The organism is Aeromonas sp. QDB31 (genome assembly GCF_027707605.1).
GTDB classification, from domain to species: Bacteria; Pseudomonadota; Gammaproteobacteria; order Enterobacterales; family Aeromonadaceae; genus Aeromonas; species Aeromonas media.
In genome coordinates this window covers 1-42,408 of record NZ_JAPCIX010000027.1, presented here as the reverse complement: position 1 = coordinate 42,408, position 42,408 = coordinate 1, and the positions used below count along the sequence as shown (strand labels likewise).

Here is a 42,408-nt window from a genome sequence, read left to right as displayed (position 1 = left end):
CGGTAGTTCAGTCGGTTAGAATACCGGCCTGTCACGCCGGGGGTCGCGGGTTCGAGTCCCGTCCGCTCCGCCACTAACAAGAAGCCCAGTCTCACGACTGGGCTTTTTTTCTTTTTAAGCATGCCGACGCCGCACTCATTTCCCCCTCGCATCAACACCGTCATCATCTGATGATCGCCGCTGGCCGTCGTTGCCGCTATAATGGCCGCCCTCAAGCAAGGTGGTGGTATGAAAGCAGAATATCTACAGCGATTCGGGGGCATTGCCCGTCTTTATGGTCAACGCGCGCTCGGTTCCTTCAGCCAGGCGAAAGTCTGCGTGGTGGGGATAGGCGGGGTCGGCTCCTGGGCGGCGGAGGCGCTGGCCCGTGCCGGCATCAACCAGATCACCCTGATCGACATGGATGACATCTGCATCACCAACACCAATCGTCAGATCCACGCCATGCAGGGCACGGTCGGCCGCCTCAAGACAGAAGTCATGGCCGAGCGCATTCGTGCCATCAACCCCGACTGCGAGGTGATCGAGGTGGATGACTTCGTCACCATCGACAACTTGGCCGAGCATATCAGACGGGAGTTTGACTATGTGGTGGATGCCATCGATTCGGTCAAGGCCAAGGTGGCGCTGATTGCCTTCTGCAAGCGCAACAAGATCCCGGTGATCGTGGCCGGCGGTGCCGGTGGGCAGATGGATCCGACCCGGATCACTGTGGCCGATCTGGCCAAAACCATTCAGGATCCGCTGGCCGCCAAGGTGCGCTCCGATCTGCGCCGGTTGCACAACTTCAGCAAGAATCCGGCGCGCAAATTCGGGGTTGAGTGTGTCTTCTCAACCGAGCAGCTGAGTTATCCGGATGGTAATGGTGGCACCTGCCAGGCCAAGACAGCCAGCGACGGCAATATGAAGATGGATTGTGCCTCCGGTTTTGGCGCTGTGACGCCGGTGACGGCAACCTTTGGATTGGTGGCCGCTTCCCGGGTATTGAAGAAGATTGCCGAACGGGGAGCCCGTGCCGAGAAAGAGGCCGGAAATGAAGAAGTAGGGTCGATTAGCGAAGCGTAATCGACCCCTGAACAAGGCGGGTTAGATTGCCTGCTCCCGGATTGCCAACACGATTGCCCTGAGCCCGTTGCCCCGCGACGGGCTCAAGTGTTTCTCAAGCCCCAGTTCGGTGAAATAGCCCTCCATATCGAAGGATTGGATCGCCGCTGCAGGTTGGTGGTTGAGCGCCGCCAGCACGATGACGATCAGGCCGCGCACGATGCGGGCATCGGAGTCGCAGGCAAAGTGCCAGCAACCATCCTCGCTTTTCTCTCCCTTCAGCCAGGCCTGGCTCTCGCAGCCTTTCAAGCGGTGCTCTTCGGTCTGCCACTCGGGGGGCAGTACGGGTAGCTGTTTGCCGAGCTGGATGATGAGTCGGTACTGGTTCTCCCAGCCGTGGGCCGCAGCAAACTGCTGGCGGATTGTGTCGGCGTCGGGCTCAAGGCCTATCCGGGTATAGGTTGCGAGGTCACTCATTCGGTTGTCTGCCTTAGAAGAAGTCACTGAGTTTGTGCAGGGCTGCCAGCAGGGCTTCCACATCGTCCCGGTTGTTGTAACAGGCCAGGGAGACCCGCAGGGTGCCGCCTATACCTAGGCTGTCCATCAGCGGCATGGCGCAGTGATGGCCGACTCGCAGCGCTATGCCCTGCATGTCGAGCAGGGTGGCGGCATCCTGGGGGTGGATGTCGTCCAGCAGGAAGGAGACGGCGCCAGCGCGCTGGCCGGGTTCGCCGACCAGACGCAGCCCCGGCACCTGTTGCAGTCCGGCAACCAGATAGTCGGTCAGTGCCGCTTCATGGCTGGCCAATGAGTCCCTGTCCTGCTCCATCACAAAGTCGATGGCAGCGGCGAGGCCGATGGCGCCGGCAATATGGGGGGTGCCGGCCTCGAATTTGAAGGGCAGGGTGTTGAAGGTGGTGCCGCTGAAGCTGACCCTGTCGATCATCTCGCCCCCCGCTTGCCAGGGCGGCATCCGCTCCAGCAATTCGGTTCTGCCCCACAACACGCCTATGCCGGTCGGACCGTAGAGCTTGTGACCGGAGAAGGCGTAGAAGTCGCAGCCGATGGTCTGTACATCGACCTCGAGGTGGGCCACCGCCTGGGCGCCGTCGATCAGGGTCAGAGCACCGACTGCCTTGGCGGCGGCCACAATCTGCTTCACTGGATTGACGGTACCGAGGGCATTGGAGACGTGGGCCACGCCCACCAGCCGGGTGCGTGGCCCCAGCATCGCCAGGTAAGCCTCCATATCCAGATCCCCGCGCTTATCCAGCGGAATGACCCGAATTACGGCGCCGGTGCGTTCGGCAATCAACTGCCAGGGGACAATATTGGCGTGGTGCTCCAGGGTGCTGAGGACGATCTCGTCCCCTACCTTGAGTTCGCTCATGCCCCAGCTCTGGGCCACCAGATTGATCGCCTCGGTGGTGCCGCGGGTCCAGATCACCTCGTGGCTGCGGGGCGCATTGATAAAGCGGGCGACCGTCTCGCGGGCTGCCTCGAAGGCGCGGGTGGCGCGGCCGCTCAGGGCATGGGCGGCGCGGTGCACATTGGCGTTGTCGGCCCGATAGTAGTGAGCGATGGCGTCCAGCACCGCCTGGGGCTTCTGGGTGGTGGCGGCGTTGTCCAGATAGATCAGAGGGTGGCCGTTCACCTCCTGCGCCAGGGCCGGAAACTGGCTACGCAATTGGGCGTGCTGTTGCTGATTCATGCTCCCCTCATCTCCTCTGGAAAAGTCGGCCATGATCCGGAAAATGACGGGCAAACACAAGGCGAAGTGGCGGGATCCTGTGTCCGGTTTCGGCTGCCCGCGTGATCTCTGTTACAATGCCGCCCCTCATCATAAGCCAAGAGATCCGGCCCATGAAGCTCAACCCCAATCAGAACGAAGCGGTCAAGTTTGTCTCCGGCCCTTGCCTGGTGCTGGCGGGTGCAGGATCGGGCAAGACCCGCGTCATCACCAACAAGATTGCCTATCTGGTGCAGCAGTGCGGTTACAACGCACGCAACATCGCCGCTGTGACCTTTACCAACAAGGCGGCGCGGGAGATGAAGGAGCGGGTCGGCCAGACCCTGGGTCGCAAGGAGGCGCGGGGGCTCATGGTCTCCACCTTCCATACTCTGGGGCTCGACATCATACGTCGCGAGCACAAGAGTCTGAATCTCAAGGCGAACTTCTCCCTGTTCGACGACACCGACCAGCTGGCGCTGCTGAAAGAGCTGACCGAGGCGGAGCTGGACAACGACAAGGACAAGCTGTCGGCCCTCATCACCCAGATCTCCAACTGGAAGAACGACCTCATCCTGCCTGCTCGGGCCATGCGCATCGCCCGGGGGCCGGAAGAGGTGCTGATGGCCCAGCTCTACGAGCGCTATCACCGTCAGATGGTGGCCTACAACGCGCTGGATTTTGATGACCTCATCGTGATGCCGACCCTGCTGCTGAAGAACAACGAGGAGGTGCGGACCCGCTGGCAGAACAAGATCCGCTACCTGCTGGTCGATGAGTATCAGGACACCAACACCAGCCAGTACGAGCTGGTGAAGCAGATTGTCGGCGAGCGGGCCCGTTTTACCGTGGTGGGGGACGATGACCAGTCCATCTACTCCTGGCGCGGTGCCAAGCCGCAGAATCTGGTGCTGCTGAACGAGGATTTTCCCAGCCTCAAGCTCATCAAGCTGGAGCAGAACTACCGTTCCAAGAAGCGCATCCTCAAGTGCGCCAACATTCTGATCGCCAACAACCCCCACGTCTATGACAAGGCGCTCTTCTCCGAGCTCGACTACGGGGTGCCGGTCAAGGTGCTGTTCGCCAAGAATGAGGAGCACGAGGCGGAGCGGATCGCTGCCGAGATGATGGGGCACAAGTTCATGAACCGCACCCGGTTCAAGGATTACGCCATCCTCTATCGGGGCAATCATCAGTCGCGCATCTTCGAGAAGGCACTGATGACCAATCGCATCCCCTATCGCATCTCGGGCGGCACCTCGTTTTTCTCCCGCACCGAGATCAAGGACATCATGGCCTACCTCAAGCTGCTGGTGAATCCGGACGAAGACACCGCCTTCCTGCGGGTGGTCAATCTGCCGCGCCGGGAAATCGGCCCCACCACGCTTGAGAAGCTGGGGCAGTACGCCAACCAGCGCGGCAAGAGCCTGTTTGCTGCCAGCTTCGAGCTGGGGCTGGAGCAGCACCTGTCTGGTCGCGGCCTGGTGGCCCTGCAGGCCTTCACTAACTGGCTGGTGCGGCTCGGCGATCAGGCGCAGCGGGGCAACCCGGTGGAGGCGGTGCGAGATATGATCAAGGAGATCCACTACGAGGAGTGGCTCTATGAGACCTCCCCCAGCCCGAAGGCGGCGGAGATGCGGATGCAGAACGTCTCCACCCTCTATCGCTGGATCACCGAAATGCTGGAGGGGGACGAGCTGGAGGAGGCCATGACGCTTGCCCAAGTGGTCACTCGCCTCACCCTGCGCGACATGATGGAGCGCAACGAGGGGGAGGACGATGCGGATCAGGTGCAGCTGATGACGTTGCACGCATCCAAGGGGCTGGAGTTTCCCTACGTCTACATGGTGGGCATGGAGGAGGGCTTGCTACCTCACCAGACCAGCATCGACGAGGACAACGTGGAGGAGGAGCGGCGCCTCGCCTATGTGGGTATAACCCGGGCCCAGACCGAACTGACTTTTACCCTCTGCAAGGAGCGGCGCCAGTACGGCGAATCGGTGCGGCCGGAGCCGAGCCGCTTCCTGCTGGAGCTGCCGCAGGACGATCTGGAGTGGGAGAACCAGAAGAAGGTGACGGCCGAGGAGCGCCAGCAGAAGGGGCAAGTCGGGGTCGCCAATCTGCGAGCCCTGTTCAAGAAGGATTGAGGGAGGACTCGGCCGGCGGGCTTGCCTGAGTGAGCAGCGGTATGATGTCGGATCCTGGCAGGGGTGGGGAGATGTGGCGCCCCTGTCCCTGGGCGCAGCCCAGTTCGATCAGCTTCTGCAACTGCTGCTGGTTCTCGATGCCTTCGACCACCAGAGTGAAGTCGAGATCCTGGCAGATGTCCCGCATGGCGCGGATCAGCGCCAGATCCTTGGGGGAGTTCAGCATGCGATGGGTGAAGCTGTCATCCACCTTGATGTAGTCCACCGGAAAGTGGAACAGGGCATTGAGGGAGGAGAAGCCGGTCCCGAAGTCGTCGAGGCTTATCTGGATCCCCTTGGCCCTGAGTTCATGGAGCGAGGTGAGGGAGTCGGCACTCTGCCTGGAGAGCTCCCGCTCGTTGAATTCGAAGATGAAGTAGCCGGGTATCACCCCTTCTTCCTCCATGATGTGAACAAGCGCCATGATCTGCTCGCGGTTGGCCAGGTGCTTGCCGGACAGGTTGAGCGATATCTTGAAGCGGCCGCCGCCCGAGAGCTGCAGCCAGCTCTTCAACTGCTGGCAGGTGCGTCTGAGGATCTGGCGATCCAGATCCTGAATGAGGCCGCACTGCTCGGCCAGTGGAATGAAATCGAAGGCATCTTTCAGTTCCCCCTCCTCCGTGATCCAGCGCGCCATCACCTCCAGACCGACCAAGCGGCTGTCACACAGCCTGATCACCGGCTGGAAATAGGGGACAATCCGCCCTTCCCGCAAGGCCCTGAACAGCCGCTCCTCCGGCGAGCCTGAGTGCTCCATGCAGGCGTCGGAATACATGACGATGCGACTGCGGCCATTGCGCTTGGCCTGGTACATGGCGAGATCGGCCTGGTGCAGCAGCTCGCTGATGTCCGTGGTCTGCTCCGAGACGCTGGCCACCCCCAGGCTGACGGTAACGGTCAGCTCATTGCCCTGAAGCCGGAACGGGTGGGCGATGCGGCCTACAATGCGGTTGAGCACCGGGCTGACGTCCTCCTCCTGCTGACTGTTGTCCAGATAGATGACGAACTCGTCGCCCCCGAGCCTGGCCACCATGTCATTTTGCCGGATACAGCTCTGCAGGCGTTTGCCCAGCTCCAGCAGCAACTGGTCGCCGGCACTGTGGCCCAAGGCATCATTGACCTGTTTGAAATGGTCCACGTCGGCGAAGATCAGGGTAAAGCCGGCCGTCTGATAACGGCGATAGCGGGTCATGGCATGATGGAGGTGATTCATCAGCAGGGCCCGGTTCGGCAACTGGGTCAGCGGATCGTGCAGTGCATTGAACTGGAGTCGCCGCTCCAGCTCCTGATGATGCCTGAGTCGTTTCTGCAACCGCAGGTTGGTCTGGCGCAGTTGCTGGAGCCGCTGGTTGATGGACTCTTCCGAGTTGAGCTCATCCAGCTGTTGCCTGACTCTCTTGAGCTCCAGCAGCAGGGTCAACTGGTGGCGCAGGAAGTCGAGGAACAGCCTGTCATCGGTTTCCAGCGGTTGGGTCGTGTTGATGAGGAGGTGGGCAAAATACTGCTGTTGTTGACGCAGAGGCAGGCTGTACCAATACAAGCCGGTCTCGCTGCGCTCTATGCTGTTGGTGCTGTGGCACAGGGCCCTGATGACGTCATCATCGTAGGTGAGCCGTGTCGGATAGAGTCTCTCCAGTCGCTGGTTGTCGAGGCGGATCAGCAGCATGTCATTGACGGCCAGCATCTGGCGTAGCACCGCCTCCAGCTGGGAAAACAGGGCATGCTGCGGCAGATTGTGGGCCAATCGCATGATGCGGCCGATCTTTTCTATCTTCTGCTGCCAGTGAGGATCCCGCTGCATGAGGGGGGAGGCTTGCCCTGCCAGCTGGGTGCCGGTCTGGGTTTCGTGCAGGCGCTTGGCCAGACACTCCAGCAACAGTCTCAGGGTCGGGGTCTGCTCGGGGGCGCCGCGGGCCAGCAACCATTGCACCTCATAGTGCTCCACCGCCTGCACACACCATCCCTGCTGTTCATCCAGCCGGGTGAGCTGTTCGGTAAGACGGGGCTCTTCACGTCCCAGTTGCTGCTTGAATGTCTCGGGCAGCTGATGCTCATACAACCAGTGCAGGCCCCCATCGGCCAGCCCCAGCATGGCAAAGTGCTGCAAGGGACAGAGTCTGCCCAGCTGCTGTACCAGCCTGGCGTAGTCCTCAGGGGAGGCGATGCCGGGCGCGGGAAAATCCATGATGGAAGAAACGACCGCCAGCAAGGGGGGGGGATCTGGCGGTGTGAGGGGCTGGACTGACATGCAACACTCCCGAATTAGCTCACCTACAAGCGTAGTCGGAAGTGATTGGATTTAAAGGGCTGCAATAGGAGCCCTTTCAACCACTTAGAGCTTGTCGATCATGTAGTGAATGGCGTTTTCGATCTCTTCGTCACTACAGGCTGCGCAGGTTCCCCGTGCCGGCATCATGCCAGCTTTGCCGGTGAAGCCTTCGATGGCATGCTTGCGCAGGGTCTCGAACCCCTGGGCAATGCGTGGTTCCCAGGCGGCCTTGTCCCCGCGCTTGGGCGCACCGGCCGCGCCGGTATCATGGCAGGCAAAGCAGGCGCCCTTGAACACAGTCTCGCCATCACGGGGACCGGACGAGGCAGCAGCCGGGGCGGCCGCGGCCGTCGCAATGCCTTCCAGATCCTTGGCGGTGTAGACCTGACCGACCGGTGCTATGCGCTCGGCGATGGCTTCCGTCGACATCTCATCGGCGGCAAAGACGGCGCCGGACAGGGTGGCGGCAGCCATCCCGGCAGCCAGCAAATAGCTCAGTTTTTTCAACACGCTCATGTACTCCCAGCAGGCTCTTATTATCCCTAGAAAACGACGGGATTATAACCGAATAGTTACAGGCATTTAAACGCTTGTGTGTGAAGTGTTAAGCAATCTGCGAACAAAGTTTCTGCGGCGGCAGTGGCCGCAGGCAAGGCAAGAGCAAAAAGAAACCCGGCTTTCGCCGGGTTTTTGCAATCAGCCGTGAAAAAGGCTGACTTGTTTCCACTCAGGATCCTGGTGCCGGACCGGGCCTTCGCACCTGACATCCACAAGCCGTTGTCCAGGCTTCTCAATCCCAGTTCAGGATCACCTTGCCGGACTTGCCTGACCCCATGACTTCGAAGCCCTGCTGGAAGTCATCGATGTGGAAGTGATGGGTGATGATGGGGCTGAGATCCAGGCCTGACTGGATGAGGCTGGCCATCTTGTACCAGGTCTCGAACATCTCGCGACCATAGATCCCTTTGATAAACAGGCCCTTGAAGATCACCTTGTTCCAGTCGATGGCCATGGTGGAGGGGGGAATGCCGAGCATGGCAATCTTGCCGCCGTGGTTCATCTTGTCGATCATGTCCTGGAAGGCGCTGGGCACGCCGGACATCTCCAGCCCCACATCGAAGCCTTCGGTCATGCCGAGCTCGTCCATCACATCGGAGAGTTTCTCCTTGGCCACGTTGACGGCGCGGGTGGCGCCCATCTTGCGGGCCAATTCGAGGCGGTATTCGTTGACGTCGGTGATCACCACGTGACGGGCACCCACATGGCGGCAGACGGCGGCAGCCATGATGCCGATGGGGCCGGCGCCGGTGATGAGCACGTCTTCACCCACCAGATCGAAGGAGAGGGCGGTGTGCACGGCGTTGCCGAACGGATCGAAGATGGCGGCCAGTTCATCGGGGATGTTGTCCGGCAGCTTGAAGGCGTTGAAGGCCGGGATCACCAGGTATTCGGCGAAGGAGCCCGGGCGGTTGACGCCGACCCCTATGGTGTTGCGGCACAGGTGGGTGCGACCGGCGCGGCAGTTGCGGCAGTGGCCGCAGGTGATGTGGCCTTCGCCTGAGACGCGATCGCCGATGGCGAAGCCGCGCACTTCCTGGCCGACGGCGACCACCTCTCCCACGTACTCATGACCGACCACCATGGGCACGGGTATGGTCTTCTGGGCCCACTCATCCCAGTTGTAGATGTGCATGTCGGTGCCGCAGATGGCGGTCTTGCGGATCTTGATCAGCAGATCGTTGTGGCCGAGCTCGGGGGCCGGGACGTCCGTCATCCAGATGCCGGCTTCGGATTTGAGTTTGGAGAGTGCTTTCATGACAGATTCCTCACGGCGCTGTGCCGGGTACAGAGGGTAATAAAATGGGGCCCAACCTTGGCCCCCGTTTTAATCAGCTAGCCATGTGATCAAATCACACCGAGCTCGCGGCCGATGCGGATGAAGGCATCGATGGCCTTGTCCAGCTGCTCGCGGGTATGGGCGGCAGACATCTGGGTACGGATGCGGGCCTGGCCCTTGGGCACCACGGGGAAGGAGAAGCCCACCACGTAGATGCCGGCCGCCAGCATGCGGCTCGCCATCTCGGCGGCCAGCTTGGCATCCCCCAGCATGACAGGGATGATTGCGTGATCGGCACCGGCCAGGGTGAAACCGGCGGCGCTCATCCGGGTGCGGAAATACTCGCTGTTCGCTTTCAGGCTGGCCCGCAGCGCGTGACCCTCGGCTAGCATGTCGATCACCTTGATGGTGGCCGAGACGATGGAGGGGGCCAGGGAGTTGGAGAAGAGGTAGGGACGGGAGCGCTGACGCAGCCAGTCGATCACCTCTTTCTTGCCAGAGGTGTAGCCGCCGGAGGCGCCGCCGAGCGCCTTGCCCAGGGTGCCTGTGATGATGTCGACCCTGTCCAGCACGCCGCAGTATTCGTGGGTGCCACGGCCGTTCTCGCCGATGAAGCCCACCGCGTGGGAGTCATCCACCATCACCAGGGCGTCGTATTTGTCGGCCAGATCGCAGATGGATTTGAGGTCGGCGATGACACCGTCCATGGAGAAGACACCGTCGGTGGCGATCAGCTTGAAGCGGGCGCCGTCGGCATTGGCCTGCTTGAGCTGGGCTTCCAACTCGGCCATGTCGTTGTTGGCGTAGCGATAGCGCCTGGCCTTGCACAGCCGTACGCCGTCGATGATGGAGGCGTGGTTGAGCGCATCGGAGATGATGGCGTCTTCGGCGCCGAACAAGGTCTCGAACAGACCGCCGTTGGCATCGAAGCAGGAGGAGTAGAGGATGCTGTCCTCGGTGCCGAGGAAGGCGGACAGTTTCTGCTCCAGCGCCTTGTGCTGGTCCTGGGTACCGCAGATGAAGCGTACCGAAGCCATGCCGAAGCCGTGGCTGTCGAGCCCCTGATGGGCGGCGGCGATAAGATCCGGGTGGTTGGCCAGCCCCAGGTAGTTGTTGGCACAGAAGTTCAGAACCTGCTCGCCGCCCACCGCAATCTGGGCCTGCTGAGCCGAGGTGATGATGCGTTCCTGCTTGTATAGCCCTTCCGCCTTGACCTGTTCGAGCTGTTCGGCCAGGTGACGATAGAATCCGTTAGACATCCTCGGTCCTCATTGACTGTGTCGACTGTGTTATCAGGATCTTGGGCCGTGCGAGGTGCACGGACTGACGTCGTCGCGGTCGTGACGAAACGTCGACAGACCCTGGAATGGGCAACATTTTACTGCAATCGTTGCGCACCAATTCAAATTATTATGCTGATATTCAACAATTGTGAAACAGATCTCACCCTGCTGGTTGGGCCAGTTGGTGGTAGTGCTGCTCCAGTTGGCGGATCTGGGCGATCACCTGGGGTTGCACATAGGGGCGTAGCAGGAAGAGCACCCGCAAGACCCCCTGATAAAGCAAGGGCTTGGTGATGCGGGTATGGGGTGCCTGGGCAATCTGGAAGGGGATCCAGCAGGTGACCACCATCTTGATGGTCTGGCCCAGATCCGGCAGGTCTTCGTCGCTGACGTCTATGATGCCGCCCTCGCGCAGGCTTCTCAGCAGCGCTTCCACGGCGGCGCGCAGCTGCTCCTGGGCCTTGAGGTACTTGTGCTGCAAGGGTTCGTCGCGACTCAGGATGTCCGGCAGGTTGGCGTAGAAGAAGCGGAACTGCCACATCAGATAGAAGATGGCATCCAGATAACCCATCAGATCTTCCAGCTTGATCTCGTGGCTGCGGGCCGGCGTGAAGCTCTCGCTCAGGTGGCGGGCGTATTGATCGAAGATGGAGTGGATGATGTCTTCTTTATTGCGGAAGTGGTAATAGAGGTTGCCCGGGCTGATGCCGAGATGGGCGGCAATGTGGTTGGTGGTGATGTTGCGTTCACCCTGATCGTTGAACAGCTCGGTGGCGCTGTGGATGATCCTGTCTCTGGTCTTCATCACTGATCCCTCTGCCGGGCCCTGTGCGCCGAGGTCGAATCCCCTGGCGGCCCGTGATAAACTTTTCGGCAATTTCAAATTGGCCCACTATACACAGCTTTAACAGGCAGTCACACGGGGCCATCAACGTACGCGAGGCAAACTCCATGATCGTAGTAACTGGCGGTGCTGGCTTTATCGGCAGCAATCTGGTCAAGCAGCTGAACGCTCAAGGACGGACCGATATCGTGGTCATCGACGACCTGACCGACGGCACCAAGTTCGTCAACCTGGTCGATCTCACCATCGCCGATTACATGGACAAGGACGAGTTCCAGGCGCGGATCGTCTCCGGTGACGAGTTTGAAGAGTGGGATGGCGGCATCGAGGTGATCTTCCACGAAGGTGCCTGCTCCGCGACTACAGAGTGGAACGGCAAGTTCATCATGGAGGTCAACTACGAGTACTCCAAGGATCTGTTCCACTACTGCATCGAGCGGGAAATTCCCTTCATCTATGCCTCCTCCGCCGCGACCTATGGCGGCCGCAACGACAACTTCATCGAAGATCCCAAGTTCGAGCAGCCCCTCAACGTCTATGGCTACTCCAAGCAGCTGTTCGATCAATACGTGCGCCGCTGGCTGCCGGAGATCGACTCCCAGGTCGTGGGCCTGAAATACTTCAACGTCTACGGCCCGCGCGAGCAGCACAAGGGCTCCATGGCTTCCGTCGCCTTCCACCTCAACAACCAGGTGAAGCAGGGTGACAATCCCAAGCTGTTCGAGGGCTGTGACGGCTTCCCGGATGGCGGCCAGATGCGCGACTTCATCTATGTGGACGACGTCTGCAAGGTGAACCTCTGGTTCTGGCAGAACCCGCAGCACTCCGGCATCTTCAACTGCGGTACCGGCCGTGCTGAGCCGTTCCAGAACGTGGCCGAGGCCGTGATCAAGCATCATCAGCAAGGCGCCATCGAGTACATCCCCTTCCCGGATCACCTCAAGGGTCGCTATCAGAGCTTCACCCAGGCCGATCTGACCCGCTTGCGTGGCGTCGGTTATGACGGCGAGTTCAAGACTGTCGCCGAAGGCGTGGCCGATTACATGGCCTGGTTGAACCGGGCTTGATCCCCCTCTGACGGGCGGCCCTGGCCGCCCGTCGATCGGATGCGCTTGCATGAACATATTGATGGCACTCTCCCAGCTCGAAGTCACGGGAGCTGAGGTCTATGCCACCACGGTCGGCAACGAGCTGACCCGGCGTGGTCACAACGTCTTTTACGTGTCAGATACCCTGACCAAGCCCACGCAAGGGCCCGTCTTCAAGCTGAGGTTCAACAAGCGCAGCATACTGCGCCGCTTCTGGCATGTGTTTTACCTCATCTATCTCATCAGAAAGCACCACATCCAGCTGGTTCATGCCCACTCCCGCGCCTCCGGTTGGAGCAGTTATGTGGCCTGCAAGCTGACCGGCACCCCCATGATCACCACAGTTCATGGCCGTCAGCCGGTGCATGCCTCCCGCAAGGCGTTTCATGCCCTCGGCTATCGGGCGGTGGCGGTGTGCGAAGATATAGCCTGCCAGATCATCGACAACCTGGGGGTGGACCCTGCCATGGTGCAAGTGCTGCGCAACGGCATAGAGACCGACAGGTTCCAGCCTGTGCCGGCACCGGACAACGTCAGGCCGGTGATCGCCATCATAGGCCGACTGAGCGGCCCCAAGGGGGAGCTCTGCTATCGCCTGCTGGACGAGGTACTGGATCTGGACGCCTGCCAAGTCCGTGTCGTCAGCGGTACCCGGGTGCCGGAGCGCTTTGCGCGCTTCCAGGACAAGGTCGATTTCGTCGGCTATGTGGACGATGTGCCCGCCCTGCTGGCGCAGTGCGATCTGGTGATCGGTGCCGGCCGGGTGGCGATGGAGGCCCTGCTGTGCGGCCGCCCCGCCTTCGCCATCGGCGAGGCCAAGGCCATAGGGCTGGTGACCGAACAGAATCTGGACGAGGCGCTGGCCAGCAACTTCGGTGACATAGGGCCCCAGGATCTGGCGATCGATTTTGCCGCGCTGAAGGGACAGATAGCCCCGGCGCTGGCCAGCAAGCAGGTGCCGGACAGCCTGCGTCAGCGGATCCGGCAGGAGTATGACTTGCAGCTGGTGGTGAGCGGACTCGAGTCCATCTATCAGGATGCCGTGGTCGAGACCCTGCGCCGGGAGATGCCGGTCATCATGTATCACCGCTTCATCGAGCATGAGAGCGAGAAGGGAGTGCACGGCACCTGGCTGCCCGTCGCCATGTTCGAGAAACACCTCAAGCTGATGAAGTGGCTCGGCTACGAGACGTTGACCTTCGCGGATCTGGTGGACAAGGGCTTCATCCATCGGCTGCAATACGGCAAGAAGTACCTGATGATCACCGTCGACGACGGTTATCGTGACAACCTCACCCGCATGCTGCCTCTGCTGGAAAAATATGGTTACAAGGCGGTGGTGTACATAGTGACAGGCGAGGATCACAATCGCTGGGACGTGGAGCACCCGACCCACCCCGATACGCCGGTGGCCCTGATGAATGGCGATGAGATAAGGGCGCTGGGGGCCTCTGGTCACGTGGAGATAGGGGGACATACCCTGACCCATCCGCGCCTCAGCACGCTGGCTCCCGAGCAGCAGGCGCGCGAGATCCGGGCCAACAAGGAGAGGCTGGAACGGCTGCTTGGCCATCCGCTCCTGTCGTTTGCCTACCCTTACGGGGATCTGAACGAGAGCGCGAAAGCCGAGGCCTGCGCCGCCGGCTACCGCTATGCTGTGGCCACCAACAGCGGCCCCAGGGCCATGCATCGGGATCCGCTCCAGATCCGCCGGATCGCCATCTTCCCCCGCACCGACATGTTCGGGTTGTGGCGCAAGATCAGGGGTAATTATGTCTTCAGGAAATAAAGAAGTGGTAGAGAAAAGTATACCGTTAAACACCAACCCGTCGGATAAGATAAGCCCTTGCTGGTGGCGTCAGGGTCAAGTATTGCCGCTGATGGTTCAACTGTCAGCCTTTCTATTTGGCGCACTGGCACTGGTGATACCCAGTGGTTACTCCTACGGCCCCGCACTGTTGCTTCTGGCAAGTCTCTACTTTATTGTCACGAAACGTTCGACGTTGAGATTGAGCAAAGAGTTCAAGCTTATCGGGCTCGGCTTTCTGCTCTATTTTACAGTCATGGCGATATCCATCTGGCTGGATGGCGGTAGAATAAGCGAGGTTGACCGGGCCAGCCGGGCAGTGATGGCGGCAGCTATGCTTCCCTTATTAGCCTTTGTGCCGGTGCGTCTTCCTCTATTTTTATCAGGCTGTGGTGTAGGGGCACTGCTGGCATTTGGTTCCGCTATTTATGACAAGTTTATCTTGGGCTATGGGCGGGCATTTGATGATGTGATGCCAATTCAAAGCGGTAATATTGCCATGTCGTTGGGGCTTTTTTGCCTCTGTGGTATGTTTTGGGCACAAAAGAAAGGGAAATTGGCCTTCTCGCTCCTTATGCTATTGGGGGCTTTCGCCGGGATGGGCGCGAGTTTCCTTTCAGGTACCCGCGGAGGCTGGGTATTGCTACCTGTTATTTTGCTAACTATTGGAATGTTGTTCAAAGAGAGCCTCTATCGCAAGAGAGCAATCGCTATGATTGCCGGTATCTTGCTATGTGGGGGAGGGCTCATAGCTCAGCCGCAGAGTGGTGTGGAGGCTCGAATCGAGCAGACTCAACACGATATCAGCCAATATCTTGACAAAACCAACCTCAACACATCTCTGGGGATCAGGTTCCAGCTTTGGCAGAGCGCCTGGCAGAGCTTTACCGAGAAACCGCTGTTTGGCTGGGGAAACCATGGAGTCAGGGCGTCACAGAAGGCACAGCTGGCACGGGGGGAAATAAGCCAGTTTATCTATAACTTCAATTCCCATGCTCATAACCAATTCCTTGATGAAATGGCCAAGCGCGGTGTTATCGGTCTTGGCGCCCTACTGATTATGCTACTTACCCCTCTATTCCTGGTAAAGCGACGATTGCGTCAACCCCATGATGCTGATATGCATTGTGGAGCTGCATTGCTTATTGTCACCATTTTTTCATCGATTGATTACTGCCTCAGTCAGGCATTTTTCGGTCACAACTCTGGTATTACTTTCTTTGTCTCATCCTTGGTTATAGCTGCATCCATTGTTTTTAAGAAAAATGAAAACGAATAAGTTAATAGCACCAAATAGGGAGTTATACAGCTTCTTGGTGTGGTTAATCTAATGAATAATGCGATCATTAAAATTAGAGAGGTATAGAGTGGGGGTTTCTATTTCAATTGTGATTTTAAATTACAATTCGTCTAAATACACAATGGATTGCATAGATAGTATATTGAGTAGCTCATATCAGAACTATGAAATAATAGTGGTTGATAACAACTCAAACGCGGATGAACGTGGTGTAATTATTGATTATTTGAAAATTAACAATAATGATAAAATACACTTTATAGAAAATTATAATAATTTCGGGTTTGCTCTTGGAAATATATTTGGAATATCAGCAGCAAAAGGAGAGTACATATTTGTTCTTAACAATGATACGCTAGTGGATGAGGGTGCGCTTGATATACTTCATTCATTTATGGAGGATAATCCAGACGTATCGCTGTGTATACCATCTCAGTATAATAAAGATGGTATATATCATCCATCCTTTGCCTATTTACCATCAGTAGCTAATCAGTGGTTTGGCAACGGATTATGTCGAATGTTAAAACCATCAGAATATATGGATAGGAAGATGGAATATAAAACTCCATTTAGTGTCCAAATGGGTAGTGGAGCATCAATGTTTTTTCGCGCATCCGATTATTTTAAAATTGGAGGTCTAGATCCTAATTTCTTCCTTTACTGTGAGGAAGAGGATATCTGCATTAGAATGAAGAAAGAAAAAATGAATATATTTTTTGTTCCTGATGCAAAGATAATTCATTATGGTGGTGGGAGTACGAATAGAAATCTAGACATAGAAATAGAGTTTTACAGGTCTTTATTTTATTTTTTCGATAAAAATTATAATTTTTTATCTGCAAAAGCTCTTAAGTTTAGATTTCTTATCAAGGAACTCATCAAATCATGTAAAAAACCAGCCAGATTTAAGCTATTCTTGGCTATTATCATGAGGTCATCACTGTCTCATTCCTTAAGACATAAGTAACGAGGCTTGAAAATTAATATCATTTAACAATGGATGAGCTACTAGGGGGTGATCTTAAATAGACTATTTTCTTAAAACATGGCCTGTGTTTAAATAAACTATAGAAAGTGACATTAAAATCAGCTGAGATATAATGTAATTATTCCAACAGATTACGAAAGAATAATCACATATAGTCCACTATATTTAACCAAGTTTCTAGCGTCAATCTATCGTTCCGAGTACGAGAGTCATTCAATCATATCGGTGGTGGTGAAACTAGTTTTCGGGTGGCATGGCCATAACCAGCAACGAATTAAAGGTCTAGACCATAAATTGCGTTACTGGCGGGGCATACTTCTGTAGCCGATTATTTATTCATTGTCATGAGCTATTCCTAGCTCAGCACAGAATGTGGCCAGTCTCTCCTGCACATTCAAGATTTCCCGCTCCGGATCCTGGTGGTCGGTGTTGATGAACTGATAGCGAGGATGAGAGACGGGATTGGCAATGGCGGAGTGCCCCAGGGGAGAGACTATGGTCAGCAGCGGTATGTCCAGCGCCTGCGCCATATGCCGAGGGCCTGTGTCGTTGCCGACGAACAGCTGGCAATGGGCGAAGATGCCCGCGAGCTCCCGCACCGAGCGGGTCTGTATGTGGTCAAACACGCTGGCCTGCAGCGCGGCGGGCAGCAAGGGCTTCAGGCTGCGGTTGTACTCTTCCTCCCCCGGCCCGCAGTAGATCAGGATCTGGGCGTGGTGCTGCTCTATCAGCCAGCGTGCGACTTCGGCGAAACAGTCGATGGGCCAGCGCTTGTAGTGCCCAAGGGAGTTGACCCCCATGGCGATCAGCGGCCTGCCCGGATCTATGCCGGTGGCCTGCAGTGTCTCCCGTCCCCGCTGCTTCTCCTCTTCACTCAGCCAGAGATAGTAGTTGCGATCCTCTTTGGCGAGCCCCAGAGGCTTTAGCAGCGAGAATCTGTCATCCACCAGGGTGCTGTTGCCCTGATGTTCGGTGTCATGGCGAAAGCGCACTATGCGGTTGTGGCCGAGTCGCCAGGGGAAGGAGTCGAAGCCGATCCGCAGTTTTGCCCCCGAGATGAGGCAGGTGAGCAGGCCTATCATCTGGCCCTGGCTGTTGATCACCACGTCGTAGCGCTCGCGGCGAATGCCCAGCAGCAACTCCTTCATGTAGCGCCACTCGTTGCGGCGCGCCTTCTCGATGACGATCAAGCGATCTATGTTGGGATTCCCCTCCGCCATCCCCGCGCAGTAATCCATGACCAGATAGTGAACCTCCCCGGCGGGGTCGTGCTGTTTGAGGTTGTTGCACAGTGCGGTGGAGATCAGCACATCTCCTATCTGTTTGGTTTGTACTACCAGGTATTTCATGGAAGAGGCCTCGGGTGAGGTCGGGGTGGAACGTCAGCGCACCAGCATATCGCACTCCCCCGTCAGATGCTGCCGCTGTGGGCTGAAAATCCGATCCAACGCACTGTGTTTGAACATATTTTCGGCGTCGATGGGGTGGGGTTGCTGCAAAGAACAGGCGCGGCCCATAGACCGCGCCTGCTGACTGCCTGGACGAAGTGGCATCAGCGCACTATCAGGCCCAGCAGTATGCCCACCACGCCGAAGTCGGCATCGCTGAAGGTGGTGTTGGCAAAGCCGAGATCCCCCAGCACCGGCAGCAGGAACACCGGCAGGAAGGTGATCAGCAGGCCGTTGGCGAAGGCCCCCAGCAGGGCACCGCGACGGCCGCCGGTGGCGTTGCCGAACACCCCGGCTGCCGCGCCGACGAAGAAGTGCGGCACCACCCCCGGAATGATGACGGTGAGCCCCAGCAGGTAGAGTAGCACCATGCCCACCAGACCGGCGGCAAAGCTCGACAGGAAGCCGATCAGCACCGCATTGGGGGCGTAGGGGAAGACGATGGGGCAGTCCAGAGCCGGCTTGGCGTTGGGCACCAGCTTGTCGGAGATCCCCTTGAAGGCCGGCACGATTTCGGCGATGACCATCCGCACCCCCTGCAGGATCACGTAGACCCCGGCGGCGAAGGTGATGGACTGCATCAGGGAGAACATGAACCAGTGCTTGCCCTTGGCGACTTCCGATACGTAATCCGCACCGGCAAACAGAGAGGTGATGAGGAAGATGATGCCCATGGTGAAGGAGATGGCCACCGGGGTATCGCGCAGGAACAGCAGGCTCTTGGGTACCTGCACCTCTTCGCTGCTGTGGGCCTTGTTGCCGAACTTGGCGCCGATCCAGCCGGCCAGCACGTAGGAGCAGGTGGAGAAGTGGCCGAGCGCCACGTCATCGGAGCCGGTGACCTGTTTCATGTAGGGGTGAGCAAGGGCCGGGAACAGCACCATGGTCACGCCGACCACCAGGCTGCCCACCGCGATGAGCGGGATGCCGCTCATGCCGCCGGCGGAGAGGATGGCCGCCACCATCATCGACATGAACAGAGTGTGGTGACCGGTCAGGAAGATGAACTTCCACGGGGTGAGCCGGGCGATCAGGATGTTCACCAGCATGGCGAAGAACATGATCATCGCCATCTCCTTGCCGAATGACTGCTGGGCGATGGAGACGATCGCCTCGTTGTTGGGGACGACCCCCTTGATGCCGAAGGCGTGCTGGAAGATGGTGGCGAAGTCGCCCAGCGAGTTCACCACCAGGGTGGCGCCGGCCCCCAGGATGACGAAGCCCATGATGGTCTTGACCGTGCCTTTGATGCACTCGGTCACCGGTTTCTTCTGGGCGATCAGGCCGATGAGGGCGATGAGGCCAACCAGCACGGCCGGCTCCGACAGCACGTCAAACATCAGAAAATTGAAAAATTCCATGGTCAGCTCCAAGCAGATGGAAGCGGCGGCTCACCGGCCGCCCAGACAGTCGCAAAGGGGGTTAGAGTGCGCCCAGCTCGCGCAGGGCGATGGCGAGTTTTTCTTTCATGGCGGCCTTGTCGACCATGTTGTCCAGGGATACCAGCCGGCCGTCGACCCCCATGCTGACCAGCTGTTCGGCGATGTCGCGGGTGGCGACAAAGATCTCGGCGCTCTCGCTGCCAGCGGAGGCGAGATCCCGGTGATCCACCTCGGCCGTCACGGCCAGCTCCTTGAGAATGCTCTTGATGCTCATCTCCATCATCAGGCTGGTGCCCAGGCCGTGTCCGCATACAACCAGAATTTTCATGCTCTCTTCCTCTGTCGGGCGCAGGGCGCCACTCAATAACGCGCCAGGATGCGCAGGATGTCGTCTTTGCTGGTGGCCGCCATGATGGCTGCCACGTCTTCTTCATTCATGAACAGCTCGGCCAGCTGGGCGATGGTCTCCACATGGGAGTTGCTGTCGCTGGCGGCAAGGGTGACCAGCAGCCGGACCGGGTCGTTGCCCTCGGAGCCGAAGTTGACCCCCTCCTTCAGCACGGTCAGCGCCAGTCCCAGCCGGTTGACGCCGTCTTCCGGGCGGGCGTGGGGCATGGCCAGGCCCGGTCCCAGCACGTAGTAGGGGCCGAGCTCCTCGTGGGAGCGATAGAGCGCCGCCACATAGGAGGGCTCTATGGCGCCGTTGGCCAGCAGGGGGGCGGTGGCCAGCTCGATGGCGTGGCGCCAGTCGCGGGCGCCCGCTTCGATGGAAATGACCTCCTCGGTCAGCAATTGGGTCAGCATGGCAGTGTCCTGGCTGGATAGAATGACGCCAATCTAGCGATCTTGCCTCTTGATAACTGTGAGCTTGATCGCGAAAGTTAGCGCTACCAGATAGCGCTAACATCGAACTGTGATAGCGCTATCATTTCTCTCACAGAAGGGATTCATCCTGCCCCTTATCGGCCTCAAAGAAGGTAAAATCCGGTTTGAGCAAATAGTCAGTGCCCCGCTTTTGCCTTAAAGTGAATGCCCGCATGCCGAGGAAGGGAAAGGATGTCAGAAGCGAAAAAACGCCGCAGCACGGGTCGGGTGACCCTCAACGACGTGGCCCAGTTGGCTGGCGTAGGAGCCATGACGGTGTCGCGCGCCCTGCGCACCCCCGAGCTGGTGTCAGACAAGATGCGAGAGCGCATCGAGGCGGCGGTGGATGAACTCGGCTATATCCCCAATCGGGCGGCGGGGGCGCTGGCATCCGCTACCTCCCAGACCATAGTGGTCATCGTCCCCAGACTGGCGGAGCGCGCCTGCGGTGACATGATTGCCGGGCTGCAGCAGACCCTGCTCGCCGAGGGCTACCAGATCATGCTGGGGGATGCCCAGCACCTGAAGCAGCAGGAAGAGAGCCTGCTGACCAGCTTTCTGCAGCATAATCCGGCGGCCGTGGTGCTGTTTGGCAGCGATCCCGGCGAGACTATCCGCATGCGGCTGAAGGCGGCCCGCCTGCCGGTGGTGGAGGTGGGGGCCATGGCCCGCAGCCCCATCGACATGAACGTCGGGGTCTCCAACTTCGATGCGGGCTATCAGCTGACCCGCCACCTCATCGAGCGCGGCTACCGCAATATCGGCTTTCTCTGCGCCCGCCAGGAGCAGTGGATGCTGCAGCAGCGCATGCAGGGCTGGCAGAAGGCGCTGCTGGACAACTACCTCTCCCCCGACGCCATCATCAACACCTCGGAGCGACCCAGCTTCAGCACCGGGGCGGCCATGCTGGGGGAGTTTCTGCTGCGCTGGCCCGAGCTGGATGCGCTGGTCTGCGTCAACGACGAGCTGGCGGCCGGGGTACTGTTCGAATGCCAGCGTCGCCACCTGAACGTGCCGGGCAAGCTCGCCATCGCCGGTTTCGACGATCTGGACGTGGCGCGCGCCTGCTACCCGGCCCTCACCTCGGTTCGCATCCCCTATCACCAGATGGGCCAGGAGGCCGCCGATCTCATCCTGCGTCAGCTGGCAGGCGAGACGGTGGCCGGCCTGGCCCTGACCCTGGATTTTCAACTGCAAAGGCGTCAAAGCACCTGATGGGTGACGCCACAACATCGAGAGGCAAGCATGTTCAAGGCTCTGTTACTGGACAACCAAGATGGCAAGACCAAGGCAACCCTGACCCAACTGGCCGAGAGCCAGCTGCCGGCGGGGGAGGTGCGGGTGGCGGTGAGCTACAGCTCCCTCAACTACAAGGACGGGCTGGCCATCACTGGCAAGGGCAAGATAGTGCGCCAGTGGCCGCTGGTGCCGGGTATCGACTTCGTCGGCACTGTGCTGGAGTCGGCCGACAGCCGTTACCAGAGCGGTGACAAGGTGGTACTGACCGGTTGGGGTGTGGGGGAGGGACACTGGGGCGGCATGGCCGAACAGGCGCGAGTCAAGGCCGACTGGCTGGTGCCGCTGCCGGCCGGGCTGGATGAGCGGCAGGCCATGTGCATCGGCACCGCCGGTCTGACCGCCATGCTCTGCGTGCTGGCGCTGGAAGAGGCGGGTATAACCCCCGAGAGTGGCGAGATCCTGGTGACAGGGGCGGCGGGCGGAGTGGGCTCCACTGCCGTGGCCCTGCTGGCGAGGCTCGGTTATCGCGTTGCGGCCCTGACTGGCCGTCCCGAGGAGCAGGGCGCCATGCTGACGGCGCTGGGCGCCAGTCGCATAGTGCCGCGCAGCGAACTGCTGGAGCCTGCCAAGGCGCTGGAGAAACAGCTGTGGGCCGGTGCTATCGACACCGTCGGCAGTCAGGTGCTGGCCAAGCTGCTGGCCCAGATGAACTACGGCGGCGCCGTGGCGGCCTGCGGCCTGGCGGGTGGCTTCGATCTGCCGACCAGCGTCATGCCCTTCATCCTGCGCAACGTGCGGTTGCAGGGAGTGGATTCGGTGATGTGCCCGCTGGCGCGCCGTCAACTGGCCTGGCAGCGACTGGCGCGGGATCTGCCCGCCAGCTTCTTCGCCCAGGCGGTCACCGAGATTGGGCTGGATCAGGTGGTGGAGGCCGCCGAGGCCATTACCCTGGGTCAGGTGGCTGGCCGGACCTTGGTGAAGCTCTGAGTGGAACCACTGGCGAGCCTCATGTTTCTGGATAGACTTTGAAGGCCGGTGCACTACTCAAGGAGAATGAGCATGGGTACGCAGACGCCGGATTTCGAGCTCGACGATGAGTGGGAGCCGGAATCCTGGGAAGACGAGCTGGAGGAGCTGGACGACGAGGACTGGCAGGACTATGACCCCCTCGACGATCGGTGACTCCCTGTAACGCATGAGGGCGGGCCTGGTGGCCCGCCCGATTTTTTGTCCGTTCGGCAGCATGCCCCTTGGTTGCCGCGCGAGGCTCTGGTTAGAATGAACTGCTCAAATGGCGCTGTGGGAAGAGGGATGCCCGTCAGGCCAGAGACGCCATAAACCACTCAAACAACGTCCAAGGATGATTATGCGCTCACTCGTCATCATGCTCTGTGCCACCCTGCTCGGGGGCTGTGTCTCCAACTCGGACGATCCCTGCGAAAAGGTGTGGAGCGACGTCGGGGAAGCCGATGGCAAGCTGGGGTTTGCCGATGACAGGGTGGCATTCCACCAGACCCAGTGCGGCGACAAGGTGGACGTTGCCATGTGGCAGCAGGGCCGCCAGAAGGGATTGGCCTGGTATTGCCGCCCGGAGCACCTCTATCTAGCCGGGCGATCGGGGGAGGAGTACCGTGGCGTCTGCCCCAATGACGTCCAGGCCCGTCGCCTGGTTGAGCAGGGCCGCCATGGCTGGACCGATCAATAGGGCGCGGCCCGCCGAGTATTTCTCCCCAGACCCCGCAGAAGCGGGGACCTACTCCTCCTTGTTCTTCAGACGCAACGGCTGGCACAGGTAGTCCTTGTCATTGGCGCTGCGGGCGCACTTGCCGCAAACGAACTTGGGTTTGCGCAGTATCTTGCGCAGCGTCTTGAGATCGGAGGGGATCTCGTGACGGCGCCATTCACACAGCGTCTTGTGGCCCATGGCGATGACTTCCTCGACAGTGAATGGGAGCGGTAGGGAGAGCAGACTGCCGGTCGGCACCCTGCTCGTTGTTCATTACTGATAAAGATACTTGGTGAAAATGAGCTCGCGTACCGCCTTCTTGCCGGTCTCTCTGACCAGCAGTTCGTTGACCTTGCCCTCGCACTCCTTGCGCAGCTCTTCCCGGCTCACCAGGGACTTGATCTGGGCGCCCGTCTTGCTGCCAATCAGGCGGATGATGGCGTCGCGGATCAGGGGGTCGTGCTGCTCCAGCAACTTGAGATCGGCGGCATTTTCGGCCATCAGCTCCACCGTCACCCGCACATACCCCAGGGTTTTGCCATCGCCGAGGTAGTTGGTGATGATGTCCGGATCCAGCGCATGATAGGCGAATCCCGGCTGGACGGCGGCGGAGGCCGGATCGGCGGCCGCGTCCTCATTGGCGAAGGCGTAGGTATTCAACAAGGTACAGCCCAGGGATAACACCAGCAGAATTCTGAAGATCTTCATCAAGATGGCTCGGCAGCGACGGATGCCCCATTTTTGATGCTGCCATCGGGGCCGTCAAGCACGGATGTTCTTACAATTCGCCATTGATTTACGGATAATAAACCGGATTTTAACCTGACAACGGAAATCTCCGGATGGTGAAGCTGTGAAGTCCGAGTTGACTGTTCCCCTGATCCAGCTCGTCCCCTGGCGGGCACCCGCAGAGTGTGACCCCCCCGAGGCACTGCGCCCCTGGTTGCTGGAGGCAGACTCCATGACCCGGCGCCTGCGGCGTTACAATCGTCACCTCTCGGTGCAACTGCTCGGCAATCGCAGCGTGTCGCTGGGGGCGGACGAGCAGACGCTGGTGGCCGTTGCCGATCCCGTGGGGATCTGCCGCGAGGTTATCCTGCACGGTGATCATGGGCCGGCCATTCTGGGCTGGACTCTGTTTGCCGAGGCGGCGCTGCAGGCGGGCGGTCTGCAGGATCTGGGGGAGCAGCCATTGGGGGAGCGTATCTTCGGTGATGCACCGGCACGGCGGGATCACCTGCAACTGGCCTGCTTCGAGATCGCGAGCAATCCTTGGTGCCAGGCCGCCACCGTCTGGGGGCGCCGCTCTCGTCTCTATCTGGGGCAGTGGCCCTTGCTGGTCCATGAACTCTTCCTGCCCTCGCTATCGTCTCATTCGCTGCCATCGCATAAGGAGCTGGAGTGAAGCTGTTAACCAAGGAGCGGGGACTGGCCTATGTGCAGTTGGCCCGCATCGACAAGCCCATCGGCACCCTCTTGCTGCTGTGGCCGACCCTGTGGGCGCTCTGTCTCGCGGCGGGCGGCCTGCCGGATCCCTGGATCCTGACCGTGTTCGTGGTGGGGGTTTTCCTGATGCGCTCGGCAGGCTGCGTCATCAATGACTATGCGGATCGTAACTTCGACGGCCACGTGAAACGCACCGCCGGCCGGCCGCTGCCCATGGGCCGGGTCGACGAACGGGAGGTGCTGATCCTGTTCGCCGTGCTGGCGCTCATCTCGTTCGCCCTGGTGCTGACCCTGAACACGCTCACCATAGGCCTGTCGTTCGCCGGCCTGCTGCTGGCGGTCTGCTATCCCTTCATGAAGCGCTTCATTCCCATACCGCAGCTGGTGCTCGGGATGGCGTTCTCCTGGTCCATTCCCATGGCCTATGCGGCCCAGGCCAATGCCCTGCCGCCCGTGGCCTGGCTGCTGTTTCTCGCCAACCTGCTGTGGACCATCGCCTACGACACCCAGTATGCCATGGTGGACAGGGACGATGACCTCAAGCTCGGCCTCAAGTCGAGCGCCATCCTGTTTGGCCGTCACGACAAGCGGATCATTGGCGTGCTGCAACTGGCAACCCTGCTGATCCTGCTGGGGGTGGGCCAGCTGATGGCGCTCGGCTCGGGTTATTACTGGGGGCTGCTGGGGGCGGCGGCGCTGTTCGTCTATCAGCAGCGGCTGATCCGGGAGCGCCAGCGGGAGGCCTGCTTCCAGGCGTTCCTCAATAACAACTATGTGGGTGCCTTGGTGCTGCTCGGGGTTATCGCCCACTACCTTTGAGAACCCCTGTCGATAAAAAAGGCCGCATGATGCGGCCTTTTTGTTGGCTGTAAGATGGTGGTTAGAGCCGGTTTCCCGCCTGTATGGTGCGGCGGATCTTGTTGCTCAGCAGCGGCACTATGTTGTCGGCCAGGGCCTGGAAGCGGCCGAGATCCGGCTTGCAGCCCGGATCCAGATAGCCTTCGCTGCGCAGGGTGTGGATCAGGGTGCTGAACAGCTTCTGGTCGAAGAACTCGGGGGCGTTGATGCCGTGCAGGGTGCCGAGGCGCTCCGCCATCATCAGGCCGTCCGCCTCCAACTGCTCCGCCTCGATATGGGGCTGGGCCAGCACCCGGGTCAGCACGATGGCGTAGCGTTGCAGCGTCTCCTGAATGCTCTCGGCCAGCAGCAGCAGGCGCATCTGGTTGCCCGGATTGACCCAGTAGCCGCCGTCGCGCGCCTCGATCAGCTGCTGGCGTTGCAGCTCGGCCAGCAGGGCATCGACCAGCTCCGGCAGCTCGTCCTCTTGGTAGCGCAGGAACAGCTCCGTCTTGAGCAGCGGGTAGATGTCGATGCAGCGGGCGACGATCTCGCCGCGGGAGATCCCCTCGCAGCGTTCGATCAGGGCCGCCACCAGGGAGGGCAGGGCGAACAGGTGGAGGATGTTGTTGCGGTAGTAGGTCAGCAGGATCGCCTGATAGCGGTCCAGGCTGACTATCTGACCGAGCTTGTCCTCGCTCACCTCGAACTTGTTGAGCTCCATGGCCTGCTCCAGCAGGGTCTTCGCATCCTCACCCGGCAGGGTGCTCTGGGTGCTATAGGGCACCTGCTTGAGCAGGTCAAGATAGGTGTTGAGCTGGGCCTGCAGTTCGTCCCGGGTCAGGGCGTGGCGCTCGGCGGCCAGCAGCGCCAGGGCACTCAGAGTCAGGCCGTTGACGGCGGCGGCATCGTTGATGCGGGTCATCATCAGCTCGGCCAGCTGGTTGACGGTGGGGGCCATCCACTCGGGGCGCTCCTCGCGGCCAATGCTCTCCTTCCAGTGCGGCACGTGCTCGCCGAGGTAGCTGTTGAGGGTCAGCGGCTCGCCGAAGTTGACGAAGCCCCGGCCATAGTTGCGCAGCTTGCGCAGTATGCCGAGCACCTGCAGGAAGCTCTCCTTCTCCTTGCGGCTGCCCTTGAGCTCGTTGTGGTAGGTGTTCACCTCCATCACGTGCTCGTACCCCAGATAGACGGGCACCAGGGTCACCGGCCTGTCCAGCCCGCGCATCATAGCCTGTAGCGTCATGGCTAGCATGCCGGTCTTGGGTGGCAGCAGGCGGCCGGTGCGCGAGCGACCCCCTTCGGTGAAGAACTCCACCGAGTAGCCCTTGGCGAACAGCAGGTTCAGGTATTCACGAAATACCGTGCTGTAGAGCGGGTTGCCCTTGAAGGTGCGACGGATGAAGAAGGCGCCGCCGTGACGGAAGATGGGGCCCGCCGGCCAGAAGTTGAGGTTGATGCCCGCCGCGATATGGGGCGGCACCATGCCTTGGTGATAGATGACGTAGGAGAGCAGCAGGTAGTCCATGTGGCTGCGATGGCAGGGGACGTAGACTATCTCGTGCCCTTCCTGGGCCAGCTGGCGCACCTGCTCGGCACCGTTGACCGAGAGGCCGCGGTAGAGCTTGTTCCAGAGCCAGCCGAGGAAAGTCTCCCCGAGGCGGATCAGCCGGAAGGAGAAGTTGGAGGCGATCTCGTCCATGTAGCCATGGGCGCGCTTCTGCGCCTTCTCCAGGCTAATCCCCTCCCGTCTGGCCTCTTCTTCGATGGCCTGCTGGATCACGCTCGACTCCAGCAACTGCTTGAACAGCAGGTTGCGGTTCGGCAGCTTGGGACCTGTGGCGGCGAGCTGCTGGCGGCTGAAGTGGGTGCGGGCCACCCGCGCCAGCTTGTGGGCGATGGCCTCGTCGGTGCCGTGCTTGTCCGCCATGTAGCGCAATGAGAGCGGCGGGGAGAAGCGCACCAGGTTTTCACGCCCCTTGAGAATCACGATCAGCGCCTTCTTGAGCCGGTTCGGGGCCAGACTGCTGATGATGTTCCAGCCTGAGGCTTCCTCGCCTTCCCGGCCGGGGGCGCGGCCCCAGAACAGGGTGACGGGCACCACCTGGATATCCAGCTCGGGATCCTGCTTGTGCAAGTCCAGCAGCTGGTGGAACTCCTGCAGGAAGGGCAGCGGCTTGTTGCGCGTGCCAAACAGGGGAGGTGGACGATCCAGACAGACGTAGCGCGGCAGCAGCTGGCCACCCAGCTCCAGCGGCGTGAACGGGCCGGGCAGGCCGAGATCCTCACAGCACTGTTGCAGGGTCATCAGGTCGGTGATCGAGCTGGTCTTCAGGGCATAGACGATGGGTCTTGCCGGATCCAGCTTGAGTTCCGTGATGGGATTTTCCGGCAGGCTCTTGTGATTGACCAAGCCACTGACCGGCCATTGCAGGATGGCTCTGGAAATGTTCTGTCCAAGGGACATGTGCGTCTGCTCTCCAAAAAAATGCGGCGTGAGCATAGCAAATCACCGACGGCTTGTCGCCGAGAGGTAGGATGAGTGCCTTTTCAGGATAGAAGGTGCGGGATTTTTGCGACAAGGTGAGGACAAATATCAGCAACGCCTTGCCTTGGCCACAGCACTGTATATACTGCCAGTGTGCTGTATAAAAAGACAGGTGCCTATGCTATGAAACCCCTTACCCCCCGCCAGGCTGAAGTGCTGGAGCTTATCAAGGCGAACATGAGCGAGACCGGCATGCCGCCGACTCGCGCCGAGATCGCCCAGAAGCTTGGCTTCAAGTCGGCCAATGCGGCCGAGGAACATCTGAAGGCCCTGGCCAAGAAAGGGGTCATCGAGATCATGCCCGGCACCTCCCGCGGCATCCGTCTGCTGCTCGAGGAAGAGGAGGCTGCGGCAGAAGAGAGCGGCCTGCCGCTCATCGGCAAGGTGGCCGCCGGTGAGCCCATCCTGGCCCAGGAGCATATCGAGAGCCACTATCAGGTGGATCCCGCCCTGTTCCACCCGCGGGCAGACTTCTTGCTGCGGGTGCAGGGCATGAGCATGAAGAACATCGGCATCATGGACGGGGATCTGCTGGCGGTGCACAAGACCCAGGAGGTGCGCAACGGCCAGGTGGTGGTGGCGCGTCTCGATGAAGACGTCACCGTCAAACGCTTCCAGCGCAAGGGCAGCCAGGTGTGGTTGCTGCCGGAAAACGAAGATCTCTCCCCCATTGAGGTGGATCTCTCCAGCCAGCATCTGACCATCGAAGGGCTGGCGGTCGGGGTGATCCGCAACGCCGACTGGATGTAGGCATCGAACATGCCAAGGGGCCTCCTGCGGGAGGCCTCTTCGTTTTTGCGCTTTTCCCCGCTCCCCTTTTCTCCCCGATCCCCGCCATTGCCACCGCCCAGATTCGCCGCAAACAGTACCGCCACGCATCATGCATTTCGGATATATCCTTTGAGAAGGCCCGCAGTGTCATGGCCGGATAACCGCCATGACCTTGAGTGTACTGCCAGGTCAGCATGGATCGCAGGGATGCATCACCGCTGAGTCGGTGCGGGACAAGAAAGGGAGAGTCGTCAGGCAGTTGGACGACTCAATACAGTCAGTACGCGACGGTGTTCGGTCTGCCTCCTGATGGCGGGAACACTGGTCGGCGTGGCCTGTTGAGCAAGGAGGACAGGTATGGCTTCAAGCTCACCGTGGGATCCGGGTCCGGCTGCACCCCCCGTATCCTCCATCACCCGATTCATCAAGGGCAGTCGGATGACGTGGTTTTATGCGCTCTGGGTGTATCACAAGGGAGATGGCTGGACCATCTGGCTGGGGTGCCCCAAGGACAAGATTGTCCGCCTGGTTCGTCTGTTTCGCCGCCACCACGACATCGGTTTGCCAGATGCACCCTGGACGGCCCCGGTCATCCCGCTGCGCGCCACGATCCGACGCCCCCAGGGGCTGCGCAGACTGCGACCCTGAGCCCGCTCTCCGAACCGTGTGTGAGCCCCACCTGGTGTGGGGCTTTTCTTTATCTTGTGATTATCGGGAGATAGCACCTGTTTCGTCCCTGTAAGGCCCTTTCCGGCCCGGTATCCGGACTCGGGACTAGGCAGAAACGGGGCCGAGCGGGTTACAATAGCCCTTCATTGGCCCCGCCATTCGGCTGGTTGAACTAGCAAGGTTTTGTTTTATATGGTTAAACCACGTTTTTCTCTGCTGTTGTTGCTCTTCGTCGGCAGCATAATGGCGGCCTATTACTGGAGCCAACCCTCCCTGCCTGAGCAGGCGGATTATTATCCGGTAGGACGTGACATCAACCCCTTCACCCTCACGGATGGGGATGGGGAGCCCTTCACTGCCGCCAATCTGGCAGGGCACTGGACCTTCCTGTTCATTGGTTACACCTATTGTCCCGATGTCTGCCCGACCGCCCTGGCGGATCTGCGTTCCATCTACCCGGATCTCAAGAAGATCGAACCCAGCAGCCAGGTGGTCTTCATCTCGGCGGATCCCCAGCGGGATGACAGCGCCCGTCTCAAGAGCTATACCGCCTTCTTCCATCCGGAGTTCAAGGCGGCGACCGGTACCCACCGTGCCCTCTTCCCCCTGGTGCGCAACCTTGGTCTCGTCTATTCCATTGTGGAGAGCGAGCGCAAGGATTACCTCATAGACCACTCGGCCTCGATCGTGCTGATCAATCCCGAGGGGAAGCTGGTGGCCATGTTCCGCCCCAAGGTCGCCCCGGGTGAAGTGGCCCATGTGGATATGCAGACCATGGTCTCCGACTTCGCCCGCATAGTGCGGCTGGCCGCCGAGTGAGTTGCCAGTCTCGATCGTGCTTAGCTTGATGCCGTCCTGGCTCAGGGATCCTCGCCGCCACCGTGCCGTGTTTGCCCTGGCCCTGCCCATGGTGTTCTCCAACGTCACCACCCCCTTGCTCGGCCTGGTGGATACCTGGGTGATCGGTCATCTCGGGCAGGCCTGGTTTCTCGGAGGTGTCTCGGTCGGGGCGACGCTCATCAACCTCCTGTTCTGGCTGCTCGGCTTCCTGCGCATGTCCACTACGGGTCTGACCGCCCAGGCCCAGGGCGCCGCCAGCGCCGAGGGGCAGCTGGACACCCTGGCGCGGGCGCTCGGCCTCGCCGTCGGGCTGGGGCTGGCTCTGCTGTTGCTGGTGCTGCCTTTCTTGCCGGCCATCATAGGGCTCAGCGGGGGATCCCCCGAGGTGCAGGTCTATGCCGGAGACTATGTCTCTGTGCGGATCTGGAGCGCGCCGGCGGCCCTGTGCAACATGGTCATCATGGGCTGGCTGCTGGGCATGCAGGATGCGCGCAGCCCCATGCTGCTGCTGATCCTGAGCAACCTGGTGAACATGGTGCTGGACGCCTGGTTCGTGCTGGGGCTGGGCTGGCAGGTCAGGGGGGTGGCTGCCGCCTCCTTGTTGGCGGACTACTGCTCGCTCGGGGTGGGACTCTGGCTGGTGAGCCGCCGTCTGCGCCATCTCCCGGCCGAGGTGTGGCAGAGCGCCTGGCCGCGCTGGTGGCAATGGCCTGCGGTGCGGCGGCTGCTCGGCCTGAATCGGGACATCTTCATCCGCTCCCTCTGCCTGCAGCTCTGTTTCGCCTTCATGACCTTGCAGGGGGCCAGGTTGGGGGACGTGGCAGTAGCCGCCAATGCGGTGTTGCTCAACTTCCTGATGCTGATCTCCTACGGGCTGGATGGCTTCGCCTACGCGGTGGAAGCCATGGTGGGGCGCGCCATAGGACGGCGGGACAGGCAGGGGCTGCGTGAGGCCATAGTCCTCAACCTGGGTTGGGCCTTGCTGATCGCGATCGCGTTTGCTCTGGGGTTTGCCCTGGGGGGGCGGCTGCTCATCGCCCATATCACCGACATCCCTGCGGTGATCGCCGAGGCGAACCGCCAACTGCCCTGGCTCATCGCCATGCCCTTGCTGGCGGTCTGGTGCTTCCTGCTGGATGGGGTCTTCATCGGGGCCACCCGGGCTCGCGAGATGTGCAACAGCATGCTGGTGGCGGTGTTTGCCGGCTTCTTCCCGATCTGGTGGCTGTGCCAGGAATGGGGCGTGGCGGCCTTGTGGGCCGCCATGGCGGCGCTGATGACAGGGCGGGGCCTAACTCTGGGTTGGCTATGCTGGCAACTGGAACGTGACGGCCGCCTGCTGGGTCAAGGTCGGGAACCCGCCTGACGGGGTCTCATGGTCGGTGCCGTCTCTGAGGGGCACCGCGCCAGCAAAGGCTAGAGGGAGCCCTCATAGCCAAACTGGCGCCAGCTCTCGTAGACGAAAACCGCGACCGCATTGGCCAGATTCATGCTGCGACTCTGAGGCAGCATGGGAATGCGCAGCCGCTGCTCGAACGGCAGGCTCTCGATGATCTCCGCCGGTAATCCGCGGCTCTCCGGCCCGAACAGCAGGGTATCCCCAGGGGCAAACTGCGCCGCCGAGTGAGCGGTGCGTCCCTTGGTGGTGCAGGCGAATACTCGCTTGGGGGCCACGGCCGCGAGAAAGGCCTCATAGCTCGGCCAGCGCTTCACCTCGGCAAACTCGTGATAGTCGAGTCCCGCCCGCTTCACCCGCTTGTCATCCCATGCGAAACCCAGGGGCTCTATCAGGTGCAGCCGATAGCCGGTGTTGGCACAGAGGCGGATGATGTTGCCGGTGTTGGGCGGGATTTCCGGTTGGTAGAGCACGATGTCGAGCATGACGGGATCCTGATGCGGGGCTGGGGTGGTGCGAAACGGGCGCCAGCATACCCAGCGCCCATGCCGATGAAAAGGGGTGGCTCACACCATGGGCAGGCGGATGGTGATGACGAGCCCGGTCGGGTGATTGTTGCTGGCCTTGATGGTGCCGCCATGGCGCTGGATCGCCTCGGCGGCGATGGCGAGACCGAGGCCGGTGCCGCCGGTTTTGGCGTTGCGGGCATCGTCGACCCGGAAGAAGGGCAGGAACAACATGGGTTGCTGCTCCACCGGCACGCCGGGGCCGTCATCCCGTATGGTCATCACCCACTCCCGTCCCTCCCGATACCAGTCCACCTTGATGAACTCGCGGGCATACTTGAGCGCATTGCGCAGCGGGTTCTCCAGGGCTCTCGCCAGCAGTTCCGGCCACATCCTGAGGGTCTCGGTCGGTAGCGGTGGCAGCCTGAGTTGCTTGCCGTTCTGATTGGCCTCGAACATGGCGTCGTCCAGGATGGGCTCCAGCAGCTCCGCCAGCGGCAGTTCCACCGGGGCTTCCACATGCTGCTGAACCCGCGACAGATCCAGCAGGTCCCCGATCAGCTTGTCGAGCCGGGCGATTTCGCTTTCGATCCGGGCCAGCTCCGAGCTGTCCCCCTGCTTGCGGCGGATCAAGGCCTGCGCCAGCTGAATGCGGGTGAGGGGGCTGCGCAGCTCGTGGGAGATGTCGGACAGCAACTGTTTCTGCTTCTGGATCATGCGCTTGAGGGTATCCACCATGTGGCTGACATGATCCGCCAGCTGACCTATCTCGTCCCGCCGCCCCAGGTTGGGGATCCGCGTCTCCAGCTTGCCCTGCGCCAACTGGGAGACCGACTGCTGCAGCTGCAGTATGGGGCGGGTCAGCCGCCAGGCCAGCAGCAGACAGAGCGGGGTGCTGACCAACATGGCGATGCCCAGGATCTGGATGGGGTGATCCAGGATCTGGATAAACAGGAACAGATAGGAATTCTCGACGTTGAGCCCGAAGTAGACGTGATAGGTCTGGCCGTGGTGCTGCATCTGGAAGGGGCCGGCGATGGCCCGCTGGTGTTCGCTACCCAGCATGGGCCTGGCCGGGTCGTCGGCGTCCAGCATGAAGCGGATGACGAACTTGCTCAACTGGGTGGTGGATTGCATCTGGCCCTTGGCATCACGCAGGTAGACGTTGTCCACCGGCAAGAGACCTGCCACCGTGATGGCCTGTTGCAGATCGAAGTCCTGGTTCGGGTCGGCCCCGGCCTGCAGCGCCCGGAGGTTGTTGTTCATCCTGGCCATCTCGTGCTCGGGCAGGGGGATGGTATTGCGGGGATCCAGGGTGGGCAGTATCACCACGGCGGCCAGCACGAGCAGCAGCATGAACCAGAACCAGAGGAAGATCTGGGTGGAGAGGCCATTGAAGGTGCGGGCCGTTCTCATGCCTGCTCCAGCCAGAGGTAGCCTCGCCCGCGTACCGTCTTGAAGCGGGGCTGACCGTCTGCTCGTTCGGGCAGCTTCTTGCGCAGGTTGCTCAGGTGCATGTCGATGGCCCGATCGAAGGGTTCGAGCTTCTTGCCAAGCACCTGTTCGGACAACAGGTTCTTGCTGACGATCTGACCCGGGCTGCGCAGCAGGCACTCCAGCAGGCCGAACTCGGTGGCGGTGAGCTCCAGCAGTTGATCGTCGCAGCGGGCTCGCTGCAGGCCGGGTTGCAGCACCAGATCCATGAAGCGCAGCTCATCGGACGCGCCGCGCTGGGGTGAGGGATGCTGGGTGCGGCGCAAGATGGCGCGCACTCGCGCCAGCAGCTCCCTGTCATCGAAGGGTTTGGCCAGATAGTCATCTGCGCCCGCTTCGAGCCCGTTGACCCTGTCCTGGCTGTCGCCACGGGCAGTCAGCATCAACACCGGGGTGTCGTGGGTCTTGCGCAGCCTGGTCAGCATGGCGAACCCGTTGAGTCTGGGCATCATGACGTCCAGCAGCACCAGATCGAATGCCTGCTCTGCCAGCCGCAGCAGTCCCTCTTCCCCATCCTCGGCGACGGTGACCTCAAATCCTTCCAGGGTCAGGATTTCGGTGAGCAGCTGGGTCAGCTCGAGATCGTCGTCGACCAGGAGTATTTTGTTCATTCGGGGTCACTCCGTTGATTTTGCGCGCCAAACTGACGTTCGGGTCAGGGTATAATAAGTTTTTACGCGTCAGAGGAAAGCCGGTTTTGAGCCATCAACATTATTCCCGCTGGGTCACCCTCGCCAGCACGGCGGCGGTCGTCACCGCCACCCTGCTGATCCTGGGCAAGCTGATCGCCTGGTTGATGACGGACTCTTCCAGCCTGCTGGCGTCCCTCACCGACTCCTTCATGGATGTGAGTGCCTCCATCATCAACCTGCTGGCCATTCGTTACGCGCTGGCGCCAGCCGATGAGGAGCACCGCTTCGGCCACGGCAAGGCGGAGTCCCTGGCGGGTCTGATCCAGTCGGCCTTCATCTCGGGCTCTGCCCTGCTGCTGATGATGCACGGCATCTCGTCGATGCTGAATCAGGTCCCCGTGGTGCGGCTGGAGGCGGGGATCTGGGTCAGTGCCGGCTCCATCCTGCTGACCCTGCTGCTGGTCAGCTTCCAGAGTCTGGTCATTCGCAAGACCAACAGCGTGGCCATCAAGGCCGACATGCTGCACTACCGCTCGGACTTGCTGCTCAATGCCGGCGTGCTGCTGGCGCTGGTGCTGGCGGGGCAGGGGTGGCACTGGGCCGATGGCCTGTTCGCCATCCTGATTGGTCTGTTCCTGGTGTGGGGGGCCGCCCATATTGGCTACGAATCCGTACAGGCCCTGCTCGATCGTCAGTTGCCAGAGGAAGAACAAGCGAGAATAATGGCGCTCTGCTGTGCCGTAGAGGGGGTGCATGGCGTACATGATCTGCGTACCCGCCAATCCGGGCCGACCCGCTTCGTGCAGTTACATCTGGAGCTCGACGATCAGCTCCCCCTGGTCCAGGCCCATCAGATAGCCGACGAGGCTGAACTGGCGGTTCGCCAGTCCTTCGAGCGGATGGAGGTGATCATTCATATGGACCCCATCTCGGTGCTGACAAAAGAACAACAAGGCACTCACCCTGAACAACAGTAGGCTGCAACATGGATGATCTGGTTGCCCAAACGTGGCAAAAAATTCAGCAGGAAGCGCAGAGCATGGCGGCCCAGGAGCCCATGCTGGCCAGCTTCTTTCACTCCACCATTCTCAATCACGGTGATCTGCGCTCGGCTCTGAGTTTTCAGCTCGCCAACAAGCTCGACAGCACCACCATGCCAGCCATCGCTCTGCGCGAGGTGATTGAACTGGCCCTGCGCAGCGAACCCGAGCTGCTGGCCGCAGTGGCGGCCGACATCTGCGCCGTGCAGGACAGGGATCCCGCCGTCGACCTCTTCTCGACGCCGCTGCTCTACCTCAAGGGGTTCCATGCCCTCCAGGGCTACCGGGTTGCCAACTGGCTGTGGCGCCAGGGGCGTCGCTCGCTGGCGCTCTACCTGCAAAACCAGATCTCCGTGGTGTTCGGGGTCGACGTGCACCCGGCCGCGCGGATCGGCAAGGGCATCATGTTTGACCACGCCACCGGCATAGTGGTCGGTGAGACCGCAGTGATCGAGAACGATGTCTCCATCCTGCAGAGCGTGACCCTGGGGGGCACCGGCAAGGAGAGTGGTGACCGCCATCCCAAGATCCGCGAAGGGGTGATGATAGGGGCGGGCGCCAAGGTGCTCGGCAACATCGAAGTGGGGGTCGGCGCCAAGATAGGGGCCGGCAGCGTGGTGATCAACCCGGTGCCGCCCCACACCACGGTCGCCGGTGTGCCCGCCAAGATCGTGGGTCGGCCCGAGTGTGATAAACCCTCCCTGGACATGGATCAGTGTCTCTGATCCCCTGACCGAGGCCGCCGTATGGTCAAGCGCTGGTCAGGCTATCTGATCCTGGGGATGTGGCTGCTCAACCTGCTGCACCTCTATCTGGGATTCTCCCCCTGGCCAGCCGCCGTCGCGGCCTGGACCGCCTCCCTGCTCACCTGGCCCTGGCTGGTGGGAGCCGCCCGTCGTCAGGCGCTGGCGCTCTATGGGGCGGCACTGCTGCTGCTGATCTTCTCCTGGTGGCGTGGCGCCAGCCTCAGCCCCGGGGACTGGCTGCTGCCCAACATCAACATGCTCACCATGTTTGCCGCCGTCAGCACCCTCAACCTCGCCACCTCGGGTCTGCTGACAGGCACCGCCTCCTGGTCCGGTCGCAAGGGGCTGTGGAGCACCATGGCCAGCCTCAATCTGCTCGGTGCCGTCATCAACCTCTCGGTGCTCTTTATCATCGGTGATCGGCTGGAGCGCAATGGTACCCTTGAGCGGCGCCAGGTCATGGTGCTGAGCCGGATCTTCTGCGCCGCGGCCTTCTGGTCCCCCTTCTTTGTCGCCATGGCGGTGGCCCTCACCTATGCACCGGGTCTGCAACTGGGCAGCATATTGCCTTTTGGCATACTGGCAGCCTTGCTGGCCATGGGGCTGACGGCCTGGCAGGTAGAGCGACTCGGCGTGGAGACCTTTGACGGTTATCCGCTGCGGCTGCAGACCCTGGGGTTGCCGGTGACCCTGGCGCTGCTGGTGCTGGTGATCCACCGTTTCTGGCCCGGGCTCAGCATTCTGGCGGTGATCGCCCTGGTGGCCCCCTTGCTGGCGCTGCTCTTCATGCCAAGCCAAGGGAGCGGGGCTGCGCTCAAGCGACAGGTGGTGGAGCGTTTCCCCGCCATCGGCGGCCAGCTGGTGCTGTTTCTCGGGGCTGGCCTGTTGGCTGCCGGCATCAACAGTGCCCTCTCTGTCATCGACTTCGGCGCCGGTCACGGTCTGCCGCTATTCAACCACTTCGGCTGGCTTGAGGCATCCCTCACCCTGCTGCTTATCTTCCTGGTCGCGATCATAGGCGTGCACCCCCTCATCAGCATCTCGGGGATGGCCCCCTTGCTGTGGGCGCTGTCGCCGGATCCCAGCCTGCTCGGCATGTGCTTCCTGCTGGGATGGGGGCTCGCCACCGGCACCAGCCCGCTATCCGGCTCCAACCTGGCGCTGGCCTCCCGCTACAACCTGAGCGCCGGTTTACTGCTGCGCTGGAACCTGCTCTATGGGCTGCTGATGTACGGGGTGGCCTGTCTGCTGATGGGGGGCTTCATCGCCCTGCACGGCTGATGCCAGCGGCGGGAGAGGAGGCGGTTCGCAGGGGGCCGTGACGCCGTGGCGAGCGTCCCGGATCGCGGTTCCTGCCGCCTGCGAGAAAAACCGACGCATATTTAAGCAATACCGGCACGGAGGGCGCATTTTGCAACGCGCTGGCTTGTTTGTGCCGAGCGCATCAGGGTATGCTGGCTTCACGCGCTTGAATCGCCCCCTGTGGGGCATCGCAATTGAACATACAGGTATGCATATGTCACTAGAAGTCCTTGAGCAACTCGAATCCAAAGTACAATCCGCCGTCGACAACATCTCCCTGCTGAAAATGGAGCTGGACGAGCTGAAAGAGCAGAACAACAAGCTGCAAGACGAGAACCATCAGCTGCGCAACGAACACGTTGCCTGGCAAGAGCGTCTGCGCGCCCTGCTGGGCAAGATGGACCAGATGGGCGATGCCATCTGATCCCGTCTTGACTGACTGGAATGAAAGCGGGCCGCTCCTTGAGCGGCCCGCTTGTTTTGGCAGGGGAGGGATCACAGGGCCAGCAACTGCTTGACCGTCTTCTCGATGCCGTCGGCGGCCTCGACGATGTTCTGTGCCAGCATGTAGGCCGGAGTCGAGATCACCTTGCGTTCCTGATCCACCACGAACTCGCTGACCGGGCAGTTGAGATGGCTGCCCCCCATGGCCTCGATGGCATTGGCGGCGCCCTCGTCATGGCCTATGGTGGCCAGGGTGCCGGCGCCATAGATGAGGGGTATCATGGCCGGCGCTATGCAGATATAGGCTGCCGGTTTACGGGCTTCGGCAAAGCTTTGGCAGGCTTTCAGCACATCGGGCTGGATCTGGCAGTTGGCGCCCTGAACGGCGAAGTCGCACAGATTCTTGGCGGCGCCAAAGCCGCCGGGCACCAGCAAGGCATCGAAATCGGCCGCATCCAGCTCGGCCACATTCCTGATCTGGCCGCGGCAGATGCGGGCAGCCTCGACCAGGACGTTGCGGCTCTCCCCCTCGCTCACCTCGCCGGTCAGGTGGTTGATGACGTGCAATTGAGGCACGTCGGGCGCGAAGCACTGGACGGTGGCGCCCTGACGGGCCAGTGCCAGCAGGCTGATGACGGCTTCATGGATCTCGGCGCCATCAAACACGCCACAGCCACTCAAGATCACGGCCACTTTTTTCATGGCAGACTCCTCGTTGTTGAAAATGTGAGCCAGGGTAGATTGTTGTACTTTTGTATGGTTATCGTTCGGCCTCCACTGGTCAAGTCATCTTGCTGTGCTAGGATTGTTTCGTTTTGGATCCTGCCTCGTTGACCCCCTTGAATTTTTTTCCACATTGATCGAGATCATGATGAAGGCATCATGGTTTGTTTTTACGATCTCAACATGCTGTTTTATATGCTGTTTTTGTTTTTAATTCACAGCTTTGTCACCCTGGTGCAGCCATGAGCCCATTTTTGAGCACAGAGTTATCCACAGGTAGTGGGGCCGTTCGTGGCACGTATGAGAGGGGGTCAGCCCCTTGGTGTGCCGCGGGCCCTGTGGCATCCTAGCGACTGTTTATTCCTGGCAGGACGATTTCATGGCCCCTAGCAATCCCCTTATCTTGGTCGACGGCTCTTCATATCTTTACCGCGCCTTCTTCGCCTCCCAGCAGGCCGATCTGCGCACATCGACTGGTTTGCCAAGCGGCGCCGTCCGGGTGATGGCCAACATGATGCGCAGCCTGCGCAAGCAATACCCTGACTGTCATGTGGCCGTGGTGTTCGACGCCAAGGGCAAGACGTTCCGTGACGACATCTACCCCGAGTACAAGGCGACCCGCGCCAGCATGCCAGACGATCTGCGCAGCCAGGTTGCCCCCATTCACCAGATGATCAAGGCGATGGGCTTCCCCTTCCTGATGGTCGAAGGGGTCGAGGCCGACGACGTGATCGGCACGCTCGCCCGCCAGGCGACCGAGAAGCAACTGCCCGTGCTCATCAGCACAGGCGACAAGGACATGGCGCAGCTGGTCTCCGACCATGTCACCCTGATCGACACCATGAAGGATGTGAAGACCGATCGGGAAGGGGTGATCGAGAAGTTCGGCGTGCCCCCCGAGCTCATCATCGACTACCTGGCCCTGATGGGGGACAAGGTGGACAACATTCCCGGCATGGCAGGGGTGGGCGAGAAGACGGCCCAGGCGCTGTTGCAGGGGATAGGCAGCATCGATCAGATCGCCGCCAACCTCGACAAGGTCGCCGCCCTGGGCTTTCGTGGCGCCAAGACGTTTGCCGACAAATTCCGCGAGCAGGAGGATCAGGTTCGCCTCTCCTACCAGCTGGCGACCATCAAGACCGACGTCGAGCTGGAGCAGAGCCTCGAAGAGCTGTTGCTGGGCCCGATCGACAAGGAGTCCCTGCTGGCGGTCTACCGGGAGTACGAGCTGCGCAACCTGATCAAGGAGCTGGAGTCCGGTGGCGAAGAGAGCGCCGGGCAGGAAGGAGCAGCTGATGACGCTGCTGCCCCCGCTGCCGCCATCGAGACCAACTACAGCTGCATTCTGGAGGAGGCCGAGTTCGACGGCTGGCTGGCACAGTTGCAGGCTGCACCACTGTTTGCCTTCGACACCGAAACCACCAGTCTCGACTATATGGAGGCGCGAGTGGTCGGCGTGTCGTTCGCCATCGAACCGGGCAAGGCGGCCTATGTTCCCTTCGGCCACGACTATCTGGGGGCGCCAACCCAGCTGACCGAACAGCAGGTTCTGGGCAAGCTCAAGCCGCTGCTGGAAGATCCGGCCCGCCTCAAGGTGGGGCAGAACCTCAAGTACGATCGCAACGTGCTGCAGAACCACGGCATTGATCTGCAGGGCATCGCCTTCGACACCATGCTCGAATCCTATGTGCTCAACTCCACCGCCAGCCGCCACGACATGGACTCCCTGGCCAGCAAGTACCTCGGGGTCGAGACCATCTCCTTCGAGGATATCGCTGGCAAGGGGGCCAAGCAGCTCACCTTCAACCAGATCGAACTGGAGCAGGCCGCGCCCTATGCGGCGGAAGATGCCGACATCACCCTGCGTCTGCACCAGACCCTGTGGGGCGAGTTGAGCAAACAGCCTGAGCTTGCCAAAGTGTTCACCGAGATCGAACTGCCCCTGCTGCCGGTGCTGGCACGGATGGAGCTGCTCGGTACCACCATAGATCCCAAGTTGCTGCACCAGCAGAGTCAGGAGATCGAAGTACGTCTGGCGGAGCTGGAGCGGCAGTCGCACGAGCTGGCCGGGCAGGAGTTCAACCTTTCCTCACCCAAGCAGCTCGGCGAGATCCTGTTCGTCAAGCTGGGGCTGCCGATCCTCAAGAAGACCCCCAAGGGCGCCCCGTCCACCGCCGAAGAGGTGCTGGCGGAATTGGCGGAGACCTATGATCTGCCGCGCCTCCTGATGGAGCACCGTGGACTGGCCAAGCTCAAGTCCACCTATACCGACAAGCTGCCGCTGATGATCAAGCCCCAGACCGGGCGGGTACATACCTCCTACCATCAGGCGGTGGCGGCGACCGGCCGGCTCTCCTCCACCGATCCCAACCTGCAGAACATCCCGGTGCGCAACGAGCAGGGACGCAGGATCCGGCAGGCCTTCATTCCTAGCGCCGGTTACAAGCTGGTGGCGGCGGATTACTCCCAGATCGAGCTGCGCATCATGGCGCACCTCTCCGGTGACCAAGGCTTGCTGACCGCCTTTGCCGAGGGCAAGGACATCCACAAGGCGACTGCCGCCGAGGTATTCGGTGTGGCGCTCGAGGCGGTGACCACCGACATGCGCCGCAGCGCCAAGGCGATCAACTTCGGCCTCATCTATGGCATGAGTGCCTTCGGTCTGGCCAAGCAGCTGGGGATCGGCCGTGCCGAGGCGCAGAAGTACATGGATCTCTACTTCGAACGCTACCCGGGCGTGCTGGAGTACATGGAGCGCACCCGCCAGCAGGCGGAAGCCCAGGGTTATGTCGAGACCCTGTTTGGTCGCCGCCTCTACCTACCGGACATCAAGTCCCGCAACGCCGGTCTGCGCAAGGCGGCGGAGCGGGCGGCGATCAACGCCCCGATGCAGGGCACGGCCGCCGACATCATCAAGCGCGCCATGATCGCCGTCGATGGCTGGATCCGGGGCATTACCGATGGCTCCATCCACATGCTGATGCAGGTTCACGATGAACTTGTGTTCGAGATCCGCGAGGAGAAGCTGGAGGAGTACATAGCGCTCATCAAGGAGAAGATGTCGGCGGCGGCCGAGCTGCACGTGCCGCTGGTGGTGGAAGCCGGGACTGGCGACAGCTGGGATCAGGCCCACTGATCCTGACCACAGCGATTGGCTAGCTATATAAGCAGAGAAGCCCGGCGCATGCCGGGCTTCTTGTTTTCGTTCTCTGTCTGCCTCAAGCCTCTTGCAGATACTCATCCTTGAGCAGGACATAGTTGTCGGCCGAGGTCTTCAGAAAGGCAATCTCTGCCGGCTTGAGCGGCCGTGCCTGCTTGACCGGGTTCCCCATATAGAGGAAGCCGGATGCGAGCCGCTTGCCCGGTGGCACCAGAGAGCCGGCGCCTATCATCACATCATCCTCGACGACCACCCCATCCAGCAGTATGACCCCCATGCCGACCAACACCCGGTTGCCTATGGTGCAACCGTGCAGCATGGCCTTGTGGCCCACGGTGACGTCTTCCCCGATCAGCAGGGGATAACCGTCGGGATTCGCGGCGCTCCTGCGGCTGAGGTGCAGAACAGTGCCGTCCTGTACATTGCTGCGGGCGCCGATGCGAATGTGGTTCACGTCCCCCCGTGCCGCCACCAGGGGCCAGATGCTGGCATCGTCGCCGAGCACTATGTCTCCCACCAGGGTGGCGCAGGGGTCCACATATACTCGTTTGCCCAGTTGTGGGCGTTTTCCTTTATAGGGTCTCAGTCGCAAGTCCATCTCGGCCTCCTCAATTTTCTGGCCATTCTAGCAATCCCGGGCTTGTTTCTGTGGATAAGTTTGTACAAAAGCTGTGGTTGGCTATGAATAACTAGAGAAAGGCCTATTTTTGAAGATTTATTGCCACTTTTTGCAAAAATGGGCTTGCCAGAAAGTTTCAGCCCCCTATAATGCGCCTCCATCGACAGGGCAAGCGGCAACGCAAACAACCCCGTCGAT

At 60.7% G+C, this 42,408-nt stretch carries 41 protein-coding genes; 21 read left to right on the top strand and 20 right to left on the bottom strand.

What is annotated here, in order from left to right:
• Nucleotides 1-228: 228 nt before the first annotated feature.
• Nucleotides 229-1,065 carry a tRNA cyclic N6-threonylcarbamoyladenosine(37) synthase TcdA gene (gene tcdA / locus PG898_RS18800; RefSeq protein WP_270824842.1) on the top strand — a complete coding sequence of 279 codons (837 nt, stop codon included), beginning with the start codon at nt 229-231 and terminating at the stop codon, nt 1,063-1,065.
• 21 nt (nt 1,066-1,086) lie between these two features.
• On the opposite strand, the gene PG898_RS18795 is transcribed toward tcdA, so the two are convergent.
• Together PG898_RS18795 and PG898_RS18790 are read right to left on the bottom strand one after the other, a co-directional pair.
• A complete protein-coding gene (locus PG898_RS18795; protein WP_270824841.1) occupies nt 1,087-1,521 on the bottom strand; it encodes a SufE family protein in 435 nt (144 codons plus the stop codon).
• A gap of 13 nt (nt 1,522-1,534) precedes the next feature.
• Nucleotides 1,535-2,755 (bottom strand): aminotransferase class V-fold PLP-dependent enzyme, encoded by a 1,221-nt coding sequence (locus PG898_RS18790; protein ID WP_270824839.1) that lies wholly within the window; start codon nt 2,753-2,755, stop codon nt 1,535-1,537.
• A gap of 152 nt (nt 2,756-2,907) precedes the next feature.
• Between PG898_RS18790 and rep the strand changes: the two genes are divergently transcribed.
• On the top strand, nt 2,908-4,920 hold the full coding sequence (gene rep, locus PG898_RS18785) for a DNA helicase Rep (RefSeq protein ID WP_270824838.1): 2,013 nt from the start codon (nt 2,908-2,910) through the stop codon (nt 4,918-4,920).
• Here the strand turns inward: rep and PG898_RS18780 are convergent.
• The 5 genes from PG898_RS18780 to PG898_RS18760 form a co-directional block, all read right to left on the bottom strand.
• Entirely contained in the window at nt 4,907-7,207 is a 2,301-nt protein-coding gene (locus PG898_RS18780; RefSeq protein WP_270824837.1) for a putative bifunctional diguanylate cyclase/phosphodiesterase, read from the bottom strand. The genes rep and PG898_RS18780 overlap by 14 nt on opposite strands.
• An 84-nt stretch (nt 7,208-7,291) precedes the next feature.
• On the bottom strand, nt 7,292-7,744 hold the full coding sequence (locus tag PG898_RS18775; RefSeq protein WP_043132658.1) for a c-type cytochrome: 453 nt from the start codon (nt 7,742-7,744) through the stop codon (nt 7,292-7,294).
• A 274-nt stretch (nt 7,745-8,018) separates the two neighbouring features.
• Complete coding sequence (gene tdh / locus PG898_RS18770; protein ID WP_270824836.1) at nt 8,019-9,044, bottom strand: L-threonine 3-dehydrogenase; 1,026 nt, start codon at nt 9,042-9,044, stop codon at nt 8,019-8,021.
• An 89-nt stretch (nt 9,045-9,133) separates the two neighbouring features.
• Complete coding sequence (locus PG898_RS18765; RefSeq protein WP_163150214.1) at nt 9,134-10,324, bottom strand: glycine C-acetyltransferase; 1,191 nt, start codon at nt 10,322-10,324, stop codon at nt 9,134-9,136.
• A gap of 184 nt (nt 10,325-10,508) precedes the next feature.
• Complete coding sequence (locus tag PG898_RS18760) at nt 10,509-11,153, bottom strand: TetR/AcrR family transcriptional regulator (protein WP_025325250.1); 645 nt, start codon at nt 11,151-11,153, stop codon at nt 10,509-10,511.
• Between the two features lie 146 nt (nt 11,154-11,299).
• On the opposite strand from PG898_RS18760, the gene rfaD reads away from it, so the two are divergent.
• Genes rfaD through PG898_RS18740 form a run of 4 tightly spaced genes read left to right on the top strand, consistent with a single transcriptional unit; the run spans nt 11,300 to nt 16,357 of the window.
• Nucleotides 11,300-12,259 (top strand): ADP-glyceromanno-heptose 6-epimerase, encoded by a 960-nt coding sequence (rfaD, locus tag PG898_RS18755; RefSeq protein WP_025325251.1) that lies wholly within the window; start codon nt 11,300-11,302, stop codon nt 12,257-12,259.
• Nucleotides 12,260-12,308: 49 nt separating this feature from the next.
• A complete protein-coding gene (locus PG898_RS18750) occupies nt 12,309-14,069 on the top strand; it encodes a polysaccharide deacetylase family protein (RefSeq protein ID WP_270824835.1) in 1,761 nt (586 codons plus the stop codon).
• A complete protein-coding gene (locus tag PG898_RS18745; RefSeq protein WP_262113252.1) occupies nt 14,053-15,366 on the top strand; it encodes an O-antigen ligase family protein in 1,314 nt (437 codons plus the stop codon). The genes PG898_RS18750 and PG898_RS18745 overlap by 17 nt, the downstream gene beginning before the upstream one ends.
• Nucleotides 15,367-15,424: 58 nt before the next feature.
• Nucleotides 15,425-16,357: a glycosyltransferase family 2 protein gene (locus tag PG898_RS18740; protein WP_270824834.1), complete on the top strand. Its 933-nt coding sequence runs from the start codon at nt 15,425-15,427 to the stop codon at nt 16,355-16,357.
• Nucleotides 16,358-16,710: 353 nt separating this feature from the next.
• On the opposite strand, the gene PG898_RS18735 is transcribed toward PG898_RS18740, so the two are convergent.
• From PG898_RS18735 to PG898_RS18720, 4 genes are all read right to left on the bottom strand, one after another.
• Nucleotides 16,711-17,727 (bottom strand): glycosyltransferase family 9 protein, encoded by a 1,017-nt coding sequence (locus tag PG898_RS18735; protein WP_333563618.1) that lies wholly within the window; start codon nt 17,725-17,727, stop codon nt 16,711-16,713.
• Nucleotides 17,728-17,930: 203 nt separating this feature from the next.
• Entirely contained in the window at nt 17,931-19,187 is a 1,257-nt protein-coding gene (locus tag PG898_RS18730; protein WP_270824833.1) for a PTS ascorbate transporter subunit IIC, read from the bottom strand.
• Between the two features lie 61 nt (nt 19,188-19,248).
• Nucleotides 19,249-19,536, bottom strand: a complete 288-nt coding sequence (locus PG898_RS18725; RefSeq protein WP_016349013.1) for a PTS sugar transporter subunit IIB — start codon at nt 19,534-19,536, stop codon at nt 19,249-19,251.
• A 32-nt stretch (nt 19,537-19,568) separates the two neighbouring features.
• Complete coding sequence (locus PG898_RS18720; RefSeq protein ID WP_041212111.1) at nt 19,569-20,012, bottom strand: PTS sugar transporter subunit IIA; 444 nt, start codon at nt 20,010-20,012, stop codon at nt 19,569-19,571.
• A 252-nt stretch (nt 20,013-20,264) separates the two neighbouring features.
• On the opposite strand from PG898_RS18720, the gene PG898_RS18715 reads away from it, so the two are divergent.
• The 4 genes from PG898_RS18715 (at nt 20,265) to PG898_RS18700 (ending at nt 23,016) form a co-directional block, all read left to right on the top strand.
• The gene (locus PG898_RS18715) at nt 20,265-21,287 is read left to right on the top strand and encodes a LacI family DNA-binding transcriptional regulator (RefSeq protein WP_270824832.1); all 1,023 of its coding nucleotides are present in this window, start codon (nt 20,265-20,267) and stop codon (nt 21,285-21,287) included.
• Nucleotides 21,288-21,317: 30 nt separating this feature from the next.
• Nucleotides 21,318-22,298: an acrylyl-CoA reductase (NADPH) gene (acuI, locus tag PG898_RS18710; RefSeq protein ID WP_270824831.1), complete on the top strand. Its 981-nt coding sequence runs from the start codon at nt 21,318-21,320 to the stop codon at nt 22,296-22,298.
• Nucleotides 22,299-22,370: 72 nt separating this feature from the next.
• Nucleotides 22,371-22,493, top strand: a complete 123-nt coding sequence (locus PG898_RS18705; RefSeq protein WP_081934617.1) for a hypothetical protein — start codon at nt 22,371-22,373, stop codon at nt 22,491-22,493.
• 178 nt (nt 22,494-22,671) lie between these two features.
• Nucleotides 22,672-23,016: a DUF2799 domain-containing protein gene (locus PG898_RS18700; protein ID WP_374396862.1), complete on the top strand. Its 345-nt coding sequence runs from the start codon at nt 22,672-22,674 to the stop codon at nt 23,014-23,016.
• Nucleotides 23,017-23,064: 48 nt separating this feature from the next.
• Here the strand turns inward: PG898_RS18700 and PG898_RS18695 are convergent, their stop codons facing one another.
• Both PG898_RS18695 and PG898_RS18690 read right to left on the bottom strand, forming a co-directional pair.
• On the bottom strand, nt 23,065-23,295 hold the full coding sequence (locus tag PG898_RS18695) for a hypothetical protein (RefSeq protein WP_270824844.1): 231 nt from the start codon (nt 23,293-23,295) through the stop codon (nt 23,065-23,067).
• 15 nt (nt 23,296-23,310) lie between these two features.
• Entirely contained in the window at nt 23,311-23,745 is a 435-nt protein-coding gene (locus PG898_RS18690) for a flagellar basal body-associated FliL family protein (protein ID WP_270824830.1), read from the bottom strand.
• A gap of 145 nt (nt 23,746-23,890) precedes the next feature.
• Between PG898_RS18690 and PG898_RS18685 the strand changes: the two genes are divergently transcribed.
• The gene (locus PG898_RS18685; RefSeq protein WP_270824829.1) at nt 23,891-24,442 is read left to right on the top strand and encodes a chorismate--pyruvate lyase family protein; all 552 of its coding nucleotides are present in this window, start codon (nt 23,891-23,893) and stop codon (nt 24,440-24,442) included.
• The gene (gene ubiA, locus PG898_RS18680; protein ID WP_270824828.1) at nt 24,439-25,302 is read left to right on the top strand and encodes a 4-hydroxybenzoate octaprenyltransferase; all 864 of its coding nucleotides are present in this window, start codon (nt 24,439-24,441) and stop codon (nt 25,300-25,302) included. Before PG898_RS18685 ends, ubiA begins: the two co-directional genes overlap by 4 nt.
• A gap of 61 nt (nt 25,303-25,363) precedes the next feature.
• On the opposite strand, the gene plsB is transcribed toward ubiA, so the two are convergent.
• Nucleotides 25,364-27,787, bottom strand: coding sequence for a glycerol-3-phosphate 1-O-acyltransferase PlsB (plsB, locus tag PG898_RS18675; protein WP_270824827.1), 2,424 nt, complete (start codon nt 27,785-27,787; stop codon nt 25,364-25,366).
• Nucleotides 27,788-27,991: 204 nt separating this feature from the next.
• On the opposite strand from plsB, the gene lexA reads away from it, so the two are divergent.
• The 4 genes from lexA (at nt 27,992) to PG898_RS18655 (ending at nt 31,514) form a co-directional block, all read left to right on the top strand.
• A complete protein-coding gene (lexA, locus tag PG898_RS18670) occupies nt 27,992-28,618 on the top strand; it encodes a transcriptional repressor LexA (RefSeq protein WP_005331106.1) in 627 nt (208 codons plus the stop codon).
• 459 nt (nt 28,619-29,077) lie between these two features.
• Nucleotides 29,078-29,287 (top strand): hypothetical protein, encoded by a 210-nt coding sequence (locus PG898_RS18665; protein ID WP_005331107.1) that lies wholly within the window; start codon nt 29,078-29,080, stop codon nt 29,285-29,287.
• A 213-nt stretch (nt 29,288-29,500) separates the two neighbouring features.
• Nucleotides 29,501-30,127 carry an SCO family protein gene (locus tag PG898_RS18660; RefSeq protein ID WP_005331108.1) on the top strand — a complete coding sequence of 209 codons (627 nt, stop codon included), beginning with the start codon at nt 29,501-29,503 and terminating at the stop codon, nt 30,125-30,127.
• A gap of 28 nt (nt 30,128-30,155) precedes the next feature.
• Entirely contained in the window at nt 30,156-31,514 is a 1,359-nt protein-coding gene (locus tag PG898_RS18655; protein WP_270824826.1) for an MATE family efflux transporter, read from the top strand.
• Between the two features lie 50 nt (nt 31,515-31,564).
• Here PG898_RS18655 and trmL read toward each other — a convergent pair whose 3' ends face one another.
• From trmL to PG898_RS18640, 3 genes are all read right to left on the bottom strand, one after another.
• Nucleotides 31,565-32,029: a tRNA (uridine(34)/cytosine(34)/5-carboxymethylaminomethyluridine(34)-2'-O)-methyltransferase TrmL gene (trmL, locus tag PG898_RS18650; protein WP_005331110.1), complete on the bottom strand. Its 465-nt coding sequence runs from the start codon at nt 32,027-32,029 to the stop codon at nt 31,565-31,567.
• A gap of 81 nt (nt 32,030-32,110) precedes the next feature.
• A complete protein-coding gene (locus tag PG898_RS18645) occupies nt 32,111-33,466 on the bottom strand; it encodes an ATP-binding protein (protein WP_171272991.1) in 1,356 nt (451 codons plus the stop codon).
• Complete coding sequence (locus tag PG898_RS18640; RefSeq protein ID WP_043132614.1) at nt 33,463-34,155, bottom strand: response regulator; 693 nt, start codon at nt 34,153-34,155, stop codon at nt 33,463-33,465. The genes PG898_RS18645 and PG898_RS18640 overlap by 4 nt, the downstream gene beginning before the upstream one ends.
• Nucleotides 34,156-34,241: 86 nt before the next feature.
• On the opposite strand from PG898_RS18640, the gene fieF reads away from it, so the two are divergent.
• The 4 genes from fieF to PG898_RS18620 all read left to right on the top strand — a co-directional run bounded on the left by fieF (nt 34,242) and on the right by PG898_RS18620 (nt 37,688).
• Nucleotides 34,242-35,153, top strand: a complete 912-nt coding sequence (gene fieF / locus PG898_RS18635; RefSeq protein WP_043132612.1) for a cation efflux pump FieF — start codon at nt 34,242-34,244, stop codon at nt 35,151-35,153.
• Nucleotides 35,154-35,161: 8 nt separating this feature from the next.
• The gene (cysE, locus tag PG898_RS18630; protein ID WP_005331115.1) at nt 35,162-35,941 is read left to right on the top strand and encodes a serine O-acetyltransferase; all 780 of its coding nucleotides are present in this window, start codon (nt 35,162-35,164) and stop codon (nt 35,939-35,941) included.
• Between the two features lie 21 nt (nt 35,942-35,962).
• On the top strand, nt 35,963-37,243 hold the full coding sequence (locus PG898_RS18625) for a hypothetical protein (RefSeq protein ID WP_226170971.1): 1,281 nt from the start codon (nt 35,963-35,965) through the stop codon (nt 37,241-37,243).
• 235 nt (nt 37,244-37,478) lie between these two features.
• Nucleotides 37,479-37,688 (top strand): cell division protein ZapB, encoded by a 210-nt coding sequence (locus tag PG898_RS18620; protein WP_025325277.1) that lies wholly within the window; start codon nt 37,479-37,481, stop codon nt 37,686-37,688.
• A 71-nt stretch (nt 37,689-37,759) separates the two neighbouring features.
• On the opposite strand, the gene elbB is transcribed toward PG898_RS18620, so the two are convergent.
• The gene (gene elbB, locus PG898_RS18615) at nt 37,760-38,410 is read right to left on the bottom strand and encodes an isoprenoid biosynthesis glyoxalase ElbB (protein WP_226170973.1); all 651 of its coding nucleotides are present in this window, start codon (nt 38,408-38,410) and stop codon (nt 37,760-37,762) included.
• Nucleotides 38,411-38,810: 400 nt separating this feature from the next.
• Here elbB and polA point away from each other — a divergent pair, with 400 nt between their 5' ends.
• Entirely contained in the window at nt 38,811-41,567 is a 2,757-nt protein-coding gene (gene polA, locus PG898_RS18610) for a DNA polymerase I (RefSeq protein WP_270824825.1), read from the top strand.
• A gap of 82 nt (nt 41,568-41,649) precedes the next feature.
• Here the strand turns inward: polA and PG898_RS18605 are convergent, their stop codons facing one another.
• Both PG898_RS18605 and PG898_RS18600 read right to left on the bottom strand, forming a co-directional pair.
• Nucleotides 41,650-42,189: a gamma carbonic anhydrase family protein gene (locus tag PG898_RS18605; RefSeq protein ID WP_270824824.1), complete on the bottom strand. Its 540-nt coding sequence runs from the start codon at nt 42,187-42,189 to the stop codon at nt 41,650-41,652.
• A partial coding sequence (locus PG898_RS18600; protein WP_270824823.1) for a hypothetical protein occupies nt 42,174-42,408 on the bottom strand: 235 nt, incomplete at its 5' end. The genes PG898_RS18600 and PG898_RS18605, both read right to left, overlap by 16 nt.

Excerpts from the sequence above, each read along its gene's own strand:
- tcdA (WP_270824842.1), top strand. The coding sequence starts at position 229 with ATGAAAGCAGAATATCTACAGCGATTCGGGGGCATTGCCCGTCTTTAT.
- PG898_RS18795 (WP_270824841.1), bottom strand. The coding sequence starts at position 1,521 with ATGAGTGACCTCGCAACCTATACCCGGATAGGCCTTGAGCCCGACGCC.
- PG898_RS18790 (WP_270824839.1), bottom strand. The coding sequence starts at position 2,755 with ATGAATCAGCAACAGCACGCCCAATTGCGTAGCCAGTTTCCGGCCCTG.
- rep (WP_270824838.1), top strand. The coding sequence starts at position 2,908 with ATGAAGCTCAACCCCAATCAGAACGAAGCGGTCAAGTTTGTCTCCGGC.
- PG898_RS18780 (WP_270824837.1), bottom strand. The coding sequence starts at position 7,207 with ATGTCAGTCCAGCCCCTCACACCGCCAGATCCCCCCCCCTTGCTGGCG.
- PG898_RS18775 (WP_043132658.1), bottom strand. The coding sequence starts at position 7,744 with ATGAGCGTGTTGAAAAAACTGAGCTATTTGCTGGCTGCCGGGATGGCT.
- tdh (WP_270824836.1), bottom strand. The coding sequence starts at position 9,044 with ATGAAAGCACTCTCCAAACTCAAATCCGAAGCCGGCATCTGGATGACG.
- PG898_RS18765 (WP_163150214.1), bottom strand. The coding sequence starts at position 10,324 with ATGTCTAACGGATTCTATCGTCACCTGGCCGAACAGCTCGAACAGGTC.
- PG898_RS18760 (WP_025325250.1), bottom strand. The coding sequence starts at position 11,153 with ATGAAGACCAGAGACAGGATCATCCACAGCGCCACCGAGCTGTTCAAC.
- rfaD (WP_025325251.1), top strand. The coding sequence starts at position 11,300 with ATGATCGTAGTAACTGGCGGTGCTGGCTTTATCGGCAGCAATCTGGTC.
- PG898_RS18750 (WP_270824835.1), top strand. The coding sequence starts at position 12,309 with ATGAACATATTGATGGCACTCTCCCAGCTCGAAGTCACGGGAGCTGAG.
- PG898_RS18745 (WP_262113252.1), top strand. The coding sequence starts at position 14,053 with ATGTCTTCAGGAAATAAAGAAGTGGTAGAGAAAAGTATACCGTTAAAC.
- PG898_RS18740 (WP_270824834.1), top strand. The coding sequence starts at position 15,425 with ATGCGATCATTAAAATTAGAGAGGTATAGAGTGGGGGTTTCTATTTCA.
- PG898_RS18735 (WP_333563618.1), bottom strand. The coding sequence starts at position 17,727 with ATGAAATACCTGGTAGTACAAACCAAACAGATAGGAGATGTGCTGATC.
- PG898_RS18730 (WP_270824833.1), bottom strand. The coding sequence starts at position 19,187 with ATGGAATTTTTCAATTTTCTGATGTTTGACGTGCTGTCGGAGCCGGCC.
- PG898_RS18725 (WP_016349013.1), bottom strand. The coding sequence starts at position 19,536 with ATGAAAATTCTGGTTGTATGCGGACACGGCCTGGGCACCAGCCTGATG.
- PG898_RS18720 (WP_041212111.1), bottom strand. The coding sequence starts at position 20,012 with ATGCTGACCCAATTGCTGACCGAGGAGGTCATTTCCATCGAAGCGGGC.
- PG898_RS18715 (WP_270824832.1), top strand. The coding sequence starts at position 20,265 with ATGTCAGAAGCGAAAAAACGCCGCAGCACGGGTCGGGTGACCCTCAAC.
- acuI (WP_270824831.1), top strand. The coding sequence starts at position 21,318 with ATGTTCAAGGCTCTGTTACTGGACAACCAAGATGGCAAGACCAAGGCA.
- PG898_RS18705 (WP_081934617.1), top strand. The coding sequence starts at position 22,371 with ATGGGTACGCAGACGCCGGATTTCGAGCTCGACGATGAGTGGGAGCCG.
- PG898_RS18700 (WP_374396862.1), top strand. The coding sequence starts at position 22,672 with ATGATTATGCGCTCACTCGTCATCATGCTCTGTGCCACCCTGCTCGGG.
- PG898_RS18690 (WP_270824830.1), bottom strand. The coding sequence starts at position 23,745 with ATGAAGATCTTCAGAATTCTGCTGGTGTTATCCCTGGGCTGTACCTTG.
- plsB (WP_270824827.1), bottom strand. The coding sequence starts at position 27,787 with ATGTCCCTTGGACAGAACATTTCCAGAGCCATCCTGCAATGGCCGGTC.
- lexA (WP_005331106.1), top strand. The coding sequence starts at position 27,992 with ATGAAACCCCTTACCCCCCGCCAGGCTGAAGTGCTGGAGCTTATCAAG.
- PG898_RS18665 (WP_005331107.1), top strand. The coding sequence starts at position 29,078 with ATGACGTGGTTTTATGCGCTCTGGGTGTATCACAAGGGAGATGGCTGG.
- PG898_RS18660 (WP_005331108.1), top strand. The coding sequence starts at position 29,501 with ATGGTTAAACCACGTTTTTCTCTGCTGTTGTTGCTCTTCGTCGGCAGC.
- PG898_RS18655 (WP_270824826.1), top strand. The coding sequence starts at position 30,156 with ATGCCGTCCTGGCTCAGGGATCCTCGCCGCCACCGTGCCGTGTTTGCC.
- trmL (WP_005331110.1), bottom strand. The coding sequence starts at position 32,029 with ATGCTCGACATCGTGCTCTACCAACCGGAAATCCCGCCCAACACCGGC.
- PG898_RS18645 (WP_171272991.1), bottom strand. The coding sequence starts at position 33,466 with ATGAGAACGGCCCGCACCTTCAATGGCCTCTCCACCCAGATCTTCCTC.
- PG898_RS18640 (WP_043132614.1), bottom strand. The coding sequence starts at position 34,155 with ATGAACAAAATACTCCTGGTCGACGACGATCTCGAGCTGACCCAGCTG.
- cysE (WP_005331115.1), top strand. The coding sequence starts at position 35,162 with ATGGATGATCTGGTTGCCCAAACGTGGCAAAAAATTCAGCAGGAAGCG.
- PG898_RS18625 (WP_226170971.1), top strand. The coding sequence starts at position 35,963 with ATGGTCAAGCGCTGGTCAGGCTATCTGATCCTGGGGATGTGGCTGCTC.
- PG898_RS18620 (WP_025325277.1), top strand. The coding sequence starts at position 37,479 with ATGTCACTAGAAGTCCTTGAGCAACTCGAATCCAAAGTACAATCCGCC.
- elbB (WP_226170973.1), bottom strand. The coding sequence starts at position 38,410 with ATGAAAAAAGTGGCCGTGATCTTGAGTGGCTGTGGCGTGTTTGATGGC.
- polA (WP_270824825.1), top strand. The coding sequence starts at position 38,811 with ATGGCCCCTAGCAATCCCCTTATCTTGGTCGACGGCTCTTCATATCTT.
- PG898_RS18605 (WP_270824824.1), bottom strand. The coding sequence starts at position 42,189 with ATGGACTTGCGACTGAGACCCTATAAAGGAAAACGCCCACAACTGGGC.